The sequence below is a fragment of the Streptomyces sp. NBRC 109706 genome (genome assembly GCF_000974485.1).
GTDB lineage: Bacteria > Actinomycetota > Actinomycetes > Streptomycetales > Streptomycetaceae > Streptomyces.
Window position 1 is genome coordinate 689311 of record NZ_BBOM01000004.1, and the last position, 55967, is coordinate 745277.

Genomic DNA, 55967 nt, shown 5'->3' on the forward strand with positions numbered 1-55967 from the left:
CACCCGGGTCTTCGCCATCGCCGCCGGGCTGATGGACCTCGGGGTACGCCCCGAGGAGCGGGTGGCGATAGCCTCCAGCACCCGGGTGGACTGGGTGCTGGCCGACCTGGGGATCATGTGCGCCGGCGCGGCGACCACCACGGTCTACCCGCAGACGGACGCCGAGGAGACGGCGTTCATCCTGGCCGACTCGGGCAGCCGGGTCGTGTTCGCGGAGGACGCCGAGCAGCTGGCCAAGGTGCGGGAGCGCCGCGCCGAGCTGCCCGAGGTGGTCCATGTCGTCGTGCTGGAGGGCGACGACGCGGTCGCCGCCGACGGGGACCCGGACGGCTGGGTGCTCTCGCTCGCCGACCTCGCCGAGCGCGGCGCCCGCTATCTGGCGGACAAGCCGGACGCGGTCAAGGACACCGTCTCCGCGCTCCGCGGCGACCAGCTGGCCACCCTGATCTACACCTCGGGCACCACCGGCCGCCCCAAGGGCGTGCGGCTGCGCCAGGACACCTGGTCCTACATGGGGTACGGCATCGAGCAGATCGAGATGATGCTGCCCGACGACGTGCAGTACCTGTGGCTGCCGCTGGCGCACGTCTTCGGCAAGGTGCTGCTGGCGGCCCATGTCAAGGTCGGGCATGTGCTGGCCGTCGACGGCCGGGTCGACAAGATCATCGAGAACCTGCCGGCGGTCCAGCCCACCGCGATGTGCGCGGTGCCGCGCATCTTCGAGCGGGTGTACAACGGCGTGGCCGCCAAGGCGAAGGCCGGCGGCGCCGCGAAGTACAAGATCTTCACCTGGGCCGCCCAGGTGGCCAGGGACTACGCGCGTGTCTCCCAGGACAACCACCGGCGCACCGGGCGGGCCTCCGTCCCCACGGGGCTGGCGATCAAGCACCGGATCGCGGACAAGCTGGTCTTCGCCAAGATCCGCGCCGCCTTCGGCGGCCGGATGAAGGCCTGTGTCTCCGGCTCCGCCAGGCTTACCCCCGAGCTGGGCTTCTTCTTCACCGGCGCCGGCATTCCCATTCTGGAGGGCTACGGGCTCACCGAGTCGGCCGCGGCCAGCTTCGTCAACCGCCGGGAGAGCAACCGCGTCGGCACCGTCGGCAAGGCGCTGCCCGATCTTGAGGTGCGGATCGCCGACGACGGCGAGGTGCTGCTGCGCGGCCCCGGCATCATGGACGGCTACCACGGCCGGCCCGAGCTCACCGCCGAGGTGCTGACGGAGGACGGCTGGTTCCACACCGGGGACATCGGCGAGGTCTCCGACGACGGGTACCTCAAGATCACCGACCGCAAGAAGGACCTCTTCAAGACCTCGCTCGGCAAGTATGTGGCGCCGACCGAGATCGAGGGCCGGTTCAAGGTGGTCTGCCCCTATGTCTCCTCGATGCTGGTGATCGGCGCCGGACGGAAGTTCTGTTCCGCGCTGATCGCGCTGGACGAGGTGGCCCTGACGGCCTGGGCCAAGGAGAACGGCGTCTCGGGCGACTACCCGCAGATCGTCGCGGACCAGCGCACGGTGGCCCTGATCGACGGCTATGTCGAGCAGCTCAACGGCACGCTCCAGCGCTGGCAGACGATCAAGACCTTCCGGCTGCTGCCCCGCGAGCTGGACATCGAGCACGGCGAGTTGACCCCGAGCCTCAAGCTCAAGCGGCCCGTCGTCGAGGGCGAGTACCAGCACCTGATCGAGGAGATGTACCCGACGCCGTAACGCCCGGCCCCCGCCGGCCCCGTCCGGTCAGTCCACCAGATCCCGCACCAGGGCATCGGCCAGCAGACGGCCGCGCAGCGTGAGCGCCGCGCGGCCGTCGGCATGGGCGTCGGGGCGCAACAGACCGTCGGCCAGCGCGCGTTCGGCCGCCGCGCGCCCCTCGGGGCGCAGCAACGTCAACGGGCAGCCGTCGACCAGCCGCAGCTCAAGCAGCACCCGTTCCACCCGCTGGTCCTCGGGCGTCAGCAGCTCCCGGCCGGCGCCCGGCGAACGCCCCTCGGCCAGGGCCTGCGCATAGGCGCCCGGATGCTTGACGTTCCACCAGCGGACCCCGCCGACATGGCTGTGCGCGCCGGGGCCGGCGCCCCACCAGTCGGCGCCCGTCCAGTACAGCTCGTTGTGCCGGCAGCGGCCGGCCGGCGTCGTGGCCCAGTTGGACACCTCGTACCAGGAGAAGCCGGCCGCCGACAGCACCCGGTCCGCCTGGAGGTAGCGGTCGGCGTGCACGTCCTCGTCGGTCATCGGCACCTCGCCCCGGCGCACCCGCTGCCCGAGCCTGGTGCCCTCCTCCACGATCAGCGAATAGGCGGAGACATGGTCGGGACCGGCGCCGATGGCCGCCTCAAGGGAGGCCCCCCAGTCCGCCTCGCTCTCGCCTGGGGCCCCGTAGATCAGGTCGAGATTGACATGTTCGAAGCCGGCCGCCCGCGCCTCGGCGACGGCCAGCTCGGGGCGGCCCGGGGTGTGGGTGCGCTCCAGCAGCCGCAGCACATGGGGGCGGGCGCTCTGCATCCCGAACGAGATCCGGTTGAACCCGGCGGCGCGCAGCGCGGCGAGACCGGCCGCGTCCACCGAATCGGGGTTGGCCTCGGTGGTGACCTCGGCGTCGGCGGCGAGACCGAACTCCTGGCGCACCGCGTCCAGCATCCGCCCCAGGTCGGCCGGCGGCAGCAGGGTGGGGGTGCCGCCGCCGACAAAGACGGTGGCCACCCGGCGGGCGTCGTCCCCGAGCACCTTTCTGGCCAGCCGCACCTCGTCCGTCAGCACCGCCGCGTAGTTCTCCCGGGAGGCCAGCGCCCCGCCGGAGCCGCGCAGCTCCTGGGCGGTGTAGGTGTTGAAGTCGCAGTAGCCGCAGCGGGTCGCGCAGTAGGGCACATGCAGATAGAAGGCGAGCGGCCGATCGGCGGCGCCGGCCAGCGCGGACGGCGGCAGCGCGCCGTCCTCGGGCATGGGCTCACCATCGGGCAGGGCGGAGGGCATACCTGCCATTGTCCGGCATCCGCCGGGCGCGCCCGCTCAGGCCCGGGGAGTGCCGGCCGGGCCGCCGACCGTGACATGGTCGATCAGATGCTCCACCGGGCCGAGGAGGCCCGGGTCGAGATCCCGGAAGTCCCGCACGCTCCGCAGCACCCGCTGCCAGGCGGCGCCGGTGTTGGAGGGCCAGCCGAGCGCCCGGCAGACGCCCGTCTTCCAGTCCTGGCCGCGCGGCACCCGGGGCCAGCCGGGGATGCCGACGGCCGCCGGCTTGACCGCCGCCCAGATGTCCACGAACGGGTGCCCGACCACCAGCACCAGATCCTCGCCGTACTCCGCGCGCACCGCCTCGGCGATCCGCCACTCCTTGGAACCCGGCACCAGATGGTCGACCAGCACGCCCAGCCTGGCCTCCGGCGAGGGCCCGAACTCCCTGACCACCGACGGCAGATCGTCCACCCCTGCCAGGAACTCCACCACCACGCCCTCGGCCCGCAGATCGTCGCCCCAGACCCGCTCCACCAGCTCCGCGTCGTGCCGGCCCTCCACAAAGATCCGGCCGGCGCGCGCCACCCTGGCGCGCGCCGGGGGCGGCGCCACCGAACCCGAGGCGGTGCGCGCCGGGCGCCTGGGCGCCGCGGGCGCGGGGCGCACCAGCGTCACCTCGCGCCCCTCCAGCAGAAAGCCGCGCGCCACCATGGGGAAGACCCGATGCCCGCCGAACCGGTCCTCCAGGGTGACGGTCGGCCCCTCGGCCGTCTTCTCCCAGCGGATCACGGCCCCGCAGAACCCGGTGGTCACCTCCTCGACCACCAGACCCGGCTCGGCCGGCACCTCGGGCACGGCCCGGGGACGTTTCCACGGCGGGGTCAGATCCGGATCATAGGAACGCGCGCGCATGCCCTCATTCGATCACGCGCGGCCTTCGACGGTCAGCCCGATGCGCCCCCGAAGCGCTCGGCCAGCGCGGCCCGTTGGGCCCGGACGAACGCCGCGTCCACCACCGCGCCATGGCCCGGCACATAGCGGGCGTCGGGGCCGCCCGCCGCCAGCAGCCGGTCCAGCGCGGCCGGCCAGCGGGCGGGGACGGCGTCCGGGCCGGCCTGGGGTTCGCCGGACTCCTCCACCAGATCGCCGCAGAAGACAACGCCGGGGTCCGCGTCCTCGCCGTCCGTCACCAGCACCGCCAGATCATGGCTGGAATGCGCGGGCCCCAGATTCAGCAGGGTGACCCGCCGGCCGTTGCCGAGCGGCAGCACCAGCCGGTCGTCCACCAGCCGGTCGGGCGCCCGGAGCGCACGCCGGGCGCGTTCCGCCTCGGCCGGGTCGACGCCGTGCCGTACCGCGTCGGCGGCCAGCTCCCGGTCCCCGGCCGACCAGGGCGGGGTGTGTCCCGCCGGGGCGAGGAGCTCGGCCTCGGGGAAGGAGCCGGCGCCCAGCACATGGTCGAAGTGCGGATGGGTGACCGCCAGCCAGCGCACCGGCGCCGCCGAGAACCCCGCCACCTCCCGACGCAACCGGTCACCCACGGTCAACGACGGCCCCACGTCCACCAGCAGCACGCCGTCCGCGCCGAGCACCGCGCCCACCGTCTCGTCCCAACCCGACAGCCGTCGGCGGCGGATCCCCGGCGCGATCCGCTGCCATCCGGCGGCCGTTCCCGGCGACCCCTCGTCCGGAAGGCCGTCCAAGTGGCCGTCCCCGTGGCCGTTCTCGTTCGTCATGGCGGCGACGCTATCGACCCGGTATGGGCCGGGTGTCGACCGGATCCGTTCTCGGTTCGGTCCCCGCCGCTCGTTCCCTGGGCGGGCTACCCGGCCGTACACTGGATCAGGTCCTGGCACTCCGAGCGGCTGAGTGCCAGCGGGCCGGCCCGGTGGGACGACCCAGTGGGCAACGGGGAACGGATGGGCCGGACGGGAGGTGTGCGGCGTGCTCAGCGAGCGCAGGCTTGAGGTGCTGCGGGCCATCGTCCAGGACTATGTCGGCACCGAGGAGCCGGTGGGCTCCAAGGCGTTGACCGAGCGGCACAACCTCCAGGTCTCGCCGGCCACGGTGCGTAACGACATGGCGGCGCTGGAGGAGGAGGGCTATATCGCCCAACCCCATACGAGCGCGGGCCGGGTGCCGACGGACAAGGGCTATCGGCTCTTCGTCGACCGCCTTGCCGGCGTCAAGCCGCTGTCCTCGCCCGAGCGCAGGGCGATCCAGAACTTCCTCGACGGCGCGGTCGATCTGGATGATGTGATCGCCCGCACGGTGCGGCTGTTGGCGCAGCTCACGCGGCAGGTCGCCGTCGTGCAGTATCCGTCGCTCAGCCGCTCGACGGTCCGGCACGTGGAGTTGCTGGCGCTGGCCCCCGCGCGGGTGATGCTGGTGCTGATCACGGACACGGGCCGCGTCGAGCAGCGCATGATCGACTGCCCGGTGCCGCTGGGCGAGACATCGCTGGCCGATCTGCGTGCCCGGCTCAACAGCCGGATCGTGGGCCAGCGCTTCCCCGATGTGCCTCGGCTGGTGGCCGATCTCCCCGAGGCGTTCGGTCTGGACGAACGGGGTGCGGTCTCGACGGTGCTGGCCTCCCTGCTGGAGACTCTGGTGGAGGAGACCGAGGAACGGCTGATGATCGGCGGCACCGCCAACCTCACACGTTTCGGACAGGACTTCCCGCTCACGATCCGGCCGGTGCTCGAAGCGCTGGAGGAGCAGGTGGTGTTGCTGAGGCTGCTGGGGGAGGCGAACGGCTCGGAGATGACCGTGCGTATCGGTCATGAGAACGCTCACGAGGGCCTCACCTCCACATCGGTTGTCTCGGTCGGCTACGGTTCAGGAGACGAAGCGGTCGCGAAGCTCGGCGTGGTCGGACCGACCCGGATGGACTACCCCGGAACGATGGGAGCGGTGCGCGCAGTGGCACGGTACGTCGGACAAATCCTCGCGGAGAACTAGGTGGCGACGGACTACTACGCGGTCTTGGGTGTGCAGCGAGATGCCTCACAAGACGAGATCAAGAAGGCGTTTCGCCGGCTCGCCCGGGAGCTGCACCCGGATGTGAACCCGGATCCCAAGACGCAGGAGCGGTTCAAGGAGATCAACACCGCCTACGAGGTGCTCTCCGATCCGCAGAAGAAGCAGATGTACGACCTCGGCGGCGATCCGCTCGGGGCCGCTTCGGGCGCGGGCGCCGGATTCGGCGCCGGCTTCGGCAACTTCTCCGACATCATGGACGCCTTCTTCGGCACGGCGTCCCAGCGCGGCCCCAAATCGCGTACCAGGCGCGGCCAGGACGCCATGATCCGGCTGCCCATCGACCTCAACGAGGCCACCTTCGGCACCACCAAGGAAATCCAGGTGGACACCGCCACGGTGTGCAACTCGTGCAACGGCGAGGGCGCGGCGCCCGGCACCTCGGCGCAGACCTGCGACATGTGTCGTGGTCGCGGCGAGATCTCCCAGGTCACCCGCTCGTTCCTCGGCCAGGTGATGACGTCCAGGCCCTGTCCGCAGTGTCAGGGCTTCGGCACGGTCGTGCCCACGCCCTGTCCCGAGTGCGCCGGCGACGGCCGGGTTCGCACCCGGCACACGCTCAACGTCAAGATCCCCGCCGGCGTGGACAACGGCACCCGGATCCAGCTGGCCGGCGAGGGCGAGGTCGGCCCCGGTGGCGGCCCGCCCGGCGATCTCTATGTGGAGATCCAGGAGAAGCCGCACGCGGTCTTCCAGCGCAGGGGCGACGATCTGCACTGCACCGTCACCATCCCGATGACGGCCGCCGCCCTGGGCACCCAGGTGCCGCTGGAGACGTTGGACGGCCCGGAGGAGGTGGACATCCGCCCGGGCACGCAGTCCGGTCAGTCCATCCCGCTGCACGGCCGGGGCGTCACGCATCTGCGCGGCAACGGCCGGGGCGATCTGGTGGTGCATGTCGAGGTGCAGACCCCGGGCAAGCTCGATCCCGAGCAGGAGGAGCTGCTGCGGCGGCTCGCCAAACTACGCGGTGAGGAACGGCCGTTGGGCCAGTTCCAGCCGGGTCAGCAGGGCCTCTTCTCCCGCCTGAAGGACGCGTTCAACGGGCGATGAGCAGCGCGCCCGTCTTTCTGGTCGAGTCGCTGGCGCACGCCGAAGCGGGTGCGCCGCTGACGCTGGACGGCCCCGAGGGGCGTCATGCGGTGGCGGTGCGCCGGCTGCGGGTCGGCGAGGAGATCGTGCTCAGCGACGGCGCGGGCGCCGGCGCCCTGGGCCGGGTGGCCGAGGTCTTCGGCCGTGACCGGCTGACGGTCGAGGTCGTCGAGCGCCGCGCCGAGCCCGAGCCCGCCGCCCGGATCACCGTGGTGCAGGCGCTGCCCAAGGGCGACCGTGGCGAGTTGGCCGTCAGCACCATGACGGAGACCGGCGTGGACGCCATCGTGCCCTGGTCCGCCGCCCGTTGCGTCACCCAGTGGAAGGGCGAGCGCGGCGCCAAGGCGCTCGCCAAGTGGCGGGCCGCCGCCCGGGAGGCGGCCAAGCAGGCCCGCCGGCTGCGGGTGCCTTCGGTGTCGGAGCCGCTGGGCACGGCGGGGGTGGCCCGGCTGCTGGCCGGCGCCGCGTTCGCCGGTGTGCTGCACGAGTCGACGGATCTGCCGCTGGCCACCGCCGCGTTGCCGTCCGAGGGCGATCTCGTGCTGGTGGTGGGCCCCGAAGGGGGCGTCGCCGAGGCCGAGTTGGCCGCCTTCACGGCGGCCGGCGCCACCGCCTACCGGCTCGGCCCCACCGTTCTGCGCACCTCGACGGCCGGCCCGGCCGCCGCCGCGCTGCTCCTCACCCGCACCGGCCGCTGGAGCTGACGCCTGCCCGGCGCGGGTTGAGCCGTCGGCCGGCCCAGGCCCTGGATCCCGGCCGATGTCTACGGCACGGTGCTGCCCGTGCTGGGCGGCCTCGGCGCCCGGCCGGGCGCGCCGGTCCCCGACGGCCGGGCGCTGCTGCTGACGGGCACCGTTCCGGCCAGTCGGGTGCACGCCCTGGAGCGGCGGCTGCCGGAACTGACCGGCGGCGAGGGCGTGTTGGAAACCGAGTTCGCGCACTACCGGCCGGTCGAAGGGCCCCCGCCACGTCGGGCGCGCACCGACCACGACCCGCTGGACCGCGACGCGTATCTGCTGCGTGTGGTGCGTGGCGTCCGTTCCCGCCCCTGATCCGGCCGGGCCGCCGGCCCGCTCAGGCGGTCCGCTCAGGCTGGGTGGCGGATCCGGAGGCGCGCCGGGTCGGCCGGATCCCGGTCGACGACCTGGACCGGCGGCCAGGACCACTGCCAGACGCTGCCGCCCGGCGGGCGGGAGAACGTGATCCGGCCACGGGTGCCCTCGACGTCGACGCGCGGCCAGGGCGCGTCGGCGCGGGCACGCAGCACCTCGGCGAGGACGGTGATCGTGTCATGGCCCTCGAAGGCGACAAAGGACGGCGCCTCGCCCAGCCGCTCGCGGAGCGCCGTCCCGACGCGCGCGCCGAGCGGGCTCGGGCGCTCGGGCAGATAGCGCAGAAAGGGGATCGCGGCGCCCTCGTCGCCCAGTTCCTTCGCCCATTCCGCGAACTCCGGCTGCCCGGCCGGGGCGCCGATCATGATCCCGGCGAGGCGCGGGTCACGGCGGACGGATCTGACGATCGACATCGCCGGCTCCGGATGGCCAACCAGCAGCAGAAGGGCCGTCGCGCCGCTGTCGACGAGCCGGTCGCCCAGGGCGTCGGGGGCGAGCGCGGTCAGGTCCAGCTCGACGACATCGCCGCCGGACGCGGCGAGTCGGTCCCGCAACAGGCGGGCCCCCGATGCCCAGTAGACGCTCGGCTGGGTCGCCACGGCGACGCGAAGGTGGCCGGCGCCGACGAGGAAGTCGGCGTAGATCCGCCAGCCGTGGGACTGCGCCGGGGCGATCCGCGCGACCTGGTCCGTCGGCCCGTCGGTGAGCGCGTCGAGCACCGCGGAGGAGCAGAGGAACGGCAGGCCGAGCGCGTCCGCCCGGGCGGCGACGGCCCGGGCGACGACGCTGTGGTACTCACCCGCCAGGGCGGCCACGCCCAGACCGGCCAGCTCGTCCACGGCCGCCGCCGCCCGCGGCGGATCGGCCGCGGTGTCCCGGACCAGCAACTCGACGGGCGCGCCGCCGATCCCCCCGGCGGCGTTGACGTCCCGTACGGCCAACTCCATTCCGGCGAGCAGATGGTGGCCGGCCTCCACCCAGCCGGGGCTGGTCAACGGAGCGAGAGCGCCGACGAGGACGGGTGAACCGGGGTGTGTCTGGTTGATCATGCCGGACATTGCATCCACCGCCGACGCCGACGGGCAACCGATTACCGCCCCGGCGGCTGGGGGGCTAGAGCGGGTGCGGGACGTCGTCGGCGGTCGGTTCCGGGGCGTCGGGGTGGCCGCGCAGGTTGAGGACGGCCAGGATCAGGCCGCCCCAGACGATCACCATGGAGATGGTCATCATCACGATCGCCGATGCCGACATCAGTGGGTCCTCTCCGTCCGGGAATCCCGCTCGGGCGAGCGGGAGCGGGGGTCGCGCCGGGAGAGCAGGGTCAGCAACACGCCCACCACCAGCGCGCCGACCGCGACCGACCAGCCGCCCCACAGCAGGAAGGACGTCGAGTAGCCCTCGTAGTTCTCGTCGAGTTCGCCGATCAGGCTGTCGACCATCATCCAGGTGAGGACCACCGGGGTGATCACCCCGAGGCAGATCCGCCACCACACGCCGAGCCCGACGGACGAGGTCGCGTCCGTGTTCCGTTGCAGCGCCGGGAGTTGACGCAGGCCCCAGCTGACGGTGATCAGCAGCACCAGTCCGGCCAGCGCGATGCCGTACTGGTTGATGAAGTGGTCGGAGACGTCCAGGAAGTACAGCCCGCTGTCGTTGGCGAAGAGCAGCACCGACACCACGGACACCGCGCCCCCCACGCTCAGCACCGCCGGCACCCGGCGCATTCCTGTCCGGTCCTGCACGGCCGCGACGATCACCTGCACGATGCTGATCAGCGACGTCAATCCGGCGATGACCAGCGAGACAAAGAACAGCACGCCGAAGAAGGCGCCCATCGGCATCTCGGAGATGATCGCCGGGAACGCCACAAAGGCCAGGCCCACGCCGCTGGACGAGACCTCGGAGACCCCGACCCCCGCGTCCATCGCCATGAAGCCCAGGGTGGCGAAGACGGCCACGCCGGCCAGGATCTCGAACGAGCTGTTGGCGAACGCCGCGACCATCGCCGAACCGGTGAGATCGGACTTCCGGTGCAGATAGGAGGCGTAGGTGATCATGATGCCGAAGCCGACCGAGAGCGAGAAGAAGATCTGACCATAGGCCGCCACCCACACGCCGCCGTCCGTCAGCGCGCCCCAGTCGGGCGTGAACAGCGCGTCCAGGCCGAGGCCGGCGCCGTCCAGGGTCAGCGCCCGCACCACCAGCACCAGGAAGAACGCGACCAGCAGCGGGATGAAGACGATGTTCGCCCGCTCGATGCCGCGCCGGATGCCGAGGCCCAGGATGACCAGGGTCAGGACCCACACCGCGATCAGCGGCCAGGCGACGCCGGGCACAAAGGTGGAGATCTCGCCCGGCGTCTCGTTGAGCTTCAGGAACTCGTTGTTGAGGAACCCCTCGGGATCGTCGCCCCAGGCCTGGTCGAACGAGAAGCCGGTGTAGCGGACCGCCCAGGCGAGGATCGCCGCGTAGTAGGTGGCCACCACGAAGCAGATCGCGACCTGCCACCAGCCGATCGCCTCGGCGGGCCGGGCGAGTTGACGCAGCGCCCCGGGCGGCGACGAACGGTACTTCCGCCCGATGGTGTACTCCAGGATCAGCAACGGGATGCCCGCGGTGAGCAGCGCCAGCAGGTAGGGGACGATGAACGCCCCGCCGCCGTGCTCGTAGGTGACCGCGGGAAACCGCCAGATGTTGCCCAGCCCGATGGCTGATCCGATGGCGGCCATGAGGAAGCCGAGACGGCTGCCCCATTGTTCGCGTGGTGGCTGTTCGGCCATGGTCGGGAGATCCTCGGTGAACGAAGTGGGGGAGAACGAAGTGGGGAGGGGTGCGGGGGTGTATGCGTGAGTGTGCGGTTTGGTGGGGGTCTGCCTCGGAACGCGGCGACTGAGCACGTTACCAGTCGGTCACTTGGTCGAGGTCGAGAAGGGCGTGGCTTCCCGGCTACCCGGCGGCGGGCGAGGGCAAAACACGCCGGGTGCCGCACGCCCGGCGGGCCGTTCCCGGGCGGCCGGTCGCCGACGGGGGAGGCGGTAACATCCTGGGGACGTTTCCGAGAAGTCCGAGGAGGACGCCGGGGGATGGCCGGAGAACCGCAGGCCGACTGCCTGTTCTGCAAGATCGTGGCCGGCGATGTGCCGGCGACCGTGGTCAGGGAGACGGCGACCACCGTCGCGTTCCGGGACATAAACCCCCAGGCGCCCAGCCATGTGCTGGTGATCCCCCGCGTGCACTACCCGGACGCCGCCTCGCTCGCCGAGGCCGAGCCCGAGACGGCCGCCGACGTGCTGCGCGAGGCCGGCGCCGTGGCCGCCCAGGAGAAGGTGGCCGACAGCGGCTACCGGGTGATCTTCAACACCGGAACGGGCGCCGGGCAGACGGTTTTCCACGCGCACGCCCATGTGCTGGGCGGCCGTGGCCTCGCCTGGCCGCCCGGCTGAGGCGGTCGACGCGGTGTCGGCCCGTGAGCTGGTGGTGCTCGGCACGGCCAGTCAGGTGCCAACCCGGCGGCGCAACCACAACGGCTATGTGCTGCGTTGGGACGGCGAGGGGGTGCTCTTCGACCCGGGCGAGGGCACCCAGCGACAGCTGACGCTGGCCGGGGTCAGCGCGCATGCCCTGACCCGGATCTGTGTCACCCACTTCCACGGCGACCACGCGCTCGGTCTGGCCGGGGTGATCCAGCGGGTGCATCTGGACCGGGTGCCGCATCCGGTGCGGGTGCACTATCCGGCCAGCGGCCAGCGGTACTTCGAGCGGCTGCGGTACGCCACGGCCTACCGGGAGGCCGTCGAGCTCGATCCGCGACCGGTCGAGGACGAGGGCGTGCTCGACGAGACGCCGGGCTTCACCCTGAGCGCGCTGCGGCTCTCCCATCCGGTGGAGGCGTTCGGCTACCGGCTGGTCGAGCCGGCGGGCCGGCGGATGGTGCCGGAGCGGCTGGCGGCCCATGGCATCACCGGCCCCGACATCGGCCGGCTGCGTCGCGCCGGCCGGCTCGGGGATGTCACCCTTGAGCAGGTGAGCGTCGAGCGGCCCGGCCAGCGTTTCGCCTTTGTGATGGACACCAGGCTCTGCGACGCGGTCCCCCAACTGGCCGAGGACTGCGATCTGTTGGTGATCGAGTCCACCTTCCTGGACCGGGACGCCGCGCTGGCCGACGAGTACGGGCATCTGACGGCGGCTCAGGCCGCCCGGGTGGCGCGGGATGCGCGGGTGCGGCATCTGGTGCTGACCCACTTCTCGCAGCGCTACCAGGACCCGGCGGCGTTCGCCGACGAGGCCCGCGCCGCCGGCTTCACCGGCACCCTCACCATCGCCGACGACCTCACCCGCGTTCCCGTCCCACCGCGTGCCCCCTGACGGTGGTCAGTTCCTTGGTGTCGGCGACTCCATGGCGAGGCGGTTGCGGAGTAGGCGTTCGGCGGTGGTCGCCGAGTCGACCAGGGGGTGCAACGTCAGGGCGTGCCGGGCGAGGGCCGAGGAACGGGTGGTCGCGGCCTCGATGGTGGCCCGTTCGACGGCCTTGACCTGGAGCATCAGGCCGAGTTCGGCCAGCCCGGGGGAGAGGCAGGGCACCGGATGGGCGCCCTGGGCGTCCACCTCGCAGACGGTCTCGACGATCGCGTCGTCGGGGAGCGCCGGCACCGTGCCCGCGTTGCGGACATTGAGGATCAGTCGGGTACGACGATCGCCCGAGATCGCCCGCATCAGATCGAGCGCGACATGTTCGTAGCCGCCCCCGACCAGATCGCGGCTGTCCCGTTCCCCACCGCCGCCGGCGGCGCGCTGTTCGGCGCCATAGGTCCGTTCGCGTTCCAGCCGGGTCTTCTCCCAGAGCGCCGGCGCGCGTTCGAGATCGTGCGCCGCCTCGGCGAAGAACGCGCCCTGCTGGCGCTCCAGAAACTCCCCCCGGGTGCCGCCCGCCGCGTCCGCCGCCCGCCGGGTCTCCCGCCCCAGGTAGTAGTAGTGCAGGTACTCGTTGGGCAACGTGCCGAGCGCGCGCAGCAGTTCGCCGCCGAACAGCCGCCCCTCCTCGAAGCCGGCCAGCGCCTCGTCGTCGGCCAGCAGCCCGGACAGCAGATCGCGTCCCTCGTGGGTGAGGGAATTGAGCCACCCCAGATGGTTGAGCCCCACATAGCCGAAGCTCACCTCGGCCGGATCGACACCGGCCGCCCGGGCCGCGCGGCGCACCAGACCCACCGGCGAGTCGCAGATGCCGATCACCCGGTGCCCCAGCACCGAGGCCATCGCCTCCGTCACCATGCCGGCCGGGTTGGTGAAGTTGATCAGCCAGGCGTTCGGCGCCAACTCCCTTACCCGCTCGGCGATCCGCAGCGCCACCGGGACGGTGCGCAGCCCGTAGAGCACCCCGCCGGCGCCCACCGTCTCCTGACCGAGCACCCCCTCGGCGAGCGCGGCCCGCTCGTCCCGCACCCGTCCCGCGGTGCCGCCGACCCTGATGGCCTGGAAGACGAAGTCCGCGTCCCGCACCGCCGCGTCCAGGGACTCCGCCACCCGCACCCGTGGCGCCCCCGGCACCCCGTCCGCCAACGCCGTCAACACCCGTGCGACGACGGCCACCCGGGTCGCGTCGGTGTCGAACAGCGTCACCTCGCTCCCGCGATCGGGTGAGCCGTCACCGGCCGCTGTCAGTAGCGCCCGGTATACCAGGGGGACACGGAACCCACCGCCCCCGATGATCGTGAGCCTCATGGGCCGGAACGTACCGTAGAAACGACCACGACCACGCCCGGAGCAGCAGGTGACACCTTTCAACGACCCCCCGCGGAGCTGTCTGATCGATCCGCTCGCCGGCCTGCGCGCGCCCGGGGACGCCGCGCCCGACGTCTATCTCACCGGCACCGTCTTCCTGGACATCATCTTCACCGGGCTCGATTCGGCGCCCGTGCGCGGCACGGAGTCCTGGGCCAGGGGGATGGGCTCAAGCCCGGGCGGCGTCGCCAACATGGCGACCGCGCTGGCCCGGCTCGGCCTGCGCACCAGCCTGGCCGCCGCCTTCGGCGACGACAAGTACGGCGAGTACTGCTGGGAGACGCTGGAGCGCGGCGAGGGCATCGATCTCTCCCTCTCCCGCACGGTCGCCGGCTGGCATTCGCCGGTGACGGTCTCCATGGCCTACGAGGGCGAGCGGACCATGGTCTCGCACGGCCACGAGGCGCCCCCGTCCCGGCCCGAGCCGGCCGAGGCCAGCTCGCCGGGGGCCCGTTCGGCGGTGGCCTCGCTGACGCCCGGCCGTCCCCAGGAGTGGATCGCCAGGGCCGCCGCCTCGGGCACGTTGATCTTCGCCGACACCGGCTGGGACGAGACGGGCGTCTGGGACCTGGCGGCGCTGCCCGATCTGGCGCACTGCGAGGCGTTCCTGCCCAACGCCGCCGAGGCGCTGCGCTACACCCGCAGGGACGATCCGAGGGCGGCGGCGCACGCGCTGGCCGAGCGGGTGCCGCTGGCCGTGGTCACCATGGGCGCCGAAGGGGCGTACGGGGTGGACGCCCGCACCGGGGAGACGGCCCAGGTGCCGGCCATCGTGGTGGAGGCGCTGGACACCACGGGCGCCGGCGACGTGTTCATGGCCGGCTTTGTCACGGCGACCCTCGCCGGCTGGCCGCTGGCCGACCGGCTCGCGCTCGCCGGGCTGACCGCCTCCCTCTCCGTGCAGGAGTTCGGCGGCTCGCTCTCGGCGCCGGGCTGGGCCGAGATCGCCGCCTGGTGGCGCCGCGCCCAGGCGCTCACCCCCGACGACGGCACCCCCCATGCGGTGCTCCAGCGGTACGCCTTTCTCTCCGCCCTCCTGCCCGGCAAGGACCATCCCCTGCCGCGCCGCCGGGCCGTCCCCACGCTGGGCTTCCGGGGCTGAGACGAGGGCCCGGTGCCCGGCCAACGCCGCAGCGCGGCAAGGGTGTCGCGCTCCGTAATGCTCTGGGGCAATGCCCGCTTCCCGGCGTACTCTGGGGACTCCGGTCCCCCAGCGCAGAGAGGGATGAGCAGGTCCGTCCGGGCCGCCCATGACGCAGACACCCACACACCAGCCGAGCCCCACCGACGAGGCCACCGCCCGGTTCACCGTCCCGGCCAAGCACCCGATGGTCACTGTGCTGGGATCCGGGGACGCGCTGTTGCGCGTCATCGAGCGGGCCTTCCCCGCCACCGACATCCATGTCAGGGGCAACGAGATCCGCGCCACCGGCGATCCGGCCGAGGTGCGGCTCGTGCAGCGCCTCTTCGACGAGATGATGCTGGTGCTCCGCACCGGCCAGCCGCTGAGCGAGGACGCCGTGGAGCGTTCCATCGCGATGCTGCGCGGCGGGAGCGACGAGGGCGCCAGCCCGGCCCAGGTGCTCACCCAGAACATCCTGTCCAACCGGGGCAAGACCATCCGCCCCAAGACGCTCAACCAGAAGCGCTATGTCGACGCCATCGACCAGCACACCATCGTCTTCGGCATCGGCCCGGCCGGCACCGGGAAGACGTATCTGGCGATGGCCAAGGCCGTCCAGGCGCTCCAGTCCAAGATGGTCAACCGCATCATCCTCACCCGCCCGGCGGTGGAGGCCGGCGAGCGGCTCGGGTTCCTGCCCGGCACGCTCTACGAGAAGATCGACCCGTATCTGCGGCCGCTCTACGACGCGCTGCACGACATGCTCGATCCGGACTCCATCCCCCGGCTGCTGAGCGCGGGCACGATCGAGGTCGCGCCGCTGGCCTATATGCGCGGCCGGACGCTCAACGACGCGTTCATCATTCTGGACGAGGCGCAGAACACCAGCCCCGAACAGATGAAGATGTTCCTCACCCGGTTGGGCTTCGAGTCCAAGATCGTGATCACCGGGGACGTCACCCAGGTCGACCTCCCGGGCAGCGCGCCCAGCGGGCTGCGCCAGGTGCAGGAGATCCTGGACGGCGTCGACGATGTGCACTTCTCCCGGCTCACCAGCCAGGACGTGGTGCGACACCGGCTCGTCGGCCGCATCGTGGACGCGTACGAACGTTACGACGACCGGACCGGAAAGTAGCCGCCCCGCATCATGGCGATCGAGGTCAACAACGAATCCGGTGACCAACTCGACGAACGGGCCATTCTCGACATCGCCCGCTACACGCTGGCCCGGATGCGGATCCATCCGCTGTCCGAGCTGTCCGTGATCGCGGTCGACGCCGCGGCCATGGAGCGACTCCATCTCCAGTGGATGGACCTCCCCGGCCCCACGGACGTGATGTCGTTCCCGATGGACGAGCTGCGGCCACCGATGAAGGACGACGAGGAGCCCGTGCAGGGACTGCTCGGCGATGTGGTGCTCTGCCCCGAGGTGGCGCGCGAGCAGGGCCAGGCCGCGCCCACCAGGCACTCCATGGACGCCGAGCTGCAACTGCTCACCGTGCACGGGGTGCTCCACCTGCTGGGCTACGACCATGAGGAGCCCACCGAACGCGCCGAGATGTTCGGGCTCCAGCAGGCCATCGTGGACGGTTGGCGGGCCGAGCGCGGCCTGTCGGGACCGTCCCCGGCCCCCACGCTGACATGACCGGCACCCTGCTGGTCGCGGTGCTGGCGCTGCTCGCCATCGGCTGGCTCTCCTCCTGCGCGGAGGCGGGCCTCGCGGTGATCACCAGCTACCGGGCCGAGGAGGCCGTGCGGGCCGGGCGGCGCGGCGCCGCCCGGCTGGCGGTGCTGGCCGCCGACCCCACCCGCTATCTCAACCTGGCGCTGCTGCTGCGGGTCGCCAGCGAGATGGCGGCGGCCGTGCTGGTCGCCTACGCCTGCCTGGAGACCTTCGACGAGGTGCTGCCCGCGCTGGCGCTGGCCTTCGGGATCATGGTGCTGCTGTCCTTTGTCGCGGTGGGCGTCTCGCCGCGCACGATCGGCCGGCAGCACCCGCTGGCCACCACCATCGCCGCCGCCTATGTCCTGGTCCCGCTGGTGCGGGTGCTCAACCCGCTGACCCAGGCGCTGATCATCCTCGGCAACGCGGTCACCCCGGGCAAGGGCTTCCGCAAGGGCCCGTTCGCCTCGGAGGCCGAGCTGCGCGCCATGGTGGACCTGGCGGAGCGGGAGTCGCTGATCGAGGACGAGGAGCGCCGGATGGTGCACTCGGTCTTCGAGCTGGGCGACACCCTGGTCCGCGAGGTGATGGTGCCCCGCACCGACCTGGTCTCCATCGACCGGCACAAGTCCCTGCGGCAGGCCCTCAGCCTGGCGCTGCGCTCCGGCTTCTCGCGGATGCCGGTGACGGGGGAGAGCGACGACGACATCGTCGGCATCGTCTATCTCAAGGATCTGACGCGGCGGGTGCATGTCAGCCGGGAGGCCGAGGCGGAGCCGGTCGACGGCGTGATGCGCCCCGCCACCTTTGTGCCCGACACCAAGAACGCCGGGGACCTGCTGCGCGAGATGCAGCGCGACCATATCCATGTGGCTGTGGTGATCGACGAGTACGGCGGCACCGCGGGGCTGGTCACCATCGAGGACATCCTGGAGGAGATCGTCGGCGAGATCACCGACGAGTACGACATCGAGCTGCCGCCCGTCGAGGACCTGGGCGCCGGCTCCTACCGGGTGACGGCCCGGCTGGATCTGGGCGCCCTCGGCGAGCTGTACCGGCTCCGCCTCGACGACGAGGACGTGGAGACGGTCGGCGGTCTGCTGGCCAAGGCGCTGGGCCGGGTGCCGATCGCCGGCGCCAGGGCCGTGGTCGACGTCTCGGGCGAGCAGCCGCTGGACCACGCGGGACCCCCGCTGGCCGCCCTGCGGTTGACGGCCGAGTCCCCGGCCGGCCGACGCAACCGCATCGAGCGGGTGCTGGTCGAGCCGGTGTGGGCGCAGCCGGCGGAGGAGGGCCAGGGGAACGGCACTCACTCGAACGGGTGAGCGCGGCTGGCCATGGGCCCGTTCGGGTGGCGCCATGGGAGCCATGAACCCGCATCTGAGGACGGTCACGGTCGCCGGGCTCGCCGCGCTCAGCCTGGGGCTCGCCCCAGGACAGCCGGCGGCCTCCGACGCCCTGGGCGAGAGCCAGCTTCGGGCGGCCCTGCTCGATCCGGTGGACTTCCCCGAGGGCTGGGCCAGCGACAGCGAGGAGGCCGCCGCCGAACGTGGCTTCGGCGTGCCGAGGCCCAGCGAGAACGGCTGCCGCGAGCTGTTCGACAGCGGCGCCGACGGCAGCCAACGCGCCGGCTTCGCCAAGTCGGCCACCGGCCCGTTCGTCACCACCGTCGTCACCGCCCACGACAGCGAGGGCGCGGCCGGCACCGCGCTGTCCGCGTTCCGGGCGACGGCCGCCGAATGCGGCACCTTCCACGCGGAGGAGGGCCCGGCCGAAGGCGCCGTCACCGTCGCCTACGACGAGGAGCCGCGCGACGATCCCGAGGCGCTGGGCGACGAGTGCGGCGCCCAGCGCTACAACCGCAGGCTGGACGGCGAGACGGCCGGCACCCCGGTGATCGTCGAGGTGGTGATCGCCCGCGTGGGCGCGCACACCATCCGCGTCGCCCAGGCCGGCCGGGAGGGCCCGGACACCGGCAGCGTCACCAGGATCGCGGAGCGCGCGATCGACAAGCTGACCGAGGTGATCGAGGGCAACACCCCCCAGCCGAGGACCGACCAGCCGGGCACCACCCGGCTCTGAGGCCGGACTGCCCGGACGTCGCCCGTCGCGCACCGCTTAAGCTCGGGGCATGACTGACGGCGTTGCCCCCCAGGAGCCGGGCGCCGGTGAACCCGGCCCGGAAGACCGCAAGATCATCACGCTGGCGCGGAGCGCCAGGGCGCGCAACGGCGCGGCCGAGGGCGCGGCGGTGCGCGACGAGACCGGCCGCACCTATGTCGCGAGCACGGTCGCCCTGGAGTCGCTGCGGCTGAGCGCGCTGCGCACCGCCGTGGCGATGGCGGTCGCCAGCGGCGCCCGTTCCCTGGAGGCGGCGGCCGTGGTGTCCCCGGCCGACGCCCCGGCGGACGACGACCTCGCGGCCGTCCGTGACCTCGGCGGCGCCGGCACCCCCGTGCTGCTGGCTGGCCCCGACGGCGCCGTTCGTGCGACGATCGCCGCCTGATGAACTCCCCAACCTCCCCCAGTTCCGCCGCGCCGTCGGCCGCCGAGCACCGGTCGGGCTTCGCCTGCTTCGTCGGCCGCCCCAACGCCGGCAAGTCGACCCTCACCAACGCCCTGGTCGGCACCAAGGTCGCCATCACCTCCAGCAGGCCCCAGACCACCCGGCACACCGTGCGCGGCATCGTGCACCGCGAGGACGCGCAACTCGTCCTGGTGGACACCCCCGGGCTGCACAAGCCGCGCACCCTGCTGGGCCAGCGGCTGAACGACGTGGTCCGCACCACCTGGGCCGAGGTGGATGTGATCGGCTTCTGCCTGCCCGCCGACCAGAAGGTCGGGCCCGGCGACCGCTTTATCGCCAAGGAGTTGGCGCAGGTCAAGCGGACGCCGAAGGTCGCGATCGTCACCAAGACCGATCTGGCGGACCGCGAGACGCTGACCCAACAGCTGATCGCCGTCGACCAGATGGGCAAGGAGGCGGGCATCGAATGGGCGGAGATCGTCCCGGTCTCCGCCGTCGCCGGCGAGCAGGTCGATCTGCTCGCCGACCTGCTGGCGCCGCTGCTGCCCGAGGGCCCGCCGCTGTACCCGGAGGGCGATCTCACCGACGAGCCCGAGCTGGTGATGATCGCCGAGCTGATCCGGGAGGCCGCGCTCGAAGGGGTCAGGGACGAACTCCCGCACTCCATCGCGGTGGTGGTCGAGGAGATGCTGCCCCGCGAGGACCGCCCGGCGGACCGCCCCCTGCTGGATGTGCACGCCAACCTCTTCATCGAGCGGTCCAGCCAGAAGGGCATCGTGATCGGCCCCAAGGGCCAACGCCTCAAGGACGTCGGCACCAAGGCCCGCCGCCAGATCGAGGCCCTGCTCGGCACCCCGATCTTCCTCGACCTTCACGTCAAGGTCGCCAAGGACTGGCAACGCGACCCCAAACAACTGCGCCGCCTCGGCTTCTAGCCTCGCGGGGCCCTGCCCGGGCGGGGTTTCACAGCACCCACCGGGCGGTGGGTGGCAGCCCGGGGACGCCGGCCGTTCGGCCGTTCGGTCCTTTCGGGGGCGTGACGATTCGCGTCCGGACCCACGGGCGAGAGCATGCCCGCTCCGCGCGGGAGGCTCGCGTTCATCCGCCAGCCTGGTGCGCCCGCGGTTGCGTCTGCCCCTGACCAGGGCGGCCCGCCCGGCTTGGCTTCCCGGTGTGCCGGCGTCCCGGGGTTGGTGCTGCAGCTCGGCCCCGGCCTCCCCGGCGGGGTCCTCGCCTCGACCCGCCCACCGCCGCCAGTCGTTCGCCCGGCCCAGCTGCCCCCCGCCAGCACCGGTTGCCCTCCGACCCGTGCCCCGGGCCGGCCCTCAAGGTCGGCTCGCCCCTGCCCGGCCAGGGGCAGTTGGTCGCCAGGCGCAGCTGCCCCCCGGCAGGATTGGTTGCCCTCCGGGCCCGTGCCCGTGCTCGGGGCTGGCCCTTAAGGTCGGCTCGCGCCTGCCCGGCCAGGGTTCCGTTTCGGCCAGGGCTCCGCCTGCCCGGCCAGGGGCAGTTGGTCGTCTGGCGCAGCTGCGCCCGGTCAGGGCTGGTTGCCCCTCCGGCCCGTGCTCGTGCCCGGGGCCGGCGTTCAAGGTCGGCTCGCCCCTGCCCGGTCGGGGTTCTGTTTCGGCGGGGGTGCCCGCCTTGGCTCGTTCGGTCGCAGTTCCCGCTTGGCCCGCCCGGCCAGGGCTCCGCTCTGACCCGCCCGGTCGTGGGGGGGAGTTGCCCGGATGGGGTGAACCGCCCGGCGGATGACCCTGCCCTGGCAGGGCTGGTTGCCCTCCGGGCCCGTGCCCGTGCTCGGGGCCGGCCTTCAAGGTCGGCTCGCGCCGGCCCGGCCAGGGTTCTGTTTCGGCCAGGGCTCCGCCTGCCCGGCCAGGGGCAGTTGGTCGTCTGGCGCAGCTGCGCCAGGTCAGGGCTGGTTGCCCCTCCGGCCCGTGCTCGTGCTCGGGGCCGGCGTTCAAGGTCGGCTCGCCCCTGCCCGGTCGGGGTTCTGTTTCGGCGGGGGTGCCCGCCTTGGCTCGTTCGGTCGCAGTTCCCGCTTGGCCTGCCCGGCCAGGGCACCGCTCGGGCCTGCCCGGTCAGGGCAACGCCCACCCGGTCAGGGCAACGCCCGCCCGGTCAGGGCACCGTTCGGCCGGTCAGGGGCCGGGGAGGGGGCGGGTGGCGGCGGCGGTGAGGAGGCGGGTGGTGTCGGCCGGCGGCAGCCACAGCGCCTCGCCGATCCTGCGGAGCATCCCGCTCTCGGCCTCCAGATACGGCCCGTCGGCCAGCGCGATCCGGGCGCCGCGCAGCAGCAGGCTCTCCCGGCCCGGGGTGGCCAGATGCGGGGTGAGCATCGCGATGCCGTCGGAGATCTCCCTGGCCACCAGGGGCAGTCCGCGCGCGGCCAGCGTCGCGTGGAGGGCGAGCAGCCGCTCCTCCGAGCAGTCGGGGAAGCCGGCGTCCCTGACCGCTTCGAGCGCGACCCGGCGGGTGGCCTCCGACTCCGTGCCGCCGGCGGCCAGCATGGCCAGCGCCACCGAGTGCACGGCCTCGCGCAGCAGGGTGCCGAGGCGGGTGGTGGTGGGTTGGGCGAGGGCCCGTTCGGGGAAGCGGGTGCGGCAGGAGACACATTCGACCACGGGGCCCGCGGGGCCGCGCCCCAGCACCGGGATGCCGAGCACCGTCAACCGGCGCCGTCCGTCGAGGCGTTGATAGCAACGGTCGCCGCCGCAGGCGCCGCAGAAGAAGTCCCCGTCGTCGGTCACCCGCCAGACGGTCCTGACCCCGGCCAACCGGGAGTGCACCACGTCGTACCTCCGTAACCCGCCGGCAACACTGCCGCGTCCGTGATGTTAACCACAGCGGACGGGTTACGTCAGCACCGCGTGAAGAAGAAGTGGTCGGCGGCGGGGGCCGGGCAGCGCGGTGGCTGCCCGGCGGCAGCCGTCAGCGGGCCGCGCGGTTGACGGCGGAGACCACGGCCTTGAGCGAGGCGCGCACGATGTTGGCGTCGATGCCGACGCCCCACAGCACCCGGTCGCCGATGGCGCATTCGATATAGGCGGCGGCCTGGGAGCCGGCGCCCTCGCTCATGGTGTGCTCGACATAGTCCAGCAGCCGGATGTCGCCGCCGATCACGCCGGTGCCGGTCAGCGCGTCGAAGAACGCGGCGAGCGGCCCGTTACCCGTGCCCGTCAGCGTGGTGTTCCGGCCGTCCACCACGGCGCCGACGGTGAGCGCGTCCTCGCCGTCGTTGGTGCTTGAGGTCTGCGCGTCGCGCAGCGCGATCCGGCCCCAGCCGTCGCTGCCGGTCGGCAGGTACTCGTCGGAGAAGATCTCCCAGATGGCGGCGGGCGTGACCTCGCCGCCCTCGGCGTCGGTCTTCTCCTGGATGATGCGGGAGAACTCCACCTGCATCCGGCGCGGCAGGTCCAGCGCGTGCTCGGTTTTCAGCACATAGGACACGCCGCCCTTGCCGGACTGGGAGTTGACCCGGATCACGGCCTCGTAGGAGCGGCCCACGTCCTTGGGGTCGATCGGCAGATAGGGAACGTCCCAGGTCAGCTTCTCCAGCGGGGTGTTCTCGGCCTCGGCCTGGGCGGCCATGGCGTCGAAGCCCTTCTTGATGGCGTCCTGGTGGGAGCCGGAGAAGGCGGTGTAGACCAGGTCCCCCACGTACGGGTGGCGCGGGTGGACCTCCATCTGGTTGCAGTACTCCCAGGTGCGGCGGATCTCGTCGATCTGGGAGAAGTCGATCTGTGGGTCGACGCCCTGGGAGAAGAGGTTCATCCCCAGCGTCACCAGGTCCACGTTGCCGGTGCGCTCGCCCTGGCCGAACAGGCAGCCCTCGACGCGGTCGGCGCCGGCCATCAGCGCCAGCTCGGCGGCGGCCACGGCGGTGCCCCGGTCGTTGTGCGGGTGGATCGAGAGGCAGACGAACTCGCGGCGCGACAGCCGGCGGCCCATCCACTCGAAGCGGTCGGCGTGGGTGGAGGGGGTGGAACGCTCCACGGTGGCCGGCAGGTTGAGGATGATCTCGCGGCCCTCGGCCGGCTGCCAGACGTCCATCACGCTCTCGCAGATCTCCAGCGCGAAGTCCAGCTCGGTGTCGGTGAAGATCTCCGGGCTGTACTGGTAGCCGAAGGTGGTGCGGTCGTCCAGCAGCTTCTCGGCGTACTCCATCACCATCCGGGTGCCGTCCACCGCGATCCCGCGCACCGCGTCCCGGTCGCCCCGGAAGACGACGCGGCGGAACGTCGGCGCGGTCGCGTTGTAGAGGTGGACGGTGGCCCGGTGGGCGCCGACCACGGACTCGACGGTCCGCTGGATCAGCTCCTCCCTGGCCTGGGTGAGCACCGAGATGGTGACGTCATCGGGGATCGCCCCCTCCTCGATGATGGAGCGGACGAAGTCGAAGTCCGTCTGCCCCGATGACGGGAAGCCGACCTCGATCTCCTTGTAGCCCATGCGTACCAGCAGGTCGAACATGGCGCGTTTGCGGGCCGGGGACATCGGGTCGATCAGGGCCTGGTTGCCGTCCCGCAGGTCCGTGGAGAGCCAGCGCGGCGCGCTGGTGATCCGGTTGTTCGGCCAGCTGCGGTCGGGGATGTCCACCGCCTCGTAGGGGCGGTAGCGGTGCACCGGCATGCCCGACGGCTGTTGGGTGGCGGTGGCGTTGGTCTGCGGCGTGGGCCTGCTCATGAGCGACGGAACTCCTTGTGCCTGAGGGGCTATCGGACGAGAGGACCGACGGGCAACGCCAAACTCCGCGGGGAGGGGGTCGGTCTGTGGGCTACAGACCCTCGCCGCGGCGGCTAAGGAGGAGAAGCGTCCAGGTTCGCATCGCGCGGACCACAGTAGTCCTCTTCCGGAACGTTGCCTCCCCCCGTCCCAGTATCCGAGACATCTCTCACAGACGGTGACGGGCGGCCGGGCGGGCGTACTCCCGGGGGAGTACGGGGGGCCGGGAGCCTCCCCCGGGGGTAGCCGCGAACTCGCTCGCCGGGCCGACGAAAGCGCTGGTCGGGGGCGGAAGTCTGGGAACGGCCGCCCCGACGGGACGCGGCGTGTTCTCCGTTTCGATCATCCGTTTCGACGCACCGAGGAGCCTCACGATGAGCGCACTGGGCACGAGCCCCCCGAGGACGACCACGCCGCCGGCACCGCCCCGGCGGCGCCGGCGGCTGCCCTGGGCGGTGCTGGGGCTTTGGCTGGCGGTGCTGGCGCTGGCGCTGCCGTTCGGCGGCCGGCTGGGCGAGGTGCAGCGGGACGACGGCGTGGACTATCTGCCGGAGAGCGCCGAGTCCACCGAGGTCGCGAGGCTGGCCGAGGTGCTGCCCGGCGGGGACACCACGGATCTGCTGCTGGTGCACCAGCGGGACGCCGGACTCACGGCCGAGGACACGGCGCTCGCCGGGCGGCAGCTGGCCGCCATCGCCGAGGAGTACCCGCTGGCCGGCACCGACGGCGGGGAGGGGATCCGCTCGGCGGACGGCCGCACCGCCCTCTACCCGTTCGCCATCGGCGCCCTGGACGAGGAGGCGGAGACCGAGGCGGTGACGGAGATCCGGGCGCTGATCGACGGGTCGCCCGACGGGCTGACGGTGGCGCTCGGCGGCTCGGGCGCGCTGGGCGTGGACGCGGAGGCCGTCTTCGAGACGATCGATCTCACCCTGATGCTGGCCACCGCCGGGGTGGTGGCGCTGCTGTTGATCGTCACCTACCGCAGTCCGCTGCTCTGCCTGCTGCCGCTGGTCGCGGTCGGGGTGGCCGCGCTGACCTCGATGGCCCTGGTCTACGGACTTGTGCGGGCGTTCGATCTGACGGTCACCACCATGTCGGCGTCGATCATGACGGTGCTGATCTTCGGCGCCGGCACCGACTACGCGCTGCTGCTGGTGTCCCGTTACCGGGAGGAGCTGCGGCGGCTGCCGGACGCCGGCGACGCGATGCTGGCGGCGCTGCGCGGCTGCGGCCCGGCCGTGCTGGCCTCCTCGGGGACGGTCTCGCTCGGGCTGCTCTGCCTGCTCGTCGCCGACCTCAACAGCAGCAGCGGCCTCGGCCCGGTGGGCGCGGTCGGCGTGCTGTGCGCGTTGGCCGTGATGCTGACGCTGCTGCCCGCGCTGCTGGTGCTGATCGGCCGGCGGGTGTTCTGGCCGCTGATCCCCAGGTACGGCGACCCGTCGCCGGCCGAGCGGGGACGGGGTTCCGTGTTCGCCAGGCTCGGCTCCTCGATCAGCCGGCGCCCGACGACCATCCTGGCCGCCGGCACGCTGCTGCTCGGCGCCCTGGCGCTGGGCGCGTTCCGGCTGCCGGGGCCGCTGGCCGAGCAGGACAACTTCACCGAGACGCCCGAGTCGGTGCGGGCGATGGAGCTGGTCGCCGAGGCGTATCCGGAGCGCGCCAGCCAGCCGATCGTGGTGCTCGCCACGGCCGAGCACGCGGACGCGGCGCGGGCGGCGGTCGAGGACGCCGACGGCGTTGCCGAGGTGACGCGGGGCCGGGAGGGCGGCGGCTGGCGGGAGCTGCTGGTGTTCGCCTCCGCGCCACCGGAGTCGGCCGGCGAACGGGACACCGTCGAGGCGCTGCGGGAGCGGTTGGCGACGCTGCCCGAGGGGGAGGCGCTGGTGGGCGGCCCCACGGCCCAGGGGATGGATCTGGCGGCGGCCAGCGCGCGGGACCAACTCCTGGTGATCCCGCTGGTGTTGGGCGCGGTGCTGCTGGTGCTCGCGGCGGTGTTGCGGGCCCTGGTGGCGCCGGTGCTGCTGCTGGCCGCCGTGGTCGCCTCCTGGGGCGCGGCGCTGGGCCTGGGCGGGCTGGTCTTCGGCCCGGTCTTCGGCTTCGAAGGGCTCGACCCCGGGGTGCCGTTGCTGTCCTTCGTGTTCTGCGTGGCGCTGGGCGTGGACTACGGCATCTTCCTGATGCACCGGATGCGGGAGGAAGCCGTCGGCGGGGCGGGCACCCGGCGGGCGGCGCTGGACGCGCTGCGCTCCACGGGCGGCGTGATCGCCTCGGCGGGGGTGGTGCTGGCGGCGACGTTCTGTGTGCTGGCCGCCATGCCACTGGTGGTGATGGCCGAAATGGGCTTTGTGGTCGCGGTCGGCGTGCTGCTGGACACCTTCCTGGTCCGCACCTACCTGGTCACCTCGGCGAGTTGGCTGCTGGACCGGCATGTCTGGTGGCCAGGGCCGCTCTCCCGCGACGCCCGCGCCGCTCGTGACGCCCACGCCGCTCGTGCCGGCGCGCGCGATGCCACAGGATAGGCGGATGGTTTCGCTGCGAGGACGGCCGCTCCCCGAGGGCCGGGGGCGTGTGCTGGCGGAGGACGCCCTGCTGACGGCGGTGCTCGCCGTGTTGAGCGCCTCGGTCGTGCTGCTGCTGGAGCACGACGGCCGGCCGATGGACGGTCTCGGCTGGGCGCTGCTGGCCGGCGCGGTGCTGCCGCTGGTGCTGCGGCGCTGCGCCCCGCTGACGGTGCTGCTGGTGGTGCTGGCGCCGGTCGCCGTCTACCACCGGCTGGACTACCAGCACGCGGCGCCCTTTGTGGCGACGGCGGTCGCCGCCTACACGGTGGCCGCCGTCGGCCCGCGCCGGCGGACGGTGCTGCTGGGCGCGGTGGTGCTGCTGGTGGTGCTGGTGGTGTGGCGGGGCAACGGTGGCGGTCCCGCGTTGAAGCTGCTGCGGATCTCCGGCTGGATGCTCTGTGTGATCGCGCTGGGCGAGGTGGCCCGGCTGCACCGCCGGCTGCTCGCCGCCGCCAGGGACCGCGCCGAACGCGCCGAACGCGACCGGGAGGAGGAGGCGGCCCGCCGGGTCGCCGAGGAGCGGCTGCGGGTCGCCCGCGATCTGCACGATCTGCTGGCGCACAGCATCACCGTGATCGGCGTCCGCGCCTCCGTCGCTTCCCATCTGTTGACCACGGCCCCTGAGCGGCAGGACCGGCCGACGCTGGTCGCCACCCTGGACGGGATCCACGCGGTCTGCCAGGACGCCCGTGCCGAACTCCGGGACACTCTGCGGGTGTTGCGCGGCGACGAGGACGAGCCGCCGGGGCCGCTGCCCGGCGTGGACGGCATCCCCGATCTGGTGCGCGCCGCCGAGGAGTCCGGCGCGCTGGTGGAGCTGGCGCTGCCGCCCGAGCCGGGCCCGCTGCCCGGGCTGGTGAGCAGCGCCGCCTACCGGGTCACCCAGGAGGCGCTGACCAACGCCGTCCGGCACGCCGGCCCTGGGGTCCGGATACGGGTGCGGCTGTGCCGCGATCCGGACGCGCTGCGGCTGACCGTCGCCGACGAGGGGCCGCCGCCCGGCGCGGCCCCGCCCGCCCCGCCCGGCGGCGCCGGCCTCGGCCTGGCCGGGATGCGCGAACGGGTGCGCGGCGTCGGCGGCACCCTGACGGCCGGCCCCACGGCCGACGGCTTCGCGGTCACCGCCGAACTGCCGCTGACAGCGGGGGCCAGGTCATGACGGAGCACACCGCGCCCGGGGAGCGGACGATCGATGTGCTGCTCGCCGACGACCAGCATCTGGTGCGTTCGGCGTTCGCCCTGCTGATCGCGGCCACGCCGGGGATGCGGGTGGTCGGCGAGGCCGGCACCGGCCGGCAGGCCGTGGCGCTGGCCCGGGAGACCGCGCCGGATCTGGTGCTGATGGACATCAGGATGCCCGATCTGGACGGTATCGAGGCGACCCGGCTGATCGTCGCCGACGAACGGTCGGCCGGCGCCCGGGTGTTGGTGCTGACCACCTATGACACCGACGACTATGTGCTCGCCGCGCTGCGCGCCGGCGCCTCGGGGTTCCTGGTGAAGGACACCAGGCCGGCGGAGCTGCTGGCCGCCGTCCACACCGTGGCGGGCGGCGAGGCGCTGCTGTCGCCGGGCCCGACGGCGCGGCTGATCGCCCGCGCGCTGCGGGCCCCCGGCGTGCCGGGGCCCCGGCCGGCCGCCGGCCTCGACCGGCTCACCGAGCGGGAGCGGCAGGTGCTGACCCTGGTGGGCGGTGGCCTCAACAACGCAGAGATCGCCGACGCGCTCGGCCTGTCCCCGCTCACCGCGAAGACCCATGTCAGCCGGGTGATGGGCAAGCTGGCCGCCAGGGACCGCGCCCAACTGGTCATCGCCGCCTACGAGTCGGGCCTGGTCACCCCGGGCGCCGGCGGACCTGGCGCGAGCTGACCTGGCGCGGGCCGACCCGGCGCGGGCCGACCCGGCGGGGTCAGGAGCGGGTCAGGGCCTCGGCCAGACGGATGTGGCCGAGTAGCCACCCGGGGCGCTGGTCCGGCTGGTCGGGGACGGTCACCACGACGCCGGGGGAGTCCTGGTCCAGCGGCTCGATCTCGGCGTCCCGGTACTGGTCCGGCCGGCCGTCGACCGTCTCCCGCAGCCGCTCGGCGGCCTCGTCGGCCGCGGTGTCGCTCTCGGTCACGGCGCAGAGCACCGTCGAGGTCTCGGTGGCCGATTCGGCCCGGTGCCCGTAGGCGTAGGCGACGACCTCGGAGTCCTCGCGGGTCTCGACGAAGTCCGCCCGGTAGACATCGCCCAGGCAGGCGGCCAGATCCCGGTAGGCGTCCTGTTCGGCGACCGGCTCGCCGGACGCGGCGGTCCTGGCCGGGTCCAGCTGCTCGTCACCCCAGTGGATCCGCTCGTCCGTGACCAGCAGCCCTATGCCCCGGTCGTGGTGCACCCAGACCGTTCCCGCCTCCGTCTCCCGCTCGGTGAAGCCGTCGGCGGCCAGCTCGTCGACGATCGCCGCCGCGTCGAACTCGCCGTCCCAGATGCCGTAGGGCGCGGCGAAGCCTACGGTCACGGTGCGGCTGGCCAGCTCGGGGTCGAGGCCGTAACGGTGCTCGGGGAGGGTCATCAGACCGAGCGGCGGGGTACCCAACTCGGCCACGAACGAGAACCGTTCGGCGTCCTCGGCCAGCAGCTCACGGGCCCGTTCCGCGTCCACATAGGTGATGCCGGTCGGGGGCGTCTCCTCGTAACTGGCCTCCGCCAGGGCGGCCAGCACCTCGGCGCCCGGGCCGGAGCCCGCGCCGCTTGAGCACCCGCTGAGCGCGCTCACGCCCACGGCGAGCGCTATCGCTATCGCGGTCGTAGTCGTGGTGGTCCGCCTGGCCGGTCCGCCGGCCGCGCTCACTCTCAGTCCCGACATGTCCGGGAGCATAATCCGCCAGCACCCCAACTCATCACCCCGGGTAGTACTTTCGCCACCCCGCGGATCAGTCGTAGGAGGCGCCCTCCGCCGGCGGGTCGGGGTCGCGGCGCACGGCGAGGATCGCGGTGTCGTCGGTGAGACGGCGCCTGGAGTGCCGTAGCACCGCCTCCTCCACCAGGGTGACCAGCGCCGCCGGAGAGGTGTCGACGGCGCCGCGCAGCTCGTCCACCAGCGGCAGGAACTCCCCGCTCGGGTTCCGTGCCTCGGTGACGCCGTCGGTGAAGAGCAGCAGCGTCGCCGAGGCGGGGAAGTCGACCCGCCGCACCGGCGGCAGCTCCCCCGTCAGCTCGGTCATGCCCAGCGGCGCGCCGTCGGCCTCCGGCAGCGACCACACCCGTTCGTCCGTCACGGCGAGCGGACCGGCATGGCCGAAGTTGACCAGTTCCAACCACCCGGTGTCCTGCGGCGGGACGCCCACCAGCACGGCGGTGGCGAACCGTTCGCCCCGTTCGCCCAGCAGCGACGCATAGTGGTTGTGGCGGCGCATCCGGCTCTCCAGCCGCTCGGCCACCACGGCCAGGTCCGCCTCGTAGTAGGCGGCCTCGCGGAACGCGCTGAGCAGCGCCGCCGCCGCGTCCACCGCGCTGGTGCCCTTCCCCTGGACGTCGCCCAGCAGCACCCGGGCGCCGTGCGGCGTCGGCTGGACGTCGAAGAAGTCGCCCCCCACCTTGGCCGCCCGGTCGGCCGCCAGATAGGTGTCGGCGGTCTCCACCCCGCCCACCCTGGGCGGGATCGGACGCAGCACCGCGAGCCGCGTCGCCTGGGCCGCGTCCTCCAGACGCCGCACCTGCCGATAGGCCCGCACCCGCAGCGCCGAGGTGCCGACGGACAGCGCGGACGCCGTGGCCACCAGCAGGAAGTCGCTGAGCGTGATCGGGTAGCGGTGGTGCAGCACCTGCTCCAGCACGGCGGCGGTGACAACGGTCACCACCGCGAAGCCGATCGTGGTCAGCACCCCGCACATCACCGCCGCGAACACCGGGGCCAGCGCGATCCAGGTGACGATCCGCAGATGCTCGTACGCGTTCCAGTCGGCCACCACGACGCCGACCAGCAGCAGCGCGGGGAAGATCCAGGACACGTTCCAGCCACCGATCCGGATCGGCGGCTCCAGCTCGGGGATGTCGGATCCACCGTCCGGCGACCTGCCCGGAGGTCGTCGCACCGCGCGGCGGTTCACCCCGTCACCTCTCACCCCTTCACCTTCGCCGATGAGCCGACGGGGCGCTCGGCCACGCTCCGCCGACCGGGTCGGTCCGGCCGGGCGCGCGCGGGGGACAATGGCCGGCATGACCCTGTACCGCGACGACGGCATTGTGCTGCGCACCCAGAAGCTCGGGGAGGCGGACCGCATCATCACCCTGCTCACCCGGGGGCACGGCCGGGTGCGGGCGGTGGCACGCGGGGTGCGCAGGACCAAGTCGAAGTTCGGCGCCAGGCTGGAGCCCTTCAGCCATGTCGACGTGCAGTTCTTCTCCCGGGGCAGCACGCTGGTGGGCCGCAGCCTCCCGCTGTGCACCCAGACCGAGGGCATCTCCCCCTACGGGCAGAACATCGTCACCGACTACGGCCGCTACACGGCCGGCACCGCCATGCTGGAGACGGCGGAGCGCTTCACCGACCACGAGGGCGAGCCCAATGTCCAGCAGTATCTGCTGCTGGTCGGCGGGCTGCGCACGCTGGCCGCCGGCAGCCACGCCCCCGGCCTGGTGCTGGACGCCTTCCTACTGCGGTCGTTGGCGGTGGGCGGGTACGCGCCCAGCTTCGCCGACTGCGCCCGATGCGGGCTGCCGGGCCCGAACCGGTTCTTCTCGGTCGCCGCCGGCGGCTCGATATGCGTCGACTGCCGGGTGCCGGGCAGCGTGGTGCCGTCCTCGGAGGCGCTGCTGCTGCTGGGCGCGCTGCTCACCGGCGACTGGGCGACGGCGGACGCGGCCGAGGCCCGGCACGTGCGGGAGGGCAACGGGCTGGTCTCGGCCTATCTGCACTGGCACCTCGAACGGGGCCTGCGCTCCCTGCGGTTCGTCCGCGAGGCATGATCCCGGCGGCCGGGGCGTGTGCCTCGGCGTTCGTGGCGTGCGTCCCGGCCGCCGGGGCGTGAACCCGCCGTTCGTGGCCCGGGCCCGCGAGGGGATACCCTCCCGGCAGGACCGTCTCACCACTGGAGTGCCCCATGAGCCGCCGCGGAATACTGTCCCGGCAGCGTCGCGACTATCGCGCACCCGACCCGCATCCGAGCGGGGCCCGTCCCCCGAAGTTGCCCCGTGAGCTGGTGCCAGGCCATGTGGCGATCGTCATGGACGGCAACGGCCGTTGGGCCAAGGACCGTGGTCTGCCGCGCACCGAGGGCCACAAGGTCGGCGAGAGCGTGGTGCTCGATGTGGTGGCCGGCTGCCTGGAGTTGGGCGTCAAGAACCTCTCGCTCTATGCCTTCTCCACCGAGAACTGGAAGCGCTCGCCCGACGAGGTGCGCTTTCTGATGGCTTACAACCGTGATGTGATCGCCCGGCGAACGGGGCAGCTCAACGAGCTGGGCGTACGGGTCAGATGGGCGGGGCGGCAGCCGAAGCTGTGGAAGTCCGTGGTCAACCAGCTCCAGTACGCCGAGGAGGTGACCAGGGACAACGACGCCATGACGCTCTACATGTGCGTCAACTACGGCGGCCGGGCTGAGCTGGTGGACGCCACCTCCCGACTGGCCGCCGATGTGGCGGCCGGCCGGCTCTCGCCCGACAAGGTCAACGAGAAGACCCTGGCGCGCTATCTGTACCACCCGGACATGCCGGACGTGGATCTCTTCCTGCGGCCCTCGGGCGAGCAGCGGACCTCCAACTACCTGATCTGGCAGAGCGCCTACGCGGAGATGGTCTTCCAGAACACGCTCTGGCCGGACTTCGACCGCCGCAACCTCTGGGACGCCTGCCTGGAGTACGCCTCAAGGGACCGCCGTTTCGGCGGCGCCATCCCCAACGAGGAGGCCAGGGACCCCGGCCGCTGACGGCCCGCCGTGTCAGCCGGCGGGCCGGTCGGGGTCAGGACGGGCGCTCGGCCGTGGCGCATTCGCCGCAGGTGCCGAAGACCTCGATGGTGTGGTCCACATCGACGAAGCCGTGCTCCCTGGCGATGGCGTCCGCCCAGCTCTCCACCGCGGGTCCCGCGACCTCGACCGCCCGCCCACAGGACCGGCAGACCAGATGGTGGTGATGCTCGCCCGTGCTGCACCGGCGGTAGACCGCCTCGCCCTCGTTGGTGCGCAGCACATCGACCTCGCCCGCGTCGGCGAGGGACTGAAGGGTGCGGTAGACGGTCGTCAGGCCGACCGAGTCCCCCCGGTGCTTGAGCATGTCGTGCAGCTCCTGAGCGCTGCGGAACTCGTCGACATCGGCCAACGCCGCCGCCACCGCGGCCCGCTGGCGGGTCGATCGACCGCGCACCGGCGGTTCTGCCGTCCCCACGGGTACCTCCTGCACGTCGTTCGCATCCCCTGCCGGCCCAGGGTAGCCCGTGCCGACCACGTTACGGTCGCCCCGCCGTGACGTGGGCCGCCTCCCGGCGCGCGGTCCCGGCCGCCGCCCGCCGGGTGCGGCGTCTGGCCAGCGGCAGCGACAGCAGCGAGACCAGGGCGAACAGCCCGATCGCCAGCAGCACGATGGTCGCTCCCGGCGGCACGTCCGCGTAGTACGAGGTGGTGGTACCCGCCACCGAGACCAGCACGCCGAAGCCGACGGCCAGCGCCAGCGTCGCCGCGAAGCCCCGGCTGATCTGCTGGGCCGCCACCACCGGGATCACCATCAGCGCGCTCACCAGCAGCAGCCCCACCACCCGCATCGCGACCGTCACCGTCGCCGCCGCCGTGACCGCGAGCAGCAGGTTGAGGGTGCGCACCGGCAGCCCGGTGACCCGCGCGAACTCCTCGTCCTGGCAGACCGCGAAGAGCTGCCGGCGCAGCCCCAGGCAGACCAGCAGCACCAGCCCCGAGAGAATCATGATCGCCAGGATGTCGTCCGGCGAGACCGTGGTGACCGAGCCCCAGAGATACGAGGTCAGATTGGCCGTGGAACCGTTGGGCGCCAGATTGATGATCATCACGCCGCCGGCCATGCCGCCGTAGAAGAGCATGGCCAACGCCACATCGCCGCGCGCCCGCCCCGAGGAGCGCAGCAGCTCCATCGCCACCGCGCCGATCGCCGAGACGAGCACCGCCATCCACACCGGGTTGGTGCTCAGCAGAAAGCCGAGCGCGACACCGGTCAGCGCCACATGCCCGATGCCGTCGCCCATCAGCGCCTGCCTGCGCTGCACCAGATAGATGCCGACCGCCGGCGCGGCCAGCCCGATCAGCAGCGCGGAGAGCAGCGCGCGCTGCATGAACGGGTAGTCCAGCAGCTCGAACACGCCGGCGCCGGCGAGCGTGGTGGTGGTCATCACAGGATTCCCGTCTGCAGCGTCGCCTCGGCGGACGGTTCCAGCTCGTCCGCCGGATGGCAGGCGTGGCTCTCCGGCAGCTGGGTCGGATGCTCGACGGTGCGCTCGACCCGGCCCCCGGCCAGGATCACCGCGCGGTCGATCAGCGGGGCCAGCGGCCCCAGCTCGTGCAGCACCAGCAGCACCGAGGCGCCCCCGTCGACCTGTGCGCGCAGGGTGTCGGCGAGCACCCGCTGGCTGTCCAGATCGACGCCGGCCAGCGGCTCGTCCATGATCAGCAGCTCCGGCTCGGCCGTCAGCGCCCGGGCGATCAGCACTCGCTGGTGCTGACCGCCGGAGAGCGCTTCGACCGGATCGCCGGCCCGGTCGGCCAGGCCGACCAGGCCGATCGCCCGGTCGACGGCCGCCCGGTCGGCCCGGCGCAGCGGGCGCAGCCGCCGCCGGGCCAGCCGCCCGGCGGTGACCACCTCCCGCACCGTGGCCGGCACCCCGCCGGCGGCCGTGGACCGTTGCGGTACGTAGCCGATCCTGGCCCAGTCGCCGAACCGGCGCACCGGCGTGCCGAACACGGTGAGCCGGCCGCCGGTCACCGGCACCTGACCGACGGCGGCCCGCACGGCCGTGGACTTCCCCGAGCCGTTGGCGCCGAGCAGCGCCACCACCTCGCCACGTCCCAGCGTCAGGTCCACGCCGCGCAGCACCGGCCGCCCGGCCAGCTCGGCGGTCACCTCGTCGAGAGCTATGACGGGCTCTGCCTCACGCTTCATGGCCGTCTCCGCTTCCTTGGTTCGGTGGTGCACCGGCCCGGGGCCGGCAGTGCGGGCTGGTGCGCCCGTCAGGCGGCGCCCAGCGCCTCCCGCAGGGCGCCGAGGTTGTGCCGCATGACCTCGATGTAGTCAGCGCCGGGGGAGTCATCGGTAATTCCCTCGACGGGGTCCAGCACGGCGGTCGCCAGGCCGAGGTCGTCGGCGAGGGTCCGCGCGGTCGCGTCGCTGACCAGCGTCTCGAAGAAGACGGTGGTCACCCCGTTCTCCTCGGCGATCTCCCGCAGCTCGCGCATCCGCGCCGCGCTGGGCTCGGACTCCGGGTCGAGCCCGGTGATCGACTCCTCCTGCAGCCCGTAGCGGGCGGCGAGGTAGCCGAATGCCTGGTGGGTGGTGATGAAGGTGTTCGTCTCGACATCGGCCAGCCCCTCGCTGAACTCCTCGTCCAGCGCGTGCAGTTCGGCGACCAGCTCCTGGGTGGCGGCGTCGTAGACCTCCATGTTCTCCGGGTCGGCGTTGGACAGCGCCGCGCTCACGCCCTGGGCGACCTGGGCGTACTTCACCGGATCAAGCCAAACATGGGGGTCGCGGCCTTCGATGTCGTGGCCCTCGTGGGCACCGTGATCGTGGTCGTGCTCGTCCTCATGGCTGTGGTCGTGCTCGTCCTCGTGGCCCTCCTCGCCGTGCTCGCCCTCGTGCTCCTCCTCCTGCTCGACCTCGGTCCAGTCGAGGATCTCCAGCGGGGTGAAGTTGCTGATCTCGGCGATCTGGCCGGTGGCCGACTGCTCGATGGCCTCGTCGACGGCCGGCTGGAGGCCCTTGAGGTAGACGACCAGCGCGGCGTCGGCGACCTCGGCCGTCTGCTGCGGGCTGATATCGAGGTCGTGCGGTTCGACGCCGGGGCCGGTGAGGGTGTTGACGGAGACATGCTCCCCGCCGATCCGCTCGATCAGAAAGGTCATGGGATAGAACGACGCGACCACGTTCAGCGGGCCCTCGGATGAGCCGCCGCCGCCGTTGTCGTCACCGTCACCGCCCCCGTCGTCGAAGAGGCCGCAACTGGTCAGGGTCAGCAGCGCCGCGACGGTGAGAGCGGCGGGGGCTATTCGAGCGCGGGAGCGTCGTCGTCCGGTCATGACAGCCATTTTCAAGTTAGATGGAAACGATTGTCAAACGGATCAATGGGGTGAACGAAGAGAAACTGCCCGTGATCGGGATCTCTCGTTCGGGCGGCTGTTTCTGTTCGCGGTGGCGCCAGGGATTCCGGCCGGAATCCGGCCTGAATCCGCCCGGTGTTCGGGCCTCGACAGCCGCCCGCGGCCGATCTTGGACAACCGATTTGCTGCCGCCCCCGCAGGCGCCGGTAACCTGAGGCGATTCCCTGTCTCCCCTCGTCCTGAAGAGAGCACCGTGGCCGCCGACAAGATCGACACTATCGTCAGCCTCAGCAAGCGCCGTGGCTTCGTCTATCCCAGCAGTGAGATCTACGGCGGACAGCGCGCCGCCTGGGACTACGGCCCTCTGGGCGTGGAGTTGAAGGAGAACATCAAGCGCCAGTGGTGGCGGGCCATGGTGACCTCGCGGGACGACGTGGTGGGGATCGACTCCTCGGTCATCCTGGCCACCGAGGTCTGGGAGGCATCGGGCCATGTGGCCACCTTCACCGATCCGCTCACCGAGTGCACCTCGTGTCACAAGCGGTTCCGGGCCGATCACCTGGAGGAGGCGTACGAGGCCAAGCACGGCCACCCGCCGGTCCAGGGCCTGGCCGAGGTGAACTGCCCGAACTGCGGCAACAAGGGCGCCTTCACCGAGCCCAAGCAGTTCTCCGGGCTGCTGGCCACCCAGCTCGGCCCCTCGCAGGACTCGGCCTCCGTCGCCTATCTGCGGCCCGAGACCGCCCAGGGCATCTTCACCAACTTCGCCGCCGTCCAGCAGACCTCGCGCCGCAAGCCGCCGTTCGGCATCGCGCAGATGGGCAAGTCGTTCCGCAACGAGATCACGCCGGGCAACTTCATCTTCCGCACCCGCGAGTTCGAGCAGATGGAGATGGAGTTCTTCGTCAAGCCGGGCGAGGACGAGGAGTGGCAGATCTACTGGATGGAACAGCGCTGGAACTGGTACCGCGACCTCGGCCTCTCCGAGGAGAACATGCGCTGGTTCGAGCACCCCAAGGAGAAGCTGTCCCACTACTCCAAGCGGACCGCCGACATCGAGTACCGCTTCCGGTTCGCCGGCTCCGAATGGGGTGAGCTGGAGGGCGTGGCCAACCGCACCGACTACGACCTCAGCGCCCACGCCAAGGCGTCGGGCCAGGACCTCAGCTACTTCGACCAGGAGGCCGGCGAGCGCTGGACCCCCTTCGTCATCGAGCCGGCCGCCGGCGTGGGCCGCACCATGCTGGCCTTCATGCTCGACTCCTACTGGGAGGACGAGGCGCCCAACGCCAAGGGCAAGCTGGAGAAGCGCGTCGTCATGCGCTTCGACCCCAGGCTCGCCCCGGTCAAGGTCGCGGTGCTGCCGCTCTCCCGCAACCCGCAGCTGTCGCCCAAGGCCAAGGACCTGGCGACGGCCCTCCGCCGGCACTGGAACATCGAGTTCGACGACGCCGGCGCCATCGGCCGCCGCTACCGTCGCCAGGACGAGATCGGCACCCCGTTCTGCGTCACCGTCGACTTCGACACCCTGGACGACAACGCGGTCACCGTGCGTGAGCGCGACAGCATGAAGCAGGAGCGGGTCTCGCTCGACCAGGTGGAGAGCTATCTGGCCGCCCGCCTGATCGGCTGCTGACCGGCTCCACCGGACATCCGGCCCGGCCCCCCGTCACGTCTCCTGACCCGGTGGGCCGGGCCGCCCCACGCCCGGGCGCACAATGGGGAGTCCGGCCCCCCGCCCCCAGACACAAGGAACGTTCGATGTCCCAGCCCCTGCAGATCGGCCCCCATCCGGTGGACCCACCGGTGGTGCTGGCGCCCATGGCCGGGATCACCAACGCCCCGTTCCGCACGCTCTGCCGCGAGTTCTCCGGCGGGCGCGGCCTCTTCGTCAGCGAGATGATCACCACCAGGGCGCTGGTGGAGCGCAACGCCAAGACGATGCGCCTGGTGCACTTCGACGATTCGGAGAAACCGCGCTCCATCCAGCTCTACGGCGTGGACCCGGAGACGGTGGGCCGCGCGGCCCGCATGATCGCCGAGGAGAACCTGGCCGACCATATCGACCTCAACTTCGGCTGCCCCGTCCCCAAGGTCACGCGGCGCGGCGGCGGTTCGGCGCTGCCCTACAAGCGGCCGCTGCTGCGCGCCATCCTGCGCTCGGCGGTGGGGAACGCGGGCGGCCTGCCGGTCACCATGAAGATGCGCAAGGGCATCGACGACGATCATCTGACCTATCTGGACGCCGGCCGGATCGCGGTGGACGAGGGCGTCACCGCCATCGCGCTGCACGGCCGCACCGCCGCCCAGCACTACGGCGGCGAGGCCGACTGGTCGGCCATCGCCCGCCTCAAGGAGACCGTCCCCGAGATCCCGGTGCTCGGCAACGGCGACATCTGGTCGGCCGACGACGCGCTGCGGATGGTCCGCGAGACCGGCTGCGACGGCGTGGTCGTCGGGCGCGGCTGCCTGGGCCGGCCCTGGCTCTTCGCCGATCTGGCCGCCGCCTTCGACGGCAGGGGCCCCGAGGCATACACCCGGCCCTCACTGCGCGAGGTCGCCGAGGTGATGCTGCGGCACGCCCGGCTGCTGGGCGAGTGGCAGGAGGACGAGGCCCGTGGCGTGATCGACTTCCGTAAGCATGTCGCCTGGTACACCAAGGGCTTCACGGTCGGCTCGGAGGCCAGACGGGCCCTGGCCACGGCCGGCTCCCTCGACGAACTGGCGACGCTGCTCGACGGGGTGGACCTCGACCAGCCCTGGCCGCTGGGCGCCGACGGCCCCCGGGGCCGCACCTCGGGCCGCAACCGAGTGGTCCTCCCCGACGGCTGGCTCGACGACCCGAACGCGACGGCCTGTGTCGACGCCGACGCCGAACTCGCCACCTCGGGCGGTTAGTTCACCGATGACACCGTTGAAACCGCAGCCGCCGCAGCCGTCCCAGCCGTCCCAGCCGACCCCCGCCCGGCAGATCCGCGCCGTGTACACCCCCGACACCGTCACCGTCTACCAGGCGTACCCGCCCGGCATCGGCCGGCCGGCGGCCGGTGACGGGCGATTTCCCGCGCGCTGGAAACGGGAGCGGATGACCTGGATCAAGCCGTCGTTCCTGTGGATGATGTACCGCTGCGGCTGGGGCCAGAAGGAGGGCCAGGAGACCGTTCTGGCCGTCGAGATCAGCCGCGCCGGCTTCGAGTGGGCGCTGCGTCACGCCTGCCTCTCCCACTACGACCGGGCCGTCCACCCCGACCGCGACGCCTGGAGGCGCGCGCTGCGCGCGGCCCCGACCCGGGTCCAGTGGGATCCCGAACGCGACCCGCTGCTGCGCCCGTTGCCCTATCGCTCCCTCCAACTCGGGCTCTCCGGCGAGGCGGTGGCCCGCTATGCCGACGAGTGGATCGTCTCCATCGAGGACATCACGCCGCTGGCGCACCGCGTCCACGCGCTGGTCAGGGCCGGCGACCTCGACTCGGCGCGCGGCCTGCTCCCCGTCGAACGCCCCTATCCCGTCGACGAGTTGGAGCTGGCCCACCTGCTGCCGTCCGGCTAGGCCAGCGCCTCCAGCAGGGCGAACGGGGCCGCCGCCGCCCACGCCTGGGGGGAGCAGGCGTGCGGATAGGGGACGGGCGCCGGGTGTTCGTCGCGGCCGTAGCCGGTGATGACCTCCGGCATCCGGTAGTCGTGCGCGGCCGCCAGCGCCAGCAGCCCGCCGGCCAGCGCACGGGCCCGTTCGCGCTGGCCGTAGCGGGCCAGGCCAAGCGCGGCGATGGCGCTGTCGTGCGGCCAGACGCCGCCCCGGTGGTAGGAGAGCGGATGGTAGGCGTCCTGCCCGGCGGCCACCGTGCGGATGCCCCAGCCGGAGAAGAACGCCGGCTCCAGCAGCCTGGCCCCGACGGCGTCCGCCCGTTCGGCGTCCAGGATGCCCGTCCACAGCAGATGCCCGGCGTCCGAGCCCAGGGTTTCGACGCGTCGGCCTTCGCCGTCCAACGCCAGGGCGGGGAACCGCTGTTCGGGCAGCCAGAAGTCGTCGAGGAACCGGGCGCGCAGCGCGTCGGCCGAGGCGGTGAGCCGGTCCGCGTAGTCCGGGTCGGCCCAGACGTCGCGGGCCAGCGCCGCGGTGCGGGTGAGCGCGGCGTAGGCGTAGCCCTGGGCGACGCCGGCGACGATGGTGCCCCTGGCCGGGGTGCCGTCGGGGAAGCAGATGGCGCCGGGGGAGTCCTTCCAGCTCTGGTTGGCCAGCCCGCCCTCGTCGGCGCGGTAGCGGAGATAGCCGTGTTCGCCCAGGCCGCCGTGGTCGAACATCCAGGAGACGGCGGCCCGCGCCTCCCGTTCCAGCCGGTGTGCCAGCTTGTCGTCCCTGGTGCGCTCCGCGTGCTCGCCCAGCAGCACCAGAAAGAGCGGGGTGCTGTCCACCGCGCCGAAGTACCGCCCGTAGGGGACCTGTCCGAAGTGCGCCAGCTCCCCGTGGCGCACCTCGTGGACGATCTTCCCCGGCTGGGCGATACGTTCCGCCTCCTCCTCGGTGGCCTGGGTCGCGGCCAGCGCCAGCAGCGTGTCGTGGGCCAGACCAGGGTGGGTGGTGAGCGCGAAGAGCGAGGTGATCAGCGCGTGCCGGCCCAACAGCGTGAGAAACCACGGCACTCCGGCGGCCGGCACCCGCAGCGTCTCGCCCTCCGGGCCGGTGATCGGCAGCCGCAACGAGGCCAGATCCGCCTGGCCCTGGGCGCAGGCCCGGGTCAACTCCGGCCAGTCCGACGCGAATTCGGGCTCCGTCCGGCGTTCGCTCGGCGGCCGCTCGGCCGACTGGTCGCGCGCCCCGTGCGGCAGGGCGGCCACCCGCAGATCCAGCGTCAGCTCGCCCTGCGGCGGCAACTCCACGCGCCAGCACAGTCGTCGGGCGCCGCTGCCGGTCTCCTCCACCGCGTCCGGGGCCGGTTCGGCGGTGATCACCGTGCGGGAGTGCCACTCCCGCCGCCGGTAGCCGAACTCCACGCCGTCCGGGAGCACGTGGCGGGTGCGCACGGCATGCGGCTTCTGATACCAGCGGTGGTCGTCGCGCAGCTCGAACTGGTCGGCGAAGTCCGCGTCCACGGTGATCGCCACCAGCGTGGTCAGCGGCTTGGCCGCGTTGCCGTTGATCCGGATCCGCTCCACCAACTCGCCTTCGCGCACCGTCTGTTCACGGAAGAGGGTGAGCGCGGGGCTGTCCGTCCGGCCGCCCGGCGGGGTGAGCACGGCGCTCGCCCGGGCCGGACCGTCGTCCCTGGCCCCGGTCCGCGTGGGGACCAGCACGGTCGGCGTGCCGCCGTCCACGGTGAGCTGCCAGCGGCTGAGGTGCCTGGCGTCGCGGGCGAACAGCCCGTCGGGGCTGCTGCCCCGCTCGCCGGTGATGTCACCGCCCTCGCCCACGGCCGCGAAGGTGCCGTCCTGGACGAGCAGACAGTGATGCGTCGGGATCACGGGGACTCCTTTGATCCTTTGATCCATATGAACTTGGGATGGGTGGGGCGCGTCAGTCGGACGGGACGGGGACCAGCCGTTCCCGGTGACGACGCGCGGTGCGCGACCCGCCAGGCGGCGCGGGTGCGTCGGCCAGCAGATCGATGGTGACGGCGGCTGTCCAGCTGAAGTCCCTGGTGCCACGGGCCTCGCCCGACACCGGGTCCACATACTCCGCATAACGTGAACTCGCCGCCGCCGAGACGAGGTTGGCGCGCAGCGCATTGGCCAGCAACAGCTCGCCATGGCGCCTCAGGCCGCGCTCGATCAGCCAGTTCACGTTGAACCAGGCCGGCCCGCGCCAGTAGCGGGCCGGGTCGAACGAGGCGCCCGTCAGGTCGTAGCTGGGCACCATCCGGGTGGTGCGGCCGAGCCCGAAGCGTGGCCCGCGCGCGGTGGCGACCAGTGCCCGCACCGTCTCCTCGGGCAGCCCGGGAAGGATCAGCGGCAGCAGACCGGCCGCGCTGTACTCGTGGATCGCCTCGCCGGCGATCACGTCCTGGCTGAGGAAGAGCCCGGCCTCGTCGTCCCAGAGCCGCTTCACCAGCGTGGTGGTCAGCTCCTCGGCCCGCACCAGATGATCGCTCGGGTCCCGGCCGAGCGCGCCGGCGATCGCGGCCAGTGCGTGCTCCGACATCGCCAGCAGCGCGTTGACGCCCGGGTCCTCGACGGCGAACGGATGGCCGCAGCTGCCGTCGTGGTAGCCGTGGTCCCGGTAGTTCTCCGCCAGCCGGACGTACCGCCCGTAGTCGAGATCGGTGGGACGGTCGGCCGCGGCGCTGTGGTCCAGATCGGCGCGGCGGAACGCCTCGCTGCCGACCGGTTCGATCCGCTCCAACGGCGGGTCCCAGCACGGGCTGTTGTCCATCCCCGACTCCCAGGGGTGGACGATCGACGCCAGCCCCTGCCCGCCCAGGTCACGCGCCCCGGTGAGATAGCGCTGCCAGGCCACCAGCCGGGGGTAGACCCGCCGCAGAAACCCCCGCCTGGCCGAGGTGGCCGGGTCGGCGCGGTGCGTCAGCCACGCCGCCAAGGCGTGCACCGGCGGCTGCACCAGGCCCGAGGTCTCCACCTCGCGCGGCGCCCCGGCCGCGCCGCCGGCCGTCGACGAACGCCAGAAGTCAGGGCTGGGGAAGTACGCCGTCAGTGGCACCGACGGGTTGAACACGATATGCGGCACCCGACCGTCGTCCCACTGCGCGTCCAGCAGCGTCTCCAGCTCGCGCTGCGCGCGCAGCGGCCAGAGATGGCGCAGGCCGATGGCGATGAACGCCGAGTCCCAGCTCCACTGGTGCGGGTAGAGAGAGCGGGAGGGGACGGTGGAGGCCCCGACCCAGTTCCCCGTGAGCACGCGGCGCGCTTCGTTGTATGCGGTTGTGTGCGGGCTGGTGGACTGATCAGCGCGATCCACGTGAACTCCGATGGACTTCTGGCGCTGTCGTCGGGGCGCGACGGCGCGCGATGTTTTGTCGAAGGTACCGTAGAGTTACGTCTACTTAACACGCAAAAGTACCGCTGTAATATCTACTTCACAAGCTCCGGGGGGTGAGAAATCCCGCCCAGGGGAAGGCAGCGGGCATGAACCAGTCGAGCGCGGGCCACTTGCTGTGGCTGATCCGCAGCGGTCGGGCGAGCACCCGAGGCGAGCTTCAGCGGATCACCGGACTCTCCCGTTCGACGGTCGGCCAGCGGCTCGACCAGCTCTTCCGTGCCGGCTGGGTGAAGGAGAGCGCGGGCGACCCCGTCGAGGCCCCGACGGGCGGACGGCCCGCCGTCCGCCTCAGGTTCGACGTCTCGCACGGCGTGGTCCTCTGCGCCGACCTCGAAACCCGCCATGCGCGCGCCGCCGTGCTCGATCTGGGGGGCACGGTCCTCGCCGAGCACTCGGGGGCGCTGTTGATCAACCAGGGGCCTGACGAGGTGTTGGGCCGGTTGGCCCAGTGGTTCGCGCTGCTGCTGGAGAAGGCCGGTCTCGCGCCGGGCGCCGTCTGTGGCATAGGTCTCGCCGTCCCGGGCCCGGTGGACACCTCCCTCGGCCAGGTCGTCCAGCCGCCGATCATGCCCGGCTGGGACCGCTACCCCCTGGTCGACGGGATGCGGGCCGCGTTTGTCGCCCAGGTGGGCGAGGCGGGCGCGGAGATACCGGTGCTGGTGGAGAACGACGCCAATCTGATGGCCTACGCCGAGCAGCGCGAGGGGTTCCCCGACTGCTCGGCGTTCCTGCTGGTCAAGGTGTCGACGGGGATCGGCGCCGGGGTCGTCGTGGACGGCGAGATGTACCGGGGCTTCGACGGCGCGGCCGGCGATATCGGCCATATCCGGCTCAGCGACCATCCCGGCGCGCTCTGTCGCTGCGGTTCCTACGGCTGTCTGGCGGCGGTGGCCAGCGGGCGGGCGCTCGCCGAGCAACTGACGGCGGCCGGGGTGCCGACGGCCTCCGGGTCCGGGGTCCGCGACCAGCTCACCATCGGCCAGCCGGACGCGGTGCGGCTGGCCCGCGAGGCGGGCCGCCTCGTCGGCGGCGTGCTGGCCACCGTGGTCACCCTGCTCAACCCGGGCGTCCTGATGATCGCGGGGGACCTCGCGGGCCCACCGTTCCTCACCGGGGTCCGCGAACTCCTCTACCAGCGGGCGATGCCCAGGATCACCACCTATCTCCAGGTGGTGACCTCCCGCCTGGGCGAACGGGCCGGCCTGACGGGCGCCGCCGCCATGGTCGTGGAATCCCTCTACGCCCCGGACCGGGCCGACGAACGGCTGAGCGCCATGCAGTAGAACCACGCGGTGAAACAGGGGGTATGTGGCGGTGTGCGGCTTTAGTTCGCGTGATGCCCGCCACGTCTGATGCCGACCATGCTCAGATGAGCGATTGGCGGGGTAGTCTCCCGTCGTCAGGGCAGACACCCCCGCCTCCTCGGGAGTGTGTGACAACGTCGTGGCCCGCCGCCACACCTCAAACCCTCAGCGGCGGCGGGCCGGGGCGCCGAACGACTCAGTAGGCGCTGTTGACGTTGTCCATCGACCCGTAGCGCGCGGCGGCGTAGTTGCACGCGGCGACGATATTGGCGACCGGGTCGTAGATGTTCTCGCTGGTCCCCTCGACGTGGTACTGCTCGAACGTCGGGTCGATCACCTGCAGCAGGCCCTTGGACGGAATGTTCTTCTCCGCGTTGGTGTCCCACAGGTTGATGGTCAGCGGGTCGCCGCTGGACTCGCGGATCATGTTCCGGTAGATGCCGTCGTAGCTGCCCGGGATGCCCTTCTCGGCCATCACGTCGAGGGCTTCCCTGATCCATCCGTCGAGTTCTTCGGCCGACGCCGGCACGGGCTTCGGCTGCTGGTGCTGCGGGATCACGACGATGGAACCGTCGGCGTTGTACCGCTCACCACGGCCCTCGTCCGCGTCGAACCCCTCGGTGCCGGGCTCTTCCTCCTCGGCCTCCTCGGTGGCCTCCTCGTCGGCGGCCTCCTCGGTGTCGGCGGCGGTGGTCTCCTCGGACTTCTCGGAGTCCTCGGCCTCTTCGGACTCCTCGGGCTCCTCGGCGTCGGCCGTGGTCCCGGGCTCGTCCGGCTCCTCGTCCTCGGCGGTGGTGATCGCCTTGCCCAGCAGGCCACCGGGGCCGTGCGGAGTGAACGCGGTCGGGGCGGTGGTCTGGTCGGCGGCCGGGGGGATGCTCTGGCCGGTGGCCTCCGCGGCCATCGCTGTGGTGGCGAAGGGGAGCGTCAGGGCCGTGGCGCCGACGGTCACGATGCCGGCCATCACGGCGCTGCGCGTCATGGCACGACGGGTGCCGTTGGTGCTGACGGTCATGCGCGTACCTCTTTCGGGACGGGGAATGTGCGGCCACCGCGGGGGGGTGGCGATCGCAAACATGACCCAGGGTTTATCCCGGAGGCAAAGGTGTGACCTGCGAAGACGCGTCGTAGACCGGGCCGTTGGTCCCGCCCCCGCCGACCCTGCGCGCACTGGCCCGCCGAACCCCGACCGTCTCCTAAGGCGCCTCGCAGATGACCTATGACCTGTGGGCGCCCTCACAGTCGTTGTCGCAACGGGCGACCGGACCGCTACGGTCCGGCGAGCGGGCGGCGGTCATGACGACGGGCCCGGGAGAACACCCGATCCGCGGATGTTGTTCCGCAGGAACGGCGGGGATCGCCGCGATCACCCCCGTGGTCGGTCGAGGCCCGCCCGGGCCCGGGAGACGCGGGTGTCGAGGGCCGTGCCCACCGTCGCGCACTGGGCGCGGATGGTGTCGAGGAAGGCGGCCAGGACCGGGGAACGGTCGTCCGTCCGGAAGGAGAGGGTCAGCTCCGGCAGCGCGGTGCGGGGGGTCACCTCGCAGAGCCAGACGTCGGCGCGAGCCGTCAGGCTCATCCGGGACGGGCCGAGGCCCACCCCCACCCCGCAGGCGGCGAGGCCGATGATGGTGTGGACGTCGCGGGCCACCGTGGCCGTCTCCAGCTCGCGGGCGAGGTCGCCGGGAAGGGCGCGCAGCCAGGCCGCGATGCCCGGCTCCTCCTCGTCGGGGGCGACGATCAGCTGTTGGTTCCGCAGCTGCTCAAGTGCGATGGTCGGCTGCCCGGCGAATCGGTGCGCGCGGCCGACGACCGCCACCAGATGGTCGCGGCCGATCGTGACGGAGACCAGCGTCTCGACGCCGGCGCCCCGGGGCGGGCCCAGGCCGACCGCGACATCCAGCTCGCCGGCGAGCAGCGCCGCCGTGCTCTGGCCGGTGCCCATCTCGTGCAGGCCGAGGCGCACCCGGGGTCGTTCCCTGCCGAAGCGGCCCAGCACCGTCGGCAGCGGTTCCAGCAGCGCCGACGCGACAAACCCGAGCCGCAGCCGGCCCGTCTCGCCGCGTGCCGCGCGGCCCGCGTCGACCGTCGCCGCCGACATCTCGGCCAGCGCGGTCCTGGCCCGCGCCAGGAACGCCCGGCCGGCCGCCGTGGGGAAGACGCCGTGCGGCGTCCGGTCGAAGAGCCGCGCGCCGACCTCCCGTTCCAGCGCGGCGATCTGTTTCGACAGCGGCGGTTGGGCGATCCCGACCGAGGCGGCGGCCCGGCCGAAGTGCTGATGGTCGGCCAACGCGACCGCGTAGCGCAGATGCCGTGCCTCCACGGGATGGCTCCGTTCCGAAGACGCTCAACGGGCCACGCGATACCCCGGAGATATCGCGCGGCGCCTTGTCAGACATACCAGTGGATCACGCCGCCGTCGCCCCCTGGGATGGGGACATGGCCTCCCACCACACGAACACCGTGTTCGTCCTCGTCCATGGCGCCTGGCACAGTTCCTGGCAGTGGGCCGAGACCCAACGCGCGCTCGCCGCGCGCGGCGCCGCCAGCGTCGCCGTCGACCTGCCGGGGCACGGCTTCGCGGCTCCGCTGCCCGCCGGCTATCTCGACACCCCCCAGACCGGGCTCACCACCGAACGCTCCCCGGTGGCCGACATCACCCTCGACGCGTTCGCCGACTCCGTGCTCGGCACGCTCCGCGCCGTCCACGGCCGCTACCGGACCACCGTGCTGGTGGCGCACAGCGCCGGCGGCGGCGCCGCCTCGTTGGCGGTGGAACGGGCGCCGGAGCTGGTCGACCGGGTGGTCTATGTCTCCGCCTTCGTGCCGGCCGGGCGGCCGAGGTTCTTCGACTACATCGGCGCACCGGAGAACGCCACCTCGCTCGGGCAGGGGCTGACGATCGGCGACCCGGAACGGATCGGCGCGGTCCGCATCAACCCGCACTCGCCCGATCCGGCCTATGCGGAGGAGCTGCGCGCCTCCTACTACCACGATCTGCCGGCCGACCGGTTCGCCCGGTGGCGACTGGCGCTCAGCCCCGATCTGCCGCTCGCCGTCCCCGCCACGCCGATCACCCTCACCGCCGAGCGGTGGGGGCGGGTGCCACGGACCTATCTGCGCTGCTCGGCCGACCGCGCCCTGGTGCCGGCCACCCAGGATCTGATGGTCGCCGAGGCGGACGCCCGCACCCCCGACCAGCCGTTCGAGGTGCGTCAACTGCCCAGCGGTCACAGCCCGTTCGCCACCCACCCCACGGAGCTGGCCGCGCAGCTCACCCTGGCCGCCGGGTGACGGTGACCGCCCCGCCGCGCCGGCTGCTGCTGCCGGTGGTGCTGAGCGCGACCTTTGTCCAGCTGCTCAGCGTCACCGTCGCCCAGGTGGCCACGCCCGCGATCCGCGCCGATCTGGCGGCGGGCGCGGGCGCCGGCCATCTCGTCCTCGCCGGCTACACCCTCGCCTACGCCTGTGTGCTGATCACGGCCGCGCGGCTCGGCGACCGCTGGGGCTATCGGCGGCTGTTCGTCATCGGCACCGCCGGCTTCGCCCTCGCCGCCACGGCCTGCGCGTTCGCCCCGACGATCGAGGTGCTGATCGCCGCGCGGCTGGCCCAGGGGGTGGCGGCCGGGCTGGTCGCCCCGCAGGTGTTCTCGCTCATCCAGACCGCGCTCCCGGCGGCGCGTCGCCCCCGCGCCCTCGGCCTGCTGGGCGCGACCATGGCGGTCGCCTCGCTGACCGGGCCACTGCTCGGCGGACTGCTCATCGGCGCCGATCTGTTCGGGCTCGGCTGGCGCCCGGTGTTCCTGCTGCCGGTGCCGGTCGCGCTCGCCGCGCTGCTCGGCGCGGTCGCGCTGCCGCCCGGCGGGGCGGCGGGCTGGCCGCGCGTGGACTGGCTCGGCGCCGCCCTGGTCACCGTCGGGCTCGGCCTGCTGGTGCTGCCGCTGACCGTCGGCCCCGGCAGCGGCTGGCCGCCGTGGACCCTCGGCTGTCTGTTCGGCGCCGGCCCCGTGCTCGTCGGCTGCGCCTGGGCGCAGCGGCGCGGTCCCGAGCCGTTGATCCACCCCGAGGTGCTGCGCGACCGGGGCGCGCGGGCGGGGGTGGGGCTGGTCCTCGTCTTCAACGCGGGGGTGCCCTCGTTCACCTATCTGCTGTTTCTCCATGTCCAGTCCGTCTCCGGATACTCGGCGACCGAGGCCGCCGTGCTCTCCCTGCCGTTCGCCGGCGCGGCGATCGTGGGCAGCGCCTCGGCCGTCAGGCTGACCCCGGTGCTCGGCCGACGGCTCCTGACGCTCGGCGCGTTGCTGCTGGCCGCGACGATGGCGACGCTCGCCCTGACGGTCGGCGCCCGGCCCGAGCCGTGGACCGCCGTGCCGGCGCTGGCCGTGGGCGGCGCCGCGTTCGGCGCCTTCACGGCCTCGGTCTTCGCCCTGGTGCTGGCCCGCGCGGCGCCGGAGACGGTCGGCTCGGTCTCCGGGGTGCTGCCCACCGCCCAGCAGCTCGGCGGCACCCTCGGCATCGCGCTGGCCACCCTCGCCTACGCCGCCCCCGCGGCGACACCGGCGGCGGCCTGGCGGCACGCGATGCTCTACGAGACGGTCGTGTTCCTGCTCGCCGCCGCCCTCAGCCTGCGGCTGACCCGCCGCCCCCGCCCGGGCTGACGCCCCGCCCGAGCGCCGGCGAGAGCGCCGCGCCGGCCAGACAGACCAGGCTCGCGACGGCCACCGCCGCGTGCAGACCGCCGAGGGTGGCCGCCACCTCGTCCGCCCCCGGCGCGAGCGCGGCGGCGCGCGCCGTCAGCACGGCCGCGAGCCCCGCCGTGCCGATCGCCCCGACGAACTGCGGCAGTTGCGCCAACCCGCCGACCACGCCCCGCTCCTCCTCGGCCACGCCCTCGACCATCACGCTGACAGAGGCGACAACGGCCAGCACATGGCCGAAACCCATGGCGCCCGAGGTGGCCAGCAGCAGCGGCAGATGACCGTCGGCCGGCAGCAGCACCATGGCGCCCGTGCCGGCCGCCTGCACCGACAGCCCGACGGTCAGGGTGCGCCGGGTCCCCACCCGGAGGGCGATCCTGGCCGCGACCAGCCCGGCCAGCAGCGCGGCGACGCCCTCCGCGAGAAAGCCGAAACCGGTCTCAAGGGGCGAGTAACCGAGCACATCCTGCATATAGATGCTCAGCAACAGCGTGACCCCACCGCACATCCCGAAGGTCACCAGCCCCAACAGGCCCCCCAGGGCGATCGTCCGCCGCCGCAACAGCGCAAGCGGCACCAGCGGAGCCGGATGCCGCGCCTCGACCGCGACAAAGACCGCCAACAGGACGGCCGCGGCGGCCAGAGCGGCCAGCGTCGCCGGGCGACCCCAGCCGGCGTCGGCGCCCACCGTCACCCCGTGGACCAGCGCGAACAGCCCGCCGCTCACCGCCACGGCACCCGGCACATCCAGCCGCGCCGCCGGCCCCCGCCCGGCGTCGCGCGGCAGCACCAGCACCCCGCCGACCAGCACCGCACCCGCGATCACCAGCATGATCAGCATCGTCCAACGCCAGTTGAGCGCACTGGTGACGACGCCACCGCCGATGGTGCCGACCACAAAGCCGAGGGACAGCAGCGCGCCGTTGACCCCCAACGCCCTGGTCCGGCGCGGGCCATCCGGGAACGCGGCCGTCAGCAGCGAGAGCGCCGTCGGGCTGATCATCGCCCCGGCCACGCCCTGCCCCACCCGGGAGGCGACCAACGCGCCCGGCGCCGGCGCCAGCCCGGCCGTCAGCGAGAACACCGCGAGCAGCAGCAGCCCGAACAGGAACAGGTTCCGCCGGCCGACCAGATCGGACAGCCGGCCGAAGAGCAGCAGCAGGCTGGCCGTGGGCAACAGGCAGGCGGTGGCGACCCACTGCAGATCGCCCGGGTTCGCGAAGCCGAGCGCGGCGCCGATCTCCGGCAGCGCCACCGCCACGATGGAGAAGTCGAGCCCGACGACGAACGTCGCGCCACAGAGCGTGACGAGAATCAGCCAACCCCGCGCGCCGAGGCGGGGATCGGCGTCCGCGACGGCGTCGCCGGACGCGAGGGACGGGAAGGAGGTCACGACGCTGCCTCTCGGGAGGGAACGGACCCCCGTCACGCTGCCGAACGGCGCCCGCCGGAACGAGACCCCCCTCCCTCGTACGACGGGCCTTCGTACGCCCGCGGTGCGTACACCGGCTGTTCGTACACCGGCGGTTCATACCCTTGACAGGGGCAGGCTGGGCGCGGCCCGGCGCGCCACAATGGGCGGCATGGAGCAAGGGCAGCGGTTGGGGGACTTCCTCCGGTCCCGCCGGGCGCGCCTCACCCCGGCGGACATCGGCCTGCGCGACTACGGCGGACGGCGCCGCGTCCCCGGACTGAGACGCGAGGAGCTGGCCCAACTCGCGGGCGTGAGCGTCGCCTACTACACCCGACTCGAACAGGGGCTCAGCCATAACGCCTCCGACGCCGTGCTGGACGCGCTGGCCCGGGTGCTGCGCCTGGACGACGACGAGTCGGCCCACCTCCACCGCCTCGCCCGCCACCCGCCGCGACGCCGACGCCGGCCCCGACCCGAGCGGGTGCGCCCCGGCGTACGGTCGATGGTGGAATCGGTGGGGGACCTGCCGGTCCTGGTCTTCGGCCGGGGCACGGACGTGCTGGCCTGGAACCGGGTCGCGCACGCGCTGCTGGCGAGCCATCTCGACTTCGACGCCCCCGAACACCCGGAGCGGCGCCCCAACCTCAACCGGCTGCTCTTCCTCGACCCGCACACCCGCGACCTCTACGCCGACTGGCAGGCCAAGGCGCGGGACGCCGTCGCCGACCTCCGACTCACGGCGGGACGCCATCCGGAAGACCCCCGCGTCATGGAGCTGATCGGCGAACTCACCGTCAAGAGCCGGGAGTTCACCGCGCTGTGGAACGCCCACACGGTGCGGGTCTGCTCCCACCACACCCGCACCTACCGCCATCCGGTGGTGGGCTCGCTGACGCTCGAAACCGAGGTGACCGTCCTTCCCGACGACGACGGCCAACGGCTCGCCATCTTCCACGCCGAACCCGGCTCCCCATCCCACGAGGCCCTGCGCCTGCTCAGGGGAGTGAGCGAGGGCTGATTCCGCGCCGGCTCAGTCGAAGAAGACGAGGTTGACCACGGCCACGCTGCCGACGACCAGGATCAGCCCGCGCAGCACATGCGGCGGCAGCCGGCGGCCGAAGCGGGCCCCGGCCAGGCCGCCCAACGTGGCGCCGACGGCGATCAACGCGACCACCACCCAGTTGATCGAATCCCGGGCGACCAGCACAAAGGTGATCGCCGCGATCGCGTTCACCCCGGTGGTGAGCAGATTCTTAAGCCCGGTGATCGACTGAAGGGTCTCCGCGGTCAGCACGCTCATCAGCCCGACGATCAGGATGCCCTGCGCCGCACCGAAGTAGCCCCCGTACACCCCCAACACGAACACCCCGCCCACGACGGCGACCAGCCGCCCGCCGGCGAGCGGGGCCGCCTCGTCCGTGCCCCGACGCCGGGCCGCCCGCCGCTGCACGGCGGGGCCGGCCATCACCATCACCAACCCGGCCACCACCAGCACCGGAACGATCGCGCGGAACGCCTCCGGCGGAAGCAGCAGCAACAGCAGCGCACCGGCCAACCCGCCGAGCAGGGACGCGGGCAACAGCGCCCGCACCAGCGCCCGTTGCTGGGTCAACTCCGCCCGGTACCCGAACGTCCCGGAAAGGCCGCCGCCGACCAACCCGATGTTGTTGGACACGTTAGCCACCAGCGGCGGATATCCGAACAACAGCAGCGTCGGAAAGGTCACCAGGGTGCCGGAACCCACCACAACATTGATCATTCCGGCCCAGAACCCGGCACCTGCGATCGCCAACCACTCCAGCCACATGGACCCATCGTCATCCACCCGCACCGCGAAGCCCTCACCGGGGGTCTTGAACGGCTCGCGTCCCGTCAGGGCAGCCGCTCGTCGAGCGTGGCCAGCAGCGCGGCCCGGTCCGGGCGGCCGGCGGCCCGCCCGACGATCCGGCCGGCGCGGTCGAGGACCAACACCGTGGGCGTCCTGAGGATGTTCAGCTCGCGGACCAGCTCCAGCCGGTCCTCGACGTCCAACTCCACCCGGGCCACGCCCTCGGACGTCCCGGCCAGCTCGGCGAGAACGCGGCGAGTGGCCCGGCACTGCTGGCAGTAGGCACTGGAGAACTGCACCAGGGTGGCCCGCTCGCCCAGTGCCCGGCCCAGTTCGGCGGCGCCCAGCAGCCGTTCCCCGCCGCTCCCGTCCACCTTCTTGAGCCGTCCGTCGGCACGTCGGTGCCACACCCCGAAAACGGTCGCGGCGGCCAGCACCGCCGCGCACACCACCAGCCCGGTCATCGTCATGACGGCTCAGCGTTCACACAACTGCAAAGTATTCCCGGGTGGCATAGCGGTCAGCACGCAGGATGCTTGTTCCATGGACATAGACATCAGGGGGCCGCGCTTCGGGGCCGCCCTCACCACGGTCGTGCTGGCGGTGGTGCTCATCACCGGCAGTGGCCCGCTGCTGGCCTGGCAGGCGCTGTGCTTCGCGATCGGCGCGCTCGCCGGCGTGGCCCGTTCGCCGTACGGCCTGCTGTTCCGCTATGTGGTGCGGCCCCGGCTCGGCCCCACCACCGAGGTCGAACCCCCGGCCCCGCCGCGCTTCGCCCAGGCCGTCGGCCTCTTCTTCGCGGTGCTCGGCCTCGTCGGCTACTTCGCCGGCCCCGACTGGCTGGCCCTGACCGCCACCGCCTGCGCCCTCGCCGCCTCCTTCCTCAACGCGGCGTTCGGCTACTGCCTCGGCTGCGAGACCTATCTCCTGCTCCGCCGCGCCACCGGCGGCGGCACCGCCTGACCACCCCGCCGGGCGGAGCCCCGTCCGGGCGGGGCAGGGGTCAGTCGTACTGCCACTCGTGCCGGCTGTAGTCCACCACCACCGGGTTCATCAGGGTGTTGGGCTGGATGCCCGGCGGGGGTTGGCGGTCCGGGGGGAAGGTCTCGGCGGCGTGGAGGACGTCCTCGTTGAGGAAGCGCAGGGGCGGGGTCTCGGTGGCGAGGGTGAGGGGCGGTGGGGTGGGGGTCGGGGTGGCGAGGACGAAGCCCCAGTTGCCGAAGCTGGGGACGTCGACCTGGTAGGGGGTGGTCGCCAGGCCGGCCTCCCGGATGCTGGTGGCGATGGACCAGTAGCTGCGGGGCGCGAAGAACGGGGAGCCGGACTGGACGACGACGCGGGCGTCCTCGGAGAGGATCTGGCCGAGCATCGAGTAGAACTCGACCGAGTACAGCTTGGCGGTGGCGATGTCCTCGGGGTCGGGGAAGTCGATCAGGACCGCGTCATAGGGCCCGGGGGCGCTGCGGAGCCAGTTGAACGCGTCGTCGTGGACGAGGGTGAGGCGTTCGTCGGCGAAGGCGTCGTCGTTGAGCTCGCGCAACGGGCCGTAGCCGCTGCCGAGTTCGGTCATGGCCGGGTCGAGTTCGACCAGCGTGACCTCCTCCACGTCCGGGTAGCGCAGCACCTCGCGCAGGGCCAGGCCGTCGCCGCCACCGAGGATCAGCACCCGGGAGTGCGGGCCGGCCAGGGCCGGGTGGGTGAGGGCCTCGTGGTAGCGGTACTCGTCGACGGAGGAGAACTGGAGATCGCCGTTGAGGAAGAGCCGCAGGTCCCGGTCGCCGGTGAAGGCGAGGGAGCGGGTGATCACGATCTCCTGGTACGGCGTGCGTTCGGCGTGCAGGATCGGATCGCGGTAGAGACGTTGGCGCGCGGTGATCTCGATGTCCTCGGCGTAGGCGTAGGCGCCGCCGAGCAGCGCGAGGATCACGGCCATGGTGGCGAGCAGCGCGCCGCGCACCATGCGGCGGGTCTGGTGGCGGAAGATCCACAGCACCACGGCCATGCCGGCGATGGCGTTGACCGCGCCGACCACCAGCGCGCCGCGCAGCTGGCCGAAGGTGGGCAGCAGCAGAAGCGGGAAGCAGAGGCCGCCGACGAGCGCGCCCAGATAGTCGACGGCGAACATGTCGGCGACCGCGCCGCCCGCCTCCTGGCGTCTGATCCGCTGCAACATGGTCATCAGCAGCGGGATTTCGGCGCCGATCAGCAGGCCGACGACAAAGGCGATCACCACCATCGCCTCGGTGTAGATGCCGACCCAGGCGAAGAGGACGTAGAGCAGCAGCACGGAGAAGCCGCCGATCAGCGCCAACAGCCCCTCGACCAGGGCGAAGGCGCCGACGGCGCGGGTCCGCAGGGGCTTGGCCAGCAGGGAGCCGACGCCCATGGCGAACACCATGACGGAGAGTACGAGCGAGGTCTGGAGGACCGTGTTGCCGATCAGATAGCCGCCCAGGGCGACCAGGGCCAACTCGTAGACCAGCCCGCAGGCCGCACAGAGGAAGACCGTCGTCAACAGGAGAAACCGCGCCAGCCGGGGGCGCGGAATCACGACAGGGCCGCGCCGACCATCAACGCCGTGCCGAGGTAGGTGGCGCCGTGCACCCAGGCCGCCGGATGCGGCTGGCCGTCCCGGTCCTCGAAGGCGACCGCGCCCATCGGGCCGGGGGCCAACAGGCCGATGACGACGAAGACCAGGATCATCAGCAGCACGCCGGCCAGGCCGTAGACGGCGGTGCTGAGCAGGCCCCAGCCGAGGCCGTCCTCCGACTCGCTGGCGCCGACGGCGCGCATCACGACCCAGCCGACGCCGAGCATCTGGCTGCCCAGCACGATGGCGCCGCCCCGGTTGCGGTCCCGCCAGACGACTCGGTCCAGCCGGCCGGGGGTGACGAGGTCGAGGGCGAGGAACGCGACGCCCATCACGCTGAATCCGACCAGGCCATAGAGGAGCGCCTCGCCGGCGGACTGGAATATGTCCCCCATGGTCGTCCTTCTTCCTTTTCTTCCTTGGAGTTGTCGGTTCTCAGAAGCCGGTGGTCGGTGGCGCCGGGCAGGCGGTCATTTGCCCGAACCGGGGCCGCCGCCCCGGAAGTTGTCGTTCTGCGAGGACGACCAGCGGTGGCCGACATGGCTGTGCCAGCGTTGGACGCCGCGCCGGTAGTCCTCGATCTCGATGTCGCTGCCGCCGGAGACATGCGGGGTGATGGCCACGATGTCGTCGTCGTAGCGCAGATACACGTCCGTGCCGGAGACGATGCGGTCCTCGGCCCTGGTCTCGCCCTCTATCTCGTCGGCCACCCGGGTCGGCCCGTCCGTCGGGTCGAGGTAGATGTTCGACGAGGCGCCGGCGCTCTCGTAGGTCTGGCGGATCCAGTTCTTGGGCGCGTCGGGCGAGTCGCTGCCGCCGGAGCAGCCGGTCAGCAGCAGGGCGCCGGCAGCCAGCGCGGCGGTCAGGGCGCGGGCGCGCCCCGGGCGTCGGGTGCGGATGGTCATGGCACCTCCACTCGGGTCCTGGTCTCCACGATCTGGCCGGCCTGCGGGTACACATGCCAGGTGCGCCAGCTGATGACGCGGCCGTCCCTGCGCGCGGTGAGCGCGGTGAGCGCGTCGGGGGAGCCGGGGAAGAGGCCGTAGAGCGCGTCGGGTTGGTGGTCGAGCCGGTCGCGCAGGGCGGTGGTGCGCCGGGTCAACTCGTCGGGCGAGCAGTGCCGGACGGTGGAGCGGAACGTGTACTCCCAGCCGTGGACGCGCTGGCGCACCTCGGTGGGCGGGCCGTCGCCGGGCTGGGCCGGGAGACAGGCCAGGGTCTCGTTGACCGGCCCCGCCAGCACCTGGTGGGACGCGCCCAACAGGCGCAACTGGACGTGGACGCCGCCGAGTTCGGTGTCGTTGACGGCGAGCGCC

General features: G+C 72.6%; 53 protein-coding genes (2 of these 53 only partly in view). 27 read left to right on the forward strand and 26 right to left on the reverse strand.

Annotation, left to right across the window (positions count from 1 at the left end; all coding sequences use genetic code 11):
* Positions 1-1711 carry the 3' portion of a long-chain fatty acid--CoA ligase gene (locus AOM46_RS02675; RefSeq protein WP_107079956.1) on the forward strand. The gene continues 143 nt to the left of window position 1, outside the view, so the window shows 1711 of its 1854 coding nt (coding positions 144-1854); its start codon lies off the left edge, out of view; the stop codon is at positions 1709-1711.
* Positions 1712-1738: 27 nt separating this feature from the next.
* Here AOM46_RS02675 and hemW read toward each other — a convergent pair whose 3' ends face one another.
* From hemW to AOM46_RS02690, 3 genes are read right to left on the reverse strand one after another with little or no spacing between them, the layout of a single operon-like run.
* Positions 1739-2971, reverse strand: coding sequence for a radical SAM family heme chaperone HemW (gene hemW, locus AOM46_RS02680; RefSeq protein WP_062204987.1), 1233 nt, complete (start codon positions 2969-2971; stop codon positions 1739-1741).
* Positions 2972-3007: 36 nt separating this feature from the next.
* Positions 3008-3865 carry a DUF3097 family protein gene (locus AOM46_RS02685; protein WP_062204989.1) on the reverse strand — a complete coding sequence of 286 codons (858 nt, stop codon included), beginning with the start codon at positions 3863-3865 and terminating at the stop codon, positions 3008-3010.
* Between the two features lie 32 nt (positions 3866-3897).
* The gene (locus AOM46_RS02690) at positions 3898-4689 is read right to left on the reverse strand and encodes an MBL fold metallo-hydrolase (RefSeq protein ID WP_078856403.1); all 792 of its coding nucleotides are present in this window, start codon (positions 4687-4689) and stop codon (positions 3898-3900) included.
* 208 nt (positions 4690-4897) lie between these two features.
* On the opposite strand from AOM46_RS02690, the gene hrcA reads away from it, so the two are divergent.
* The 4 genes from hrcA to AOM46_RS02710 are packed head-to-tail and all read left to right on the forward strand — an operon-like array spanning position 4898 to position 8136.
* Positions 4898-5914, forward strand: coding sequence for a heat-inducible transcriptional repressor HrcA (gene hrcA / locus AOM46_RS02695; protein WP_062204992.1), 1017 nt, complete (start codon positions 4898-4900; stop codon positions 5912-5914).
* On the forward strand, positions 5915-7045 hold the full coding sequence (gene dnaJ / locus AOM46_RS02700; protein ID WP_062204995.1) for a molecular chaperone DnaJ: 1131 nt from the start codon (positions 5915-5917) through the stop codon (positions 7043-7045).
* Positions 7042-7788 (forward strand): 16S rRNA (uracil(1498)-N(3))-methyltransferase, encoded by a 747-nt coding sequence (locus AOM46_RS02705; RefSeq protein WP_062204998.1) that lies wholly within the window; start codon positions 7042-7044, stop codon positions 7786-7788. The genes dnaJ and AOM46_RS02705 overlap by 4 nt, the downstream gene beginning before the upstream one ends.
* A gap of 45 nt (positions 7789-7833) precedes the next feature.
* A complete protein-coding gene (locus tag AOM46_RS02710; RefSeq protein ID WP_078856404.1) occupies positions 7834-8136 on the forward strand; it encodes a hypothetical protein in 303 nt (100 codons plus the stop codon).
* A gap of 35 nt (positions 8137-8171) precedes the next feature.
* Here AOM46_RS02710 and AOM46_RS02715 read toward each other — a convergent pair whose 3' ends face one another.
* From AOM46_RS02715 to AOM46_RS02720, 3 genes are read right to left on the reverse strand one after another with little or no spacing between them, the layout of a single operon-like run.
* On the reverse strand, positions 8172-9254 hold the full coding sequence (locus tag AOM46_RS02715) for an ABC transporter substrate-binding protein (protein WP_062205003.1): 1083 nt from the start codon (positions 9252-9254) through the stop codon (positions 8172-8174).
* Positions 9255-9309: 55 nt separating this feature from the next.
* Positions 9310-9447 carry a methionine/alanine import family NSS transporter small subunit gene (locus tag AOM46_RS31540; protein WP_078856405.1) on the reverse strand — a complete coding sequence of 46 codons (138 nt, stop codon included), beginning with the start codon at positions 9445-9447 and terminating at the stop codon, positions 9310-9312.
* Positions 9447-10976 carry a sodium-dependent transporter gene (locus AOM46_RS02720; RefSeq protein WP_062205006.1) on the reverse strand — a complete coding sequence of 510 codons (1530 nt, stop codon included), beginning with the start codon at positions 10974-10976 and terminating at the stop codon, positions 9447-9449. Before AOM46_RS02720 ends, AOM46_RS31540 begins: the two co-directional genes overlap by 1 nt.
* A 303-nt stretch (positions 10977-11279) precedes the next feature.
* Here AOM46_RS02720 and AOM46_RS02725 point away from each other — a divergent pair, with 303 nt between their 5' ends.
* Positions 11280-11639, forward strand: a complete 360-nt coding sequence (locus AOM46_RS02725) for a histidine triad nucleotide-binding protein (RefSeq protein WP_062205009.1) — start codon at positions 11280-11282, stop codon at positions 11637-11639.
* A gap of 13 nt (positions 11640-11652) precedes the next feature.
* Positions 11653-12561 carry a ribonuclease Z gene (locus tag AOM46_RS02730; protein ID WP_062206319.1) on the forward strand — a complete coding sequence of 303 codons (909 nt, stop codon included), beginning with the start codon at positions 11653-11655 and terminating at the stop codon, positions 12559-12561.
* 6 nt (positions 12562-12567) lie between these two features.
* On the opposite strand, the gene AOM46_RS02735 is transcribed toward AOM46_RS02730, so the two are convergent.
* Positions 12568-13914 carry a 6-phospho-beta-glucosidase gene (locus tag AOM46_RS02735; RefSeq protein WP_062205013.1) on the reverse strand — a complete coding sequence of 449 codons (1347 nt, stop codon included), beginning with the start codon at positions 13912-13914 and terminating at the stop codon, positions 12568-12570.
* A gap of 49 nt (positions 13915-13963) precedes the next feature.
* Here AOM46_RS02735 and AOM46_RS02740 point away from each other — a divergent pair, with 49 nt between their 5' ends.
* The 7 genes from AOM46_RS02740 to era all read left to right on the forward strand — a co-directional run bounded on the left by AOM46_RS02740 (position 13964) and on the right by era (position 20222).
* Complete coding sequence (locus AOM46_RS02740) at positions 13964-15076, forward strand: PfkB family carbohydrate kinase (protein ID WP_062205016.1); 1113 nt, start codon at positions 13964-13966, stop codon at positions 15074-15076.
* A 148-nt stretch (positions 15077-15224) separates the two neighbouring features.
* Complete coding sequence (locus AOM46_RS02745; RefSeq protein WP_062205017.1) at positions 15225-16232, forward strand: PhoH family protein; 1008 nt, start codon at positions 15225-15227, stop codon at positions 16230-16232.
* Between the two features lie 12 nt (positions 16233-16244).
* Positions 16245-16742 (forward strand): rRNA maturation RNase YbeY, encoded by a 498-nt coding sequence (ybeY, locus tag AOM46_RS02750; RefSeq protein WP_062205019.1) that lies wholly within the window; start codon positions 16245-16247, stop codon positions 16740-16742.
* On the forward strand, positions 16739-18085 hold the full coding sequence (locus tag AOM46_RS02755) for a hemolysin family protein (protein ID WP_062205022.1): 1347 nt from the start codon (positions 16739-16741) through the stop codon (positions 18083-18085). The genes ybeY and AOM46_RS02755 overlap by 4 nt, the downstream gene beginning before the upstream one ends.
* A gap of 43 nt (positions 18086-18128) precedes the next feature.
* Positions 18129-18842, forward strand: coding sequence for a hypothetical protein (locus AOM46_RS02760; RefSeq protein WP_062205024.1), 714 nt, complete (start codon positions 18129-18131; stop codon positions 18840-18842).
* 49 nt (positions 18843-18891) lie between these two features.
* Positions 18892-19266 carry a hypothetical protein gene (locus tag AOM46_RS02765; RefSeq protein WP_062205026.1) on the forward strand — a complete coding sequence of 125 codons (375 nt, stop codon included), beginning with the start codon at positions 18892-18894 and terminating at the stop codon, positions 19264-19266.
* The gene (gene era, locus AOM46_RS02770) at positions 19266-20222 is read left to right on the forward strand and encodes a GTPase Era (protein WP_062205028.1); all 957 of its coding nucleotides are present in this window, start codon (positions 19266-19268) and stop codon (positions 20220-20222) included. Before AOM46_RS02765 ends, era begins: the two co-directional genes overlap by 1 nt.
* 1200 nt (positions 20223-21422) lie before the next feature.
* On the opposite strand, the gene AOM46_RS02775 is transcribed toward era, so the two are convergent.
* Positions 21423-22073, reverse strand: coding sequence for a TerB family tellurite resistance protein (locus AOM46_RS02775; protein WP_062205030.1), 651 nt, complete (start codon positions 22071-22073; stop codon positions 21423-21425).
* 139 nt (positions 22074-22212) lie between these two features.
* Positions 22213-23967, reverse strand: coding sequence for a 2-isopropylmalate synthase (gene leuA, locus AOM46_RS02780; protein WP_062205033.1), 1755 nt, complete (start codon positions 23965-23967; stop codon positions 22213-22215).
* A gap of 413 nt (positions 23968-24380) precedes the next feature.
* Between leuA and AOM46_RS02785 the strand changes: the two genes are divergently transcribed.
* From AOM46_RS02785 to AOM46_RS02795, 3 genes are read left to right on the forward strand one after another with little or no spacing between them, the layout of a single operon-like run.
* Positions 24381-26528: an MMPL family transporter gene (locus tag AOM46_RS02785; RefSeq protein ID WP_062205036.1), complete on the forward strand. Its 2148-nt coding sequence runs from the start codon at positions 24381-24383 to the stop codon at positions 26526-26528.
* Between the two features lie 4 nt (positions 26529-26532).
* Entirely contained in the window at positions 26533-27729 is a 1197-nt protein-coding gene (locus tag AOM46_RS02790; RefSeq protein ID WP_062205039.1) for a sensor histidine kinase, read from the forward strand.
* Entirely contained in the window at positions 27726-28439 is a 714-nt protein-coding gene (locus AOM46_RS02795) for a response regulator transcription factor (protein ID WP_062205042.1), read from the forward strand. The genes AOM46_RS02790 and AOM46_RS02795 overlap by 4 nt, the downstream gene beginning before the upstream one ends.
* A 40-nt stretch (positions 28440-28479) precedes the next feature.
* On the opposite strand, the gene AOM46_RS02800 is transcribed toward AOM46_RS02795, so the two are convergent.
* Together AOM46_RS02800 and AOM46_RS02805 are read right to left on the reverse strand one after the other, a co-directional pair.
* Positions 28480-29418, reverse strand: a complete 939-nt coding sequence (locus AOM46_RS02800; protein WP_158920214.1) for a hypothetical protein — start codon at positions 29416-29418, stop codon at positions 28480-28482.
* Positions 29419-29485: 67 nt separating this feature from the next.
* The gene (locus AOM46_RS02805) at positions 29486-30646 is read right to left on the reverse strand and encodes a PP2C family protein-serine/threonine phosphatase (RefSeq protein ID WP_234313598.1); all 1161 of its coding nucleotides are present in this window, start codon (positions 30644-30646) and stop codon (positions 29486-29488) included.
* 124 nt (positions 30647-30770) lie between these two features.
* Here AOM46_RS02805 and recO point away from each other — a divergent pair, with 124 nt between their 5' ends.
* Positions 30771-31520 carry a DNA repair protein RecO gene (gene recO / locus AOM46_RS02810; protein ID WP_062205051.1) on the forward strand — a complete coding sequence of 250 codons (750 nt, stop codon included), beginning with the start codon at positions 30771-30773 and terminating at the stop codon, positions 31518-31520.
* Between the two features lie 134 nt (positions 31521-31654).
* On the forward strand, positions 31655-32479 hold the full coding sequence (locus AOM46_RS02815; RefSeq protein ID WP_062205054.1) for an isoprenyl transferase: 825 nt from the start codon (positions 31655-31657) through the stop codon (positions 32477-32479).
* Positions 32480-32513: 34 nt separating this feature from the next.
* Here AOM46_RS02815 and AOM46_RS02820 read toward each other — a convergent pair whose 3' ends face one another.
* From AOM46_RS02820 to AOM46_RS02835, 4 genes are all read right to left on the reverse strand, one after another.
* Positions 32514-32936, reverse strand: a complete 423-nt coding sequence (locus tag AOM46_RS02820) for a Fur family transcriptional regulator (protein ID WP_062205057.1) — start codon at positions 32934-32936, stop codon at positions 32514-32516.
* 61 nt (positions 32937-32997) lie between these two features.
* On the reverse strand, positions 32998-33876 hold the full coding sequence (locus AOM46_RS02825) for a metal ABC transporter permease (protein ID WP_062206322.1): 879 nt from the start codon (positions 33874-33876) through the stop codon (positions 32998-33000).
* 29 nt (positions 33877-33905) lie between these two features.
* Positions 33906-34673, reverse strand: a complete 768-nt coding sequence (locus tag AOM46_RS02830) for a metal ABC transporter ATP-binding protein (protein WP_062205060.1) — start codon at positions 34671-34673, stop codon at positions 33906-33908.
* 68 nt (positions 34674-34741) lie between these two features.
* Positions 34742-35806, reverse strand: coding sequence for a metal ABC transporter substrate-binding protein (locus AOM46_RS02835; RefSeq protein WP_107079958.1), 1065 nt, complete (start codon positions 35804-35806; stop codon positions 34742-34744).
* 274 nt (positions 35807-36080) lie between these two features.
* On the opposite strand from AOM46_RS02835, the gene AOM46_RS02840 reads away from it, so the two are divergent.
* The 3 genes from AOM46_RS02840 (at position 36081) to AOM46_RS02850 (ending at position 39377) form a co-directional block, all read left to right on the forward strand.
* Positions 36081-37463: a glycine--tRNA ligase gene (locus AOM46_RS02840; protein WP_062205064.1), complete on the forward strand. Its 1383-nt coding sequence runs from the start codon at positions 36081-36083 to the stop codon at positions 37461-37463.
* 125 nt (positions 37464-37588) lie between these two features.
* Positions 37589-38725, forward strand: a complete 1137-nt coding sequence (dusB, locus tag AOM46_RS02845; protein WP_062205067.1) for a tRNA dihydrouridine synthase DusB — start codon at positions 37589-37591, stop codon at positions 38723-38725.
* 7 nt (positions 38726-38732) lie between these two features.
* Positions 38733-39377, forward strand: a complete 645-nt coding sequence (locus AOM46_RS02850; RefSeq protein WP_062205070.1) for a DUF4291 domain-containing protein — start codon at positions 38733-38735, stop codon at positions 39375-39377.
* On the opposite strand, the gene AOM46_RS02855 is transcribed toward AOM46_RS02850, so the two are convergent.
* The gene (locus AOM46_RS02855; RefSeq protein WP_107079985.1) at positions 39374-41284 is read right to left on the reverse strand and encodes a glycogen debranching N-terminal domain-containing protein; all 1911 of its coding nucleotides are present in this window, start codon (positions 41282-41284) and stop codon (positions 39374-39376) included. The genes AOM46_RS02850 and AOM46_RS02855 overlap by 4 nt on opposite strands.
* 55 nt (positions 41285-41339) lie before the next feature.
* Positions 41340-42677 (reverse strand): trehalase family glycosidase, encoded by a 1338-nt coding sequence (locus AOM46_RS02860; protein ID WP_107079959.1) that lies wholly within the window; start codon positions 42675-42677, stop codon positions 41340-41342.
* Positions 42678-42904: 227 nt separating this feature from the next.
* Here AOM46_RS02860 and AOM46_RS02865 point away from each other — a divergent pair, with 227 nt between their 5' ends.
* Positions 42905-44101: an ROK family transcriptional regulator gene (locus tag AOM46_RS02865; protein WP_062205074.1), complete on the forward strand. Its 1197-nt coding sequence runs from the start codon at positions 42905-42907 to the stop codon at positions 44099-44101.
* Positions 44102-44318: 217 nt separating this feature from the next.
* Here the strand turns inward: AOM46_RS02865 and AOM46_RS31330 are convergent, their stop codons facing one another.
* Both AOM46_RS31330 and AOM46_RS02875 read right to left on the reverse strand, forming a co-directional pair.
* The gene (locus AOM46_RS31330; protein WP_067225847.1) at positions 44319-45137 is read right to left on the reverse strand and encodes a transglycosylase SLT domain-containing protein; all 819 of its coding nucleotides are present in this window, start codon (positions 45135-45137) and stop codon (positions 44319-44321) included.
* Positions 45138-45488: 351 nt separating this feature from the next.
* The gene (locus AOM46_RS02875) at positions 45489-46445 is read right to left on the reverse strand and encodes a LysR family transcriptional regulator (protein WP_062205077.1); all 957 of its coding nucleotides are present in this window, start codon (positions 46443-46445) and stop codon (positions 45489-45491) included.
* A gap of 116 nt (positions 46446-46561) precedes the next feature.
* Between AOM46_RS02875 and AOM46_RS02880 the strand changes: the two genes are divergently transcribed.
* Positions 46562-47416, forward strand: a complete 855-nt coding sequence (locus AOM46_RS02880) for an alpha/beta fold hydrolase (RefSeq protein ID WP_062206325.1) — start codon at positions 46562-46564, stop codon at positions 47414-47416.
* A complete protein-coding gene (locus AOM46_RS02885; RefSeq protein ID WP_234313600.1) occupies positions 47413-48780 on the forward strand; it encodes an MFS transporter in 1368 nt (455 codons plus the stop codon). The genes AOM46_RS02880 and AOM46_RS02885 overlap by 4 nt, the downstream gene beginning before the upstream one ends.
* Here the strand turns inward: AOM46_RS02885 and AOM46_RS02890 are convergent.
* Complete coding sequence (locus AOM46_RS02890; protein WP_062205080.1) at positions 48743-50212, reverse strand: MFS transporter; 1470 nt, start codon at positions 50210-50212, stop codon at positions 48743-48745. The genes AOM46_RS02885 and AOM46_RS02890 overlap by 38 nt on opposite strands.
* Before the next feature lie 190 nt (positions 50213-50402).
* On the opposite strand from AOM46_RS02890, the gene AOM46_RS02895 reads away from it, so the two are divergent.
* Positions 50403-51251: a helix-turn-helix transcriptional regulator gene (locus tag AOM46_RS02895; RefSeq protein WP_062206331.1), complete on the forward strand. Its 849-nt coding sequence runs from the start codon at positions 50403-50405 to the stop codon at positions 51249-51251.
* 12 nt (positions 51252-51263) lie between these two features.
* Here the strand turns inward: AOM46_RS02895 and AOM46_RS02900 are convergent, their stop codons facing one another.
* Both AOM46_RS02900 and AOM46_RS02905 read right to left on the reverse strand, forming a co-directional pair.
* A complete protein-coding gene (locus AOM46_RS02900; protein WP_062205083.1) occupies positions 51264-52040 on the reverse strand; it encodes a sulfite exporter TauE/SafE family protein in 777 nt (258 codons plus the stop codon).
* Between the two features lie 65 nt (positions 52041-52105).
* Complete coding sequence (locus AOM46_RS02905; RefSeq protein WP_062206334.1) at positions 52106-52525, reverse strand: thioredoxin family protein; 420 nt, start codon at positions 52523-52525, stop codon at positions 52106-52108.
* Positions 52526-52604: 79 nt separating this feature from the next.
* Here AOM46_RS02905 and AOM46_RS02910 point away from each other — a divergent pair, with 79 nt between their 5' ends.
* The gene (locus AOM46_RS02910) at positions 52605-53024 is read left to right on the forward strand and encodes a DUF4395 domain-containing protein (RefSeq protein ID WP_062205086.1); all 420 of its coding nucleotides are present in this window, start codon (positions 52605-52607) and stop codon (positions 53022-53024) included.
* A 40-nt stretch (positions 53025-53064) separates the two neighbouring features.
* On the opposite strand, the gene AOM46_RS02915 is transcribed toward AOM46_RS02910, so the two are convergent.
* From AOM46_RS02915 to AOM46_RS02930, 4 genes are all read right to left on the reverse strand, one after another.
* On the reverse strand, positions 53065-54612 hold the full coding sequence (locus AOM46_RS02915; protein WP_062205089.1) for a polyamine aminopropyltransferase: 1548 nt from the start codon (positions 54610-54612) through the stop codon (positions 53065-53067).
* The gene (locus AOM46_RS02920) at positions 54609-55046 is read right to left on the reverse strand and encodes a DUF350 domain-containing protein (RefSeq protein WP_062205092.1); all 438 of its coding nucleotides are present in this window, start codon (positions 55044-55046) and stop codon (positions 54609-54611) included. Before AOM46_RS02920 ends, AOM46_RS02915 begins: the two co-directional genes overlap by 4 nt.
* Before the next feature lie 75 nt (positions 55047-55121).
* Positions 55122-55556, reverse strand: coding sequence for a DUF4247 domain-containing protein (locus AOM46_RS02925; protein ID WP_062205094.1), 435 nt, complete (start codon positions 55554-55556; stop codon positions 55122-55124).
* Positions 55553-55967 carry the 3' portion of a DUF2617 family protein gene (locus AOM46_RS02930; protein WP_062205097.1) on the reverse strand. Its footprint extends 104 nt past the window's final position, so the window shows 415 of its 519 coding nt (coding positions 105-519); its start codon lies off the right edge, out of view; the stop codon is at positions 55553-55555. The genes AOM46_RS02925 and AOM46_RS02930 overlap by 4 nt, the downstream gene beginning before the upstream one ends.

Excerpts from the sequence above, each read along its gene's own strand:
- AOM46_RS02800 (WP_158920214.1), bottom strand. The coding sequence starts at position 29,418 with ATGTCGGGACTGAGAGTGAGCGCGGCCGGCGGACCGGCCAGGCGGACC.
- AOM46_RS02690 (WP_078856403.1), bottom strand. The coding sequence starts at position 4,689 with ATGACGAACGAGAACGGCCACGGGGACGGCCACTTGGACGGCCTTCCG.
- AOM46_RS02920 (WP_062205092.1), bottom strand. The coding sequence starts at position 55,046 with ATGGGGGACATATTCCAGTCCGCCGGCGAGGCGCTCCTCTATGGCCTG.
- AOM46_RS02725 (WP_062205009.1), top strand. The coding sequence starts at position 11,280 with ATGGCCGGAGAACCGCAGGCCGACTGCCTGTTCTGCAAGATCGTGGCC.
- ybeY (WP_062205019.1), top strand. The coding sequence starts at position 16,245 with ATGGCGATCGAGGTCAACAACGAATCCGGTGACCAACTCGACGAACGG.
- AOM46_RS02900 (WP_062205083.1), bottom strand. The coding sequence starts at position 52,040 with ATGTGGCTGGAGTGGTTGGCGATCGCAGGTGCCGGGTTCTGGGCCGGA.
- AOM46_RS02745 (WP_062205017.1), top strand. The coding sequence starts at position 15,225 with ATGACGCAGACACCCACACACCAGCCGAGCCCCACCGACGAGGCCACC.
- AOM46_RS02785 (WP_062205036.1), top strand. The coding sequence starts at position 24,381 with ATGAGCGCACTGGGCACGAGCCCCCCGAGGACGACCACGCCGCCGGCA.
- AOM46_RS02755 (WP_062205022.1), top strand. The coding sequence starts at position 16,739 with ATGACCGGCACCCTGCTGGTCGCGGTGCTGGCGCTGCTCGCCATCGGC.
- AOM46_RS02795 (WP_062205042.1), top strand. The coding sequence starts at position 27,726 with ATGACGGAGCACACCGCGCCCGGGGAGCGGACGATCGATGTGCTGCTC.
- AOM46_RS02895 (WP_062206331.1), top strand. The coding sequence starts at position 50,403 with ATGGAGCAAGGGCAGCGGTTGGGGGACTTCCTCCGGTCCCGCCGGGCG.
- AOM46_RS02705 (WP_062204998.1), top strand. The coding sequence starts at position 7,042 with ATGAGCAGCGCGCCCGTCTTTCTGGTCGAGTCGCTGGCGCACGCCGAA.
- dusB (WP_062205067.1), top strand. The coding sequence starts at position 37,589 with ATGTCCCAGCCCCTGCAGATCGGCCCCCATCCGGTGGACCCACCGGTG.
- AOM46_RS02790 (WP_062205039.1), top strand. The coding sequence starts at position 26,533 with ATGGTTTCGCTGCGAGGACGGCCGCTCCCCGAGGGCCGGGGGCGTGTG.
- AOM46_RS02715 (WP_062205003.1), bottom strand. The coding sequence starts at position 9,254 with ATGTCCGGCATGATCAACCAGACACACCCCGGTTCACCCGTCCTCGTC.
- AOM46_RS02880 (WP_062206325.1), top strand. The coding sequence starts at position 46,562 with ATGGCCTCCCACCACACGAACACCGTGTTCGTCCTCGTCCATGGCGCC.
- AOM46_RS02910 (WP_062205086.1), top strand. The coding sequence starts at position 52,605 with ATGGACATAGACATCAGGGGGCCGCGCTTCGGGGCCGCCCTCACCACG.
- era (WP_062205028.1), top strand. The coding sequence starts at position 19,266 with ATGAACTCCCCAACCTCCCCCAGTTCCGCCGCGCCGTCGGCCGCCGAG.
- AOM46_RS02720 (WP_062205006.1), bottom strand. The coding sequence starts at position 10,976 with ATGGCCGAACAGCCACCACGCGAACAATGGGGCAGCCGTCTCGGCTTC.
- AOM46_RS02760 (WP_062205024.1), top strand. The coding sequence starts at position 18,129 with ATGAACCCGCATCTGAGGACGGTCACGGTCGCCGGGCTCGCCGCGCTC.
- hemW (WP_062204987.1), bottom strand. The coding sequence starts at position 2,971 with ATGCCCTCCGCCCTGCCCGATGGTGAGCCCATGCCCGAGGACGGCGCG.
- AOM46_RS02765 (WP_062205026.1), top strand. The coding sequence starts at position 18,892 with ATGACTGACGGCGTTGCCCCCCAGGAGCCGGGCGCCGGTGAACCCGGC.
- AOM46_RS02830 (WP_062205060.1), bottom strand. The coding sequence starts at position 34,673 with ATGAAGCGTGAGGCAGAGCCCGTCATAGCTCTCGACGAGGTGACCGCC.
- AOM46_RS31540 (WP_078856405.1), bottom strand. The coding sequence starts at position 9,447 with ATGTCGGCATCGGCGATCGTGATGATGACCATCTCCATGGTGATCGTC.
- AOM46_RS02905 (WP_062206334.1), bottom strand. The coding sequence starts at position 52,525 with ATGACCGGGCTGGTGGTGTGCGCGGCGGTGCTGGCCGCCGCGACCGTT.
- AOM46_RS02735 (WP_062205013.1), bottom strand. The coding sequence starts at position 13,914 with ATGAGGCTCACGATCATCGGGGGCGGTGGGTTCCGTGTCCCCCTGGTA.
- AOM46_RS02835 (WP_107079958.1), bottom strand. The coding sequence starts at position 35,806 with ATGACCGGACGACGACGCTCCCGCGCTCGAATAGCCCCCGCCGCTCTC.
- AOM46_RS02815 (WP_062205054.1), top strand. The coding sequence starts at position 31,655 with ATGAGCCGCCGCGGAATACTGTCCCGGCAGCGTCGCGACTATCGCGCA.
- AOM46_RS31330 (WP_067225847.1), bottom strand. The coding sequence starts at position 45,137 with ATGACCGTCAGCACCAACGGCACCCGTCGTGCCATGACGCGCAGCGCC.
- AOM46_RS02865 (WP_062205074.1), top strand. The coding sequence starts at position 42,905 with ATGAACCAGTCGAGCGCGGGCCACTTGCTGTGGCTGATCCGCAGCGGT.
- AOM46_RS02685 (WP_062204989.1), bottom strand. The coding sequence starts at position 3,865 with ATGCGCGCGCGTTCCTATGATCCGGATCTGACCCCGCCGTGGAAACGT.
- AOM46_RS02850 (WP_062205070.1), top strand. The coding sequence starts at position 38,733 with ATGACACCGTTGAAACCGCAGCCGCCGCAGCCGTCCCAGCCGTCCCAG.
- leuA (WP_062205033.1), bottom strand. The coding sequence starts at position 23,967 with ATGAGCAGGCCCACGCCGCAGACCAACGCCACCGCCACCCAACAGCCG.
- recO (WP_062205051.1), top strand. The coding sequence starts at position 30,771 with ATGACCCTGTACCGCGACGACGGCATTGTGCTGCGCACCCAGAAGCTC.
- AOM46_RS02925 (WP_062205094.1), bottom strand. The coding sequence starts at position 55,556 with ATGACCATCCGCACCCGACGCCCGGGGCGCGCCCGCGCCCTGACCGCC.